Here is a 57,671-nt window from a genome sequence, read left to right as displayed (position 1 = left end):
ACCAATAACCTGCCAATGATTCCAATGTACATGTACTACTCAATGTTCGGTTTCCAGCGTATTGGTGACATTGCATGGGCCGCGGGTGATGCGCAGGCACAAGGTTTCTTGCTCGGTGCAACTGCAGGCCGTACCACATTGAACGGTGAGGGTTTGCAGCATCAGGACGGTCATTCGCACATCCTTGCCAACACCATTCCAAACTGTGTCTCTTATGATCCATGTTTCGGTTATGAACTTGCGGTGATCGTCCATGATGGCTTGCAACGCATGTATGTCAATCAGGAACGCGTGTTCTATTATCTGACGGTAATGAACGAAAATTATGAGCATCCTGAAATGCCACAAGGCGTGGAAGAAGGCATCAAGCGCGGTATGTATCTGCTTGAACAGGATGATAAAGCCACTGTTCAACTGATGGGTTCAGGCGTGATTCTTCGTGAAGTGATTAAAGCGGCGAAAATCTTGCGTGATGAATACCAGATTCACGCGAATGTATGGAGCGTGACCAGCTTCAACGAGTTGGCACGTGATGGTATGGCATGTGAAGAATACAACCGCCTGCATCCATTGACCGAAGAAGCGAAGGAATCTTGGGTATCTCAACAATTGCGTGAAACTGACGGTATTGTGGTTTCTGCAACCGATCATATGCGTGCATACAGTGAACAGATTCGTGCCTATCTTCCGGACAACCGTCCATTCGTAGCCTTAGGTACTGATGGCTATGGTCGTTCAGATACACGTGGCAATTTGCGTAGTTACTTCGGTGTAGATGCAGCGCACATTGTCGTGGCAACCTTGAAGAAACTGGCCGATGAAGGCGAAGTGGATGCACGTTTAGTCAAAGACGCGATTTCAAGCTTTGAGCTAGATACTGATCGTCCTGTCGCTTGGGCACCTCAAGCACATCCAGAGGTTCAAGCAGTTGCCGACTATAAAGAACAATCAGGTGAGGAGAACTAAGCATGCAAATCAAAACACCTGATATTGGAGTTGATCAAGCCACTGTTGCAGAAATTTTGGTCAAAGTGGGCGAGAGTGTTGAGATTGATGACAGCCTGGTCTTACTTGAATCGGATAAAGCCTCTGTTGAAGTGCCCAGCACTTCAGCAGGAATCGTAAAAAGTATTACGGTTGCAGCAGGCGATGTGGTGTCAGAAGGTTCAGTGCTGATTGAACTGGAAGCTGAAGACGGTTCAACAGGTGTAGTTGAAGCCCAAGAAGCAGATGCTTCACAAAAGACTTCGGAAAATACCCCGACTTCTTTACCTGACCAGGAAATTATGCAGGAATTGTCTTCACATCAGCCAAAGGCGACTCATGCGGTTGAACAGCCTGCTCAAGCAGCTGCCACCTCAAGCATTGTCGAGGTGAAACTGCCGGACATTGGGGTAGAAAAAGCACTGGTCGGTGAGATTCTGGTTCAGGTCGGTGATCAGATTGAAGTAGATCAAAGCCTCGTGGTGGTGGAATCTGACAAGGCGACTGTCGAAGTGCCGAGCACGGTTTCAGGCACGGTTGAATCTATCGAAATTAAGGAAGGCGACTCGGTCAAAGAAGGCGTGCTGATTCTTAAAGTGAAAACTGCTGGATCAGCACCTGCCACTCAAGCTGAAGCTGCAAAGCCAGAAGCTGTTCAGGTTGCACCTGAAGCCAAAGCCGGGTCAGCACCACAAGCGGCTGCGGCGCCTGCAGGTGAAATCGAAGTTGCTGTACCCGACTTGGGTGTGGACAAAGCTGCAGTAGCGGAAATTCTGGTTCAAGTCGGCGACACGGTTGAAGCTGATCAAAGCATTATTGTGGTTGAGTCAGATAAAGCCACCGTTGAAGTGCCAAGCCCATCAGCAGGGGTGATTAAAGCCATTCATGTTGAAGTGGGCCAGAATGTCTCTCAAGGGATTGCCTTGGTGACTATTGAAGCAGCAGGTCAAGTTAAAGCGGCTTCAACTCCGGCGGCTAAAGCTGAATCTGCACCTGCGGTTAAAGCAGAAACCACTACAAAACCAGCGCCAGCAGCACCTACCTCAGCACCTGTAGAACAGGCACCGGTCCAATCGGCTGATAAGCTGAGCAAAGAGCAGAATGCTGCCAATGCCAAAGTATATGCAGGTCCTGCGGTACGTAAGCTTGCTCGTGAGTTGGGTGTGGTATTGGCTGAAGTGCAAGCATCAGGTCCACATACGCGTTTGATGAAGGAAGATGTTTTTGCTTACGTGAAAACACGCCTCACCGCGCCTCAAGCTGCTCCTGTAGCTGCTGCGGCGGTTCAGGTGGCAGATCTGCCAAAACTGCCAGACTTCTCTGCATTTGGTGGGGTTGAAGAAAAAGCAATGACACGCTTGCAACAGGTTTCTGTACCGCAGTTGTCGTTGAATAACTACATTCCACAGGTGACTCAGTTTGACCTGGCCGATATTACCGAACTTGAAGCTTGGCGCGGTGATCTCAAAGCCAAGTTTAAACAGGACGGTATTAGTCTGACGATTCTGGCTTTCATTGCCAAGGCAGTGGCTCATCTGTTGAAAGAAGAGCCTTATTTTGCAGGCCATTTGGCGGATGATCAAAAATCGGTACTGCTGCGTAATGAAATCCATATGGGGATTGCCGTGGCAACACCGGATGGTTTGACAGTACCGGTACTGCGTAATCCAGATCAGAAATCAATCAAGCAAATTGCAGTTGAACTGGGTGAACTGAGCAAGAAAGCACGTGACAAGAAATTGTCACCGAAAGACTTGCAAGGTGCGAACTTCACCATTACCAGCCTGGGTTCAATTGGCGGTACAGCATTTACCCCATTGGTAAACTGGCCTCAAGTTGCGATTTTGGGGATTTCACCTGCAACCATGCAACCGGTTTGGAACGGCACAGGCTTTGATCCTAAGCTTATGTTGCCTCTATCTTTGTCTTATGACCATCGCGTGATTAATGGTGCAGATGCAGCCCGCTTTACCAATAAACTGACCAAATTGTTAGCTGATATTCGTAGCTTATTGCTCTAATCAGTTTATAAAGTGCGAATAAGATAAACCCTGCTTCGGCAGGGTTTTTTTATGGGCACGGACCATTCAAAAAGTTGAGTCGTCTTGCGTTTTAAGTATGAGCCTTTATTTTTTTTAATGCGCTGTTTTAAAAGGCTGAGCTTAAAATAATTTGATAAAAAATTGCTTTGCGATTAAAATCAACCCACTTCATTGGGGAGTAGCCGCTTTTTACGCAATGTAAAAAGGTGATGGTCAACATAATTGTTCCGCAGAACATGGTCATCATAGCAAAGAACCAATTCAGCTTTTCTCAAAGCTTTTTTTGTTGGCAAGACCTTTGATTTATCACTCTGCAGATTTTTGGCTAGCAGGAGCGATAAGTCATCGGCAAATTTTGCTAGCCAGAGAAAGACCACATGTATGAACTGCTTATTTCAACCGCTATTGTTGCCCTTGCAGAAATGGGGGATAAAACTCAGTTATTAGCCTTGTTACTGGCTGCCCGTTTTAGAAAACCTGTTCCTATTCTACTTGCCATTTTACTGGCAACCTTATTGAACCACGGTATATCGGCTGTGCTTGGTCAGTGGATTACTACGGTCCTCAATCCAGATGTGTTGCTATGGATTGTATCGGTTGGCTTTATTGCCATGGCACTCTGGATGCTGGTTCCAGACGAGCTTGAAGATGAAACCGATAATATTAATAAATGGCAAAAATATGGCGTGTTTGGGGCGACTTTTGTACTGTTCTTCCTGGCGGAAATAGGCGATAAAACCCAGGTGGCGACCGTTGCTCTGGCTGCACGTTTTGACAGTGTGTTCTGGGTGATGCTAGGGACCACCATTGGGATGATGATTGCCAATGCACCGGCGGTATTTGTGGGGAATAAGCTGGCTGATAAATTGCCAATTCCACTGATTCATAAAATTGGTGCCAGCATCTTCTTGATTATTGGTGTTGCAACTTTGATACAACATTATTTCTTCTAAACTTGAATAGTGTTAAAAAAATCCTGGCATTTTAGTCGGGATTTTTTATTTTAAATGAATCACAATTTACTGATAAATATAACAATATTTTCATACATATTGGTTGTAAATTCACACAATACCCTATAAGTTGTATGGCATTAAAAATGCACTTTTATCACGATTTTTTTGGGGAACAGGTTATGGCATTTGACCGCACGACATCACAGGTGTTGTTTGATAATGGCACGCATAAATGTATTAGTTTTACCAGTCTGGTCAAAGGTGAAGGGGTACAAGCCAATCAGTTTCTAATACTAGATAATGAACGTGCCGCAGTGCTGGATCCAGGGGGTGACTTGACCTATGTTCCACTCACCATGGAACTGAATAAATATACCCGCTTGACCAACCTTGATTATGTCATGGCATCCCATCAAGACCCTGACATTATTACTTCTATGCCGCGCTGGCTGGTCTATACCGAGGCCAAAGTGGTGGCGTCTAAACTCTGGGCACGTTTCTTACCGCACTTGAACTCGGCCTTCATGAGCGACCGGATGAAGGGCAACTGGCTCGACCGTTTGATTGAACTTCCAGATCATGGTCAGGTCATTCCATTAGGTCATGCAACCATTGTCGCTGTTCCGGCACATTTCCTGCATTCAGTCGGTAATTTCCAGTTTTATGACCCGATTGCCAAAATTCTGTTTTCCGGCGATATGGGCGCGTCTATGGTGGAAGATGCAGCTAAACCGCTGGAAAATTTTGCCGCGCATATTCCAAAGATGAAAAGCTTCCATCAACGTTATATGTGTTCCAATAAGGTGATTCGTCTTTGGGTGAATATGATTCGTAGCATGGATGTGGAAATGATCGTGCCACAGCACGGTACGCCTTTCATTGGAAAAGAACAGGTAAATCAATTCTTGGACTGGATTGAAACCTTGGAATGCGGCGTCGATTTAATGGATGAAACCGTATTTACCTGTCCTGAATAATGACCGTCAGATGCATGAAAAAAAGCTTGAGTTAAACAACAACATTTTTTAAGATTTTCGCACTAAAAATAGTTTAGATGACGAGAATTTATAAGAATGTTGTCTCAAGTACTCACGCAGGATGCCTGTCTAAGTTGTGGCGCGTGCTGCGCCTATTTTCGCGTTTCATTTTATTGGGCAGAAGGGCTTGCCATGCTTGAACACTATACCGAACCTGTAACAGCAGTGTATTCGTGTATGGCGGGAACCAATCAAAAAAATCCACGCTGTATTGCCCTGACAGGTGAAATAGGCAAGCAGGTGAGCTGCGGCATGTATGAGGCACGCAGTTCCTCGTGTAAAGAAGTCCAAATTGCCGATGAGCAATGCAATAAGGCAAGACGGGCGCATAACATGATCCCTTTTGTGCCGCTTGAATCTTTCGAGTCGACCAACGATGCAGATTTTGATCAGGTTGTTTAACAAGTAAGCCCGGGATTTAAGTTCAAGCAGAGTGAAGACTCTGCTTTTTTATTCTTTATAGCTTTTTAAATGCAATATCTATCTTCTATAGGTTATTTAATAACAGTGAAGATACTGCATCGTTTTAGCAGTTTGATGCAGAGAGAGGGAATTCCAGCCAGCCATTCTTAAGGGTTAATAGAGCTAAGATATGAGGATTGATCCATTGGATGAGGGCAGTTTTTCTTCGCATTTTGTGCGTCAATTACCCGAGATAAAAATAATTTTTGAATTGCAATGAAATTTAGGGCTAGATTTGTTTATAATAGCGCACGGAAATTACCAGTGAGACTGTTATGTTGACCATCGTTCAAGAAGCGCTAACCTTCGATGATGTCTTATTACTCCCTGCCTACTCAACTGTTCTCCCAAAAGATGTCTCCTTAAAGACACGCCTAACTCGTGGCATTAACCTGAATATTCCTCTTGTGTCAGCAGCTATGGATACGGTGACTGAATCCCGTATGGCGATTGCAATGGCGCAAAATGGCGGTATTGGTATCTTGCACAAAAACATGGATATTGCTGCGCAAGCTGCAGAAGTACGCCGTGTGAAAAAATTTGAAGCCGGTATGGTGAAAGATCCGATTACCGTGACTCCAGAAACTACCGTTCGTGAACTGATTGCAATCACTCAAGCCAATAACATCAGCGGCGTGCCGGTTGTTAAAGATGGCAAGGTTGTGGGTATTGTGACAGGTCGTGATACACGTTTCGAAACCAATCTGGAACAACCTGTTAGCAATATCATGACAGGTCAAGACCGTCTGGTGACTGTTCGCGAAAACGAATCAAAAGAAAATATCCAGGCGCTGCTGCAAAAAAATCGTATTGAAAAAGTACTGGTGGTGGGTGATAACAACGAACTGAAAGGTTTGATTACTGTCACTGATTTCCGTAAGGCGGAACTTTATCCAAACAGCTGTAAAGATGACTTAGGTCGTCTACGTGTTGGTGCGGCAGTCGGTACCGGTGCAGAAACACCAAGCCGTGTTGAAGCACTGGTTGAAGCGGGTGTGGATGCCATTGTGGTCGATACAGCTCATGGTCACTCTGCTGGGGTAATTGAACGCGTACGTTGGGTCAAAGCCAACTATCCGCAAGTTCAGGTGATTGGCGGTAACATTGCCACTGGTGACGCGGCTCTTGCACTTCTTGATGCAGGTGCAGATGCGGTTAAAGTGGGTATCGGTCCTGGTTCGATCTGTACCACGCGTATTGTTGCTGGTATTGGTATGCCGCAAATCTCTGCAATCGATAGCGTTGCTAATGCATTGAAAGAGCAAATTCCTTTAATTGCTGACGGTGGTATTCGCTTCTCTGGTGATATGGCCAAAGCGATTGGTGCAGGTGCAAGCACGATTATGGTCGGTTCACTGATGGCTGGTACTGAAGAAGCACCGGGCGAAGTGGAATTCTTCCAGGGTCGTTACTACAAAGCTTACCGTGGTATGGGTTCATTGGGTGCAATGGCCGGTGCAACAGGTTCTGCCGACCGTTATTTCCAGGACTCTAAAGCCGGTGCTGAGAAGTTAGTTCCTGAAGGTATTGAAGGTCGCGTACCGTATAAAGGTCCTATGGGCAATATCGTGCATCAAATGATGGGCGGCTTGCGTTCTTCTATGGGTTATACCGGTTCTGCAACTGTGGACGATCTTCGCCAGAATGCGAAATTTGTGAAAATCACAGCTGCAGGTATGTCTGAATCACACGTACATGATGTGACGATTACCAAAGAAGCACCGAACTACCGTGTTGGTTGATTTTTAGTAATCAAATTCAGGAAAAGCCGTCATTTATATGACGGCTTTTTTGATTTTGGTGTAAAGTATTTACCGTAAAATGGGATGATCAATCTCCCTATAAATGTATAAAAAGCGAGTAGAAAATGAGTTATTTTGGAACAGATGGTATTCGTGGAAAGTTTGGGGAGCTTCCAATTACACCTGAATTTGCCTTGAGGTTGGGTTTTGCTGCCGGTAAAGTTTTAAAACAATCCACTAAAAAATCTAAACCCATTGTTGTTTTGGGTAAAGATACCCGCTTATCGGGCTATATTTTAGAATCTGCATTACAAGCCGGTTTAAATGCGGCGGGTGTATATGTGCATCTGCTTGGTCCTTTACCGACGCCTGCGATTGCCCATTTAACCCGTGCTTTACATGCCAGTTTAGGTATTGTGATTTCAGCTTCGCACAATCCTTATTTTGATAATGGGATTAAGTTCTTCTCAAGCGAAGGTAAAAAACTTCCAGACGAGATTCAGGAAGCGATTAACCAGGAACTGGAAAAAGAGTTAAAAATTGAAGATACCGCCAACTTGGGCAAAAGTGTGCGGGTGAAAGATGCCAATGGTCGTTATATTGAATTCTGTAAATCCACTTTTCCGTACCATTTTGACTTGAGTAACTTAAAAATTGTGGTGGACTGTGCCAACGGCGCTGCCTATAACGTGGGACCATCAGTATTTAAAGAACTGGGTGCCAAAGTTGTGGCACTTTATAATGAACCAGATGGCTTAAATATCAATCAAGACTGTGGTTCAACCCATCCGGAAAACCTGCAAAAAGCCGTGGTTGAACATCAGGCAGATTTGGGTATTGCCTTTGACGGCGACGCAGACCGCGTGATTATGGTGGATAAAAACGGTGAGCAAATTACCGGTGACCATATCCTTTACATTTTGGCGACTCAGGGCAAGCACAAGCCGGCGGGCATTGTTGGTACGGTCATGAGCAATATGGCACTTGAACTGGCTTTAGAAAAAGCCCAAGTTCCATTTATACGTGCCAGCGTAGGCGACCGTTATGTGTTACAGGCCTTAGACGAAAAAGGTTGGGTCATTGGTGGTGAACCATCAGGGCATATTTTGACCTTAGATAAAAGCACGACAGGTGATGCCATTATTGCTGCCTTGCAGGTATTGACTGTGATGGTGGAGCAGCAAAAAGCCCTGCATGAACTGGTTGAAGGTTTTAGCTTATTGCCTAATGTCTTGGTGAATGTTCGTCTGGCGGAAATGTTTGACCCGTATTCAGTACCTGCATTGGTGGCTGAATTTGATCAGGCCGAAACCCAGTTGAAAGGTCGTGGCCGTTTATTGATTCGTAAATCGGGCACGGAACCGGTCATTCGAGTAATGGTCGAAGGCGATAATCTTCAGGAAGTGACTGATTTGGCTAATCATCTTGCAGATAGTGTACGTGCTAACGCAGCTTAAGGTAACAATATGAAGGATGTGATTAAAGACTTAAGCGAACTTCGCTTAAGTTACCAAAAAGGGGAATTGCATGAAACTCATCTGGCTGAACATCCACATGAGCAATTCTTGAATTGGTTTAACCACGCTTTAGATGCAAAACTGCATGAGCCCTACGCCATGTCATTGGCAACTGCCAATACACAAGGCCGTCCACATGTACGTACCGTATTATTACGCGGCGCGACTGAAGCGGGTTATGATTTTTATACCAATTATGACAGCCAGAAAGGCCTGGATTTGGCAGAAAATCCCTATGCCGAATTGCTGTTTTATTGGCCCGAGCAAGAGCGTCAGATTCGTGTCGGTGGCCGCGTTGAGAAAATCTCTTTAGAAGAATCGACCGAGTATTATCATAAACGCCCACGAGACAGTCAGATTGCAGCGCATATCAGTACGCCACAAAGTGGCGTGATTGCCAGTCGTGAGGAATTGCAAACCCGTTTTCAGGCGTTGCAGGACTTGGTGAGCGACAAAGCTGAATTGGCAAAACCTGAATTCTGGGGCGGCTATCGCCTACAACCAGATTATTATGAATTTTGGCAAGGTCGTCCTAACCGTTTACATGACCGCTTGAGTTATGAAAGAATCGGAAGTACCTGGAAATTACAACGACTCATGCCTTAATGCCAAAAACACTGATTCAGCAACGACCGTTTATTACACGCCCTGAAAACTTTCAGGGCGTGTCGCCGTTTATTGCGCAAATTTTAGCGCGCCGCGGTGTGCAATCAGAACAAGAATTAGAATTGAAATTGAAGCATCTTTTAGCGCCGACCATGAAGGGTTTGGATGCTGCCATTCAGTTGATGGACCACGCGATTGACCAGCAAAAGAAAATCGTGATTGTAGGCGATTATGATGCCGATGGTGCCACCAGCACCGCGTTGATGATTCTAGCGCTGCGGGATATGGGAGCCAATGTCGCCTATCTGGTGCCTGACCGCTTTAAATATGGTTATGGTTTAACACCGGCGATTGCCGATTTGGCATTCACCACTTTCCAGCCCGATTTGCTGATTACTGTCGATAATGGTATTTCCAGCCATACAGGGGTGGAGCAGGCGCAAGCACATGGCATGGAGGTGATTATTACCGATCATCACCTGACCACCAAAGAAACCCCGAAAGCCGAAGCTGTGGTCAATCCGAACCAGTTGGGCTGTGAATTTCCAAGCAAGGCTTTGGCTGGAGTTGGCGTGGCATTTTACCTGCTTGCCAATTTGTCCAGTTATCGCAGTCAACTCGGCAAGTCCACTGCCAAAGTGGCCCAGTATCTCGATCTGGTGGCTTTAGGTACCTATGCCGATGTGGCCAGTCTGGACTATAACAACCGCATTTTGGTCGATGCCGGGGTAAAGCGCATACGGCAAGGGCAGTGCCGCGCCGGGATTAGTGCATTACTGGATATTGCCGGACGCGATCCAGCCTCCTTAAAAGCTCAGGATTTAGGCTTTGTACTTGGTCCGCGTATCAATGCAGCGGGGCGCATGGAAACCATGGATATAGGCATTGAGTGTCTGCTGGCTGCAGATTTGCAAAGCGCTTATCCACTGGCACAACAATTAAATCAGTTGAACACTGAGCGCCGTCAGGTCGAAACCCAGATGAAGCAAGAGGCTTTGTCTGAACTGGCCCAGCTCGAGCTGGACCAAGAGCATCTGCCTGCTGCACTGATTCTGTTTGAACCGCATTGGCATCAGGGCGTGATTGGGATTGTGGCCGGTCGTTTAAAAGAACAGTTTCATCGTCCAAGTATTGTTTTTGCCTCCGATGAAGATGGCATTCATATTAAAGGCTCTGCGCGCTCGATCGAAGGGGTGCATATACGTGATGCGATTGAGCTGATTGCTGAACAGCATCCGCATTTGGTCAGCCATTTTGGCGGTCACGCGGCAGCTGCGGGTTTGACTATTCAAAAACAGCATTTTGATGAATTTAAACAAGAATTTGAAAAATTAATCGCAGCGATGGACGAATCACTGTTTTATGCCACTTTGTGGACGGATGGTGAATTACCGACAGAACATTTCCAAATTGAAACCGTAGATTTTCTGCAAAACTTAACGCCTTGGGGACAAAAATTTCCATCGCCGATTTTTGAAGGGGTCTTTAAGATTCTAGATTATCGCTGGCTAAAAGAAATACATTTAAAGCTGCGTCTGGCTTTGGATAATGGCCAAATTGTAGAAGCAATTGCCTTTAATGCACGTGATAAATTTGAATTCAATGCCATGCAAGACAGTGTAAGACTGGTCTATGAAATAGATAAAAATGAATTTAATGGCAATGTCAGTTTACAGCTGCGTGTGATTCATCTGGAACAATAAAGAAACCGCTCAATTGAGCGGTTTTTGTTTTTAATCTTAAAGCTTAGAAACGATATGCCCCACGTAGCGCAAAGATATTGCCTGCATCAGCAAAGTTGATCGAACCTTCCAGGCTGACTTGTTGATTCAGGAATTTTTTTGCACGAATGGTAAATACGTCGCTATTTCTTACATCACTGTCGGCAAAACCAAGACCTGCGCTAAAGGTATTATCCAGATATAAGTCGGTGCCTAAAGTATAGGCATCAAGATCGCCAAAATTCGCGCCCGCTTCAAAATTCATATCGTACTGACCGACGCGAGTCATATATTTGGCCCGTAAAGTTGGGTCGACTCCATCATCTCTATCATTGTCATAGCCGGCAAGACCCACAGCAAGCAATAAGCCGGGGATAGGTAAATAACCTAATTCTGCTGCATAAAGCGTGGTATCAAAATCCTCAAAGCCTTCAGTTTCTTCACTCACTTGACCCAGATTTCCGCTGATATAGAAATCGGAATTGGGAACAAAGTATTCAATACCGGCATTGAAGGTCGTATTCTCATACAGATCATAATCAATATAAGAAAAGGCTGCATTCAGATTACTGGCACGGTTTAAAAATGCGGCTTCACTGTAAGGATCATTTTTAAGGCGCACTGAGTCAAAGTAGTAAGTTGCATCAATTCCAAAACCGGTCGAAGTATCCCCATTGTCTGGATCCACAAGAGCAATGGTACCTCCCACTTCAGCCTGATAGGCATGAACAGTTCCTAAGCTGGCAATAAGTGCTGTAGCAAGCGCAATTTTTTTAAGCATTTAAGGTTCCCCGTTGTTATTAAAGTGATTCAATATGGTTTTATCTTATAGTTGTAACAAATTGTATATTAAATAGCCGCACAGTCAATGTGCATTTTTTATCTAAATGCTTTATTTCAGAGCAAAAAAAATGACCCATCCGAAGATGGGCCATTTCATAAAAATTATTTAAGAGGTGCTTAGAAGCGGTATTTAGCAGCTACACCGAATGAGTTGTAGTCGTTATTACCTACTTCACCGAAACCAACTCGGCCTTCAAGGCTAACTTGCTGGTTAAAGAATTTACGTGCATTAATGCCAAATTCATTTTGGTCAGTTAAGTCGTTGCTGTAGTAGTCTGCACCAACACTTACGGTTTTATCAATGAAGTAATCTGCGGCAAGATTGAACTCGTCTAGATCACCAAATGATGCACCAGCTTCAAGGTTGATGTCTTTACCATTACTAAGTTGAGTTACGTATTTGGCACGAAGTGTAGGATCTACACCATCATCATTCTCGTTGTCCCAACCTTTTACACCAGCGGCAATTAACAGGCCAGGTGCTGGAAGGTAACCGACTTCAGCCGAATAATAGGTCGTGTCAGTATCAAATTTACCTAGCGGTGTGTTCACTTCAGTTTCATTTCGGCTAATATCACCACCCAGATAGAAATCTGAGTTTGGAACATAGACTTCAGCACCTACACCATAAGTGTTGTCGTCTAAGTCACCACGGTCAGCAAATGTTGCGTGTGCATTCACGTTGCTGGCACGGTCAAGGAATGCTGCTTCTGCAAGTGGCGCATTACGAGTTTGAACGGGGTTAAAGTAATAAGTACCATCTACACCGAAAGCACTCCCTGAACTACCATTGTCTGGGTCAATATAAGCTGCTGCTGCACCGACTTCGGCTTGGTAGGCATTGGCTGTACCTGTAACTGCTAGAGCAGAAAGAAGTGCTGAAGCAATGGCTAATTTTTTCATGGATACTACCCCTCAAATTTTGGTTAAAAATAATACATTTTTTGTTACAACTTTTAGTCTAGACCAAAACAAACCTAGGTCAATCCATTCAGAGTTACAGAAATGTTGCCAACGTAATATTATGTAATTTTTATAATATAAGTTATTGAAATTTAAATTATTATTTAAATGTTTTGTTTTATTAAAATTATGGAGGTTTTATGGATTTAGACGAGTTCAATCTAAAAAACTAAGTATTTTGTAACATAAAAATGATTTAAATCTTAAAAATGCCCTACAAAGTAAGTGTTTTTGAACAGCCTTTTTTATTCACTATTTGCTCAATTGTTATTGAATTAATGCACGCTAAAACTGCATCCATGCTCTGTGTTATAATTGCGGGCTATTTAAGCCTAGTATTCTGATTGAGAGTAATTCACGTGGAAATTAATCCTTATCTAAACCAATTAAAAGACTTAAACGACCGTGGTCTAACATTACGGGGGTATCTTTGACTACGATCTGAAAAAAGAGCGTTTAGAAGAGGTCCTGCGTGAACTGGAAGACCCGGCGATCTGGAATGACCAAAGTCGTGCCCAGGCCATGGCCAAAGAAAAAGGCGAGCTTGAGAATGTACTGAATGTACTTGATGGTTTAGCCACTCAGCTGGAAGATGCCCAAGCCATGCTTGACCTGGCTGTAGAAGCGGACGAAGAAGCAATGCTTGAGGATGTTCAAGCTGAGCTTGATGTCGCAGAAGCAGAACTGGCAAAACTTGAGTTCCGCCGCATGTTCAGCAATCCGATGGATCCGAACCCATGTTATGTGGAGATTCAGGCCGGTTCTGGCGGTACAGAAGCGCAGGACTGGGCTTCTATGCTGCTGCGTATGTACTTGCGCTGGATTGAACGTCATGGCTTTAAAGCCGAAGTGATGGAAGAATCTGACGGTGATGTGGCCGGAATTAAATCGGCGACTATTCGTGTAGAAGGCGAGTATGCCTATGGCTGGTTGCGTACCGAATCTGGTGTACACCGTTTAGTGCGTAAGTCACCTTTTGACTCGGGTAACCGTCGTCATACTTCATTCTCTGCCGTGTTTGTATCGCCAGAAGTGGATGACAATATTGAAATTGATATTAACCCGGCAGACGTGCGTACCGATACCTATCGTGCATCGGGTGCCGGTGGTCAGCACATTAACAAAACCGACTCTGCGGTACGTTTAACCCACGCACCCACCGGTATTGTGGTGGCTTGTCAGAACCAGCGTTCACAACATGCCAACCGTGACCATGCCTGGAAACAGTTACGTGCCAAACTCTATGAATTAGAGATGAGCAAACGGAATGAAGCGGCCCAGGCGCTGGAAGATACCAAATCTGATATCGGCTGGGGCAGCCAGATTCGTTCATACGTACTGGATGACTCGCGTATTAAAGACTTGCGTACCAGTGTGGAAACCTCGAATACCGGTGCAGTCCTCGATGGTGATCTGGATAAATTTATTGAAGCCAGCTTGAAACAGGGCCTGTAAGTTTAGTGTTTTGAAAAAAAAAGAGGCTGGTCCTCTTTTTTTTAACGTTAAAATTTGCTGATCAGCAGGAATATAACCAGCTTGATCAGACAATGCTAGAATGATCTGAATTTGAATAAAATTACAGCAACTTACAAAATGACTTATAATATCGATAATTTTCGATATTAATATCGTGTAAATTCGATATAATGATTTTTGTGAAGGTGCTGATCATGAACATGAGTGAAATGAGATGGACACAGAAGCGATTTATAAAGCCTTAGCCAACCCGATTCGACGTCAGATTCTGCAATGTCTAAAAGAACCTGAGCGTTTCATTTCCACTGAAGAATGTGGAGATGATTTTAGTCGTGGCGTATGTGCGGGGCATATCGAAAAAATCGCCGATATTTCCCAATCAACCATGTCCAATCATTTGTCGGTACTGCAACAGGCAGGACTGATTCAGGTGACCAAATATGGGCAATGGTCTTATTTTTCTCGTAATGAAGCACTGATTCAGGAATTTTTACAACATTTACAGCATGCGCTTTAGACTTTATTCAGTCCAGGCCAGTTGTAAGAGGATGGCTTGATGACAGATTTTTCTACCCCAATTCAATTTGGTGAACTCAAACTTAAAAACCGTGTGGTGATGGCACCCTTGACGCGTAGCCGTGCTACAGCAGACCGTGTTCCGACTGCTATGATGGCGGAATATTATGCCCAGCGTGCCAGCGCAGGTTTAATCATTTCTGAAGCGACGGTGATTTCAGAAGAAGCCAATGGTTATGAAAAAACACCAGGTCTATTTACTGAAGCACAAGTAGAAGGCTGGAAGCAGGTCACTGATGCTGTGCATGCCAAAGATGGTTTGATCGTGGCGCAATTGTGGCATGTCGGTCGTGTTTCGCATCCTGATCTGTTAAATGGCGAAACCCCAGTTTCTGCAAGTAATGTGCAGCAAGCCGGTTATGTCAGCCTGCTACGTCCAAAACGTGAATATGTGGTGCCACGTCCATTAGAAATTTCTGAAATTCATGCCATTACCGAACAATATAAACAAGCCGCAATTAAAGCCAAAGCGGCCGGTTTCGATGGTGTTGAACTGCACGCAGCTAACGGTTATCTGATTGACCAGTTCCTGCAAAGCAAAACCAACCTGCGTGAAGATGAATACGGCGGTTCAGTTGAAAACCGTGCCCGTTTCTTATTGGAAGTTGTAGATGCACTAATTGAAGTGTGGGGCGCAGGCCGTGTCGGGGTGCATCTGGCGCCGCGTGGCGATGAACACGATATGGGGGATGTCAATCCTCAAGCAACCTTTGGTTATGTGCTGGAACAATTGGGTCAGCGTAAAATTGCCTTCTTCTTTACCCGTGAATATCTGGCCGAAGACAGCATCAGTCTGGACATGAAAGCACGTTCTAACGGTGTGCCGTATATTGCCAATATGCGTTTAAGCCGTGAAGATGCACTTGAATTATTAAACTCAGGTAAAGCGGAAGCCGTTTCTTTTGGTAAGGCTTATATTGCCAATCCAGACCTGTTTGAGCGTTTAGTGGACGATGAGCCGCTGAATGAATTGAAGCTGGAAAACATGATTGGAACCGATGTGGCAGCAGGTTATATCGACTATCCATTTTTAAATAAGCAATTAGCCGAAAGCTAAACTTTATCCTCCGCAAGGCAGAATAAATCATGCCACAGAGCAGAATTCATTAACATATGAAGGCTGCTCTGTTATATTTTGCCGATTGAACATGATTTGAGGCAACTTGTTTGGCTACTCCTTTTTGGTATAACGCGGCACTTACAATGGTTAAACCATTGTATAAATGGCAGATTAAAAAACGTGCGCTGAATACGGAGCAATTGCAACAAGAATGTCTTGAGCGCTTTGGTCCATTTCAACCGCCGAAAAACCTGCATGCGCTGTGGTTTCATGTGGTGTCGGTTGGAGAAACCAACGCAGCCCAACCTTTAATTGAACATTATCTCAAACTTGGTCATCCGGTACTGGTCACCAATACCACCAAAACCGGCCAGGCTCGGGCCAAATCCCTGTTTTTAAAAGCACCGTATGAACATTTGTTTCAGGCGGTGTATTTGCCTGCCGATCAGAAACATTTGGTGCAGGCTTTTTATCAAAAATATCAGCCCAAAGCATTGGCTTTGGTGGAAACTGAAATCTGGCCGAATTTAATCGATCAGGCGCAGCAATTTAAGGTGCCATGTTTACTGATTAATGCCCGACTTTCGGAAAAATCGGCCAAAGGCTATAGTAAGGTTCAAGGACTGACCCAAGGCATGCTGAATGGGCTGAATCGCTTGCTGGCTCAAGACCAGGCAACTTTAGAGCGTTACCGTAATTTGGGCATGGAAACGAATAAGAGTCAGGTACTGGGCAGTATTAAATTTGATATTCATGCACCGGACAGCTTTATTCAACAAGCGCAGCAATTGCAGCAGGACTGGCATTTATCGGCACGTAAAATCATCACCCTCGCCAGTACTCATGCCCCTGAAGAACAAAAACTGTTAACAGCTCTAAAGCCTTATCTGGCGCAACATCCAGAACTGCTTATCATTGTGGTGCCCCGCCATCCGGAACGTTTTGATGAAGTTTTTCAAGCCACACAAAATCTGAACCTCTCAACCCAGCGTCGTAGTCTGGGGCAAAAAATCGAAACTGATACGCAGGTGTATTTGGCCGATTCAATGGGGGAAATGTGGCTGTGGTATGCACTCAGTCAGGTTTGTTTTGTTGGCGGTTCGCTGAATGAGCCGGGTGGTGGACATAATATTCTGGAGCCGATTGCCTTAAATGTAGCGACAGTTTTGGGTAAAAATTATTTTAACTTCCAGACCATTGTCGATGAATTTGTTGCAATCCAGGGAGTGAAAGTCGTGGAAGATGCAGAGCAGGCAGCCAAGGTTTTGATGGCGCTGTTAAATGATCATAGCGCTGCAGAACAGCTGAACCAGCATGCACAGAAAATTATGTTGCAGAACAAGGGCTCTTTAGCAAAGCATATTGCGGTGATTGATCAGTATCTTTAAATAGTCCTATGTTGTGTATCGTTACGCTGAAACTTATTTCGCGGAGGCGGCAGGGATGCCGCCGTTAGGCTATGGTAAAGGGACTTACCATTAGCCTAACAAAGAGTTTTGCCTACTTTTGCTCTATCAAAAGTAGGAATATGCCTACGCAAAGTAAAATAAAGTCATGAAATGATATGTGGCTGTGCAGGCGTCTTGCTTTTAATAGTTGAAATTTATAGCTTATGAATATTGTCCTCCTTGACCCACGCCAAACTGAATCTGAATACTGGTCAATTACCAGCAAACGTCAGCTTGAGCATTTACGCACTCATGTTGCTGTTCAAGTCGGAGATACCTTAAAAGTCGGTATTCGTGAGGGTAAGCGTTATCTCACCGAAATTGTCGAAGTCACTGAACAGGCGATAAAATTAAAGCCGCTCAAAGAGGAAAGTGTGCCAGAAAAACTTCCTGTGACTTTGATTGTTGCCATGCCACGTCCCAAAGTACTCCGTCGTCTGATTATGGATAGCGTGACTTTAGGGGTGGAAAAAATTATTTTGCTGCATAGCTATCGCGTAGATAAGAGTTACTGGCAAACGCCCTTTTTACAGCAGCTCGATCACTATATAACACTAGGTCTGGAACAAGCCGGGGATACCATCGCCCCGCAAATTGAAATCTATAAACGTTTTAAACCTTTTGTCGAAGATGTGCTGCCAAATCTAATCAGCACGGAACGTCCTGCCTATGTGGCTCATCCTTACGCCGAGATGGTCATGCCTTTTGCCATCGATCATCCCTGCACCATCGTGATTGGTCCAGAGGGCGGTTTTATACCGTATGAAGTCGATTTGCTGATAAAAAACGGCTGCCAGGCGTTAAGCCTAGGCAACCGTATTATTCGAACCGAAACCGTAATTCCTTATCTTTTGGGCCGATTATTTAGCACGTGCTGATTCAGCTACTTCAGTGCCTTCATTCCCGCGGTAGACTTTCACTTCCTGAACCGGATAAGGAATCGAAATATTGTGTTCAGCAAAAGCCTGGATCACATGTTCTTGAACCGCACTGATTGAATTGCCGATAGAGGTTGCCTGGGTATCCACCCACCAGGTCACAGTCAGATTAATCGAGAAGTCAGCAAGTTGGGTCACATTTACACTAAAGGCCGGCTGACTGAGAATAGACTGATCCTTGTCCAGAATTGTCATGATGATATTTTTGGCTTTTTGCACATCATCTTCATAACCAATCCCCACCATAAACTGGCAACGGCGGCGCGGATAGGCAGTATTAACAGTTACCGCACTGGTATATACCGTGGCGTTGGGAATCACGATACGGCGGCCATCGGGTGAACGCAAGAAAGTCGCACGAATCTGAATATCTTCCACCGTTCCTTCCATGCCAGACACGATAATGTCATCACCAATTTTGAACGGCTCGCCCAGTAAAATTAAAATACCGGAAAGCAGGTTCTGGAAAATATCCTTAAATGCAAAACCGATTGCAACCGAACCAATCCCCAAGGCACTCATTAGCTGACCTGGGGTGAATCCTGGAATGGAAATCACCATCGCAATCAAGAAGCCAAAGAAAATAATGGCAGAACTGCCGACCCGGTTTAGCACCAGTACCAGGTTTTGTTTGGTATAACTGCGGTCAGTGAGGGCTTTACGGACAAAAAATTTAAACAGTTTTGACAGCAAATAAAAAATGCTGAACACCACCAGTGCAATACAGATATAAGGCAAGCGTTCCCAGAATGCATCGACGAATTTATCGATGGTGGAATAGGCATCATTATATTTTGCGGTGTGTTGAAGCACGGTTTGTGCAGTTTTTTCACCTGCTTCATGCAAAAGGTTGGAAGTGTCTTGAGTTACTTCACTCAAGGTGTTTTTTTGTTCAGCCACAGATTTTCCGGATAATCATCAATGCTGGACATTTTGCCTGAAACTGAACAGAAATTTAACCAACAAAACGTAGCATTCCCTGCTGTTTTGTCAAAAAATGTCAGTCTATTCTAAAAATATTGCGTGCCTTTTTGAATCACTTGTGGCGGGACTTCCAGTTCACCTGCGCCAAACATATACGAAATGATGCTGCTTGAAGCCAGAAAACTCAGTACCGTGATAATGATCATGAACCAGGCCAATATTTTTTCCCAGACTGGTGTTTCACGTGGCAATCCGTAGTTATTTATGCCTGGGGTACCCGAGCCCAGAAGTAAATACAGACCCATAAAAATATTCATCAGTGGCAGCAGAAATAGCAGGATCAGCCAGCCGCTACGGTTCAGGTCATGCAGGCGGCGAACGGTAATCACCATCAAAAAATACAGATACAGCACCAGAATGACCACAAAGCCGAGTCCTGCAATCCCGGTCAATGTGTTCACAAACTGATTGTCCATAGACAGTGTATGCAGGTTAAAAATGCCTATGGTCAGACTAAAGGCAATGCTGGCAAAGAAAGCAATTAAATGCACAAACCCATACCAGCCAATTGAACTTAACCGGCCAAAACGACCGTCTGGAGACAGAGGATTATCGGCCTTGGACGCTTGGGTGCGGGAAAAGAAGGGAGAGGAGTCTTGCGGTTTCATACGCTGTTCCGGCTAAAATTTAGATAAGAAAATATTGTATTTTGAAAAGTTAAAAGTACATTTTATGCTTAAATTATAAGATTAAATGAACAGATCAGATACGAATAAAACCATATTTTTTGTTGAATACGACAAGGGGTCTGTGTTTTAAATTGTATAAAGAAAATACGACCAAAGCATGATTGTTGTGATTAAAAAATAATCGTCATACTGTGGATATGCAGTCAATAAAAGCAATAACGCGGCATAGCATCTCGTGATGAGATGAATAAGATCAAGGAAGTAGCTATGAATGAGATCTATCCTGTACCAGAAGAATTTAAGAAAACCGCTCGCACCAATGAGTCCGAATATTTCGAGCGTTATCAGCAATCCATCAATCAGCCTGACGAGTATTGGGCTGAACAGGCCAAAAAGCTGGACTGGATTAAACCTTTTACCCAAGTCAAAAATACCAGTTTCGACAAGGACAATTTCAAGATTGAATGGTTCGCCGATGGTCAGCTGAACCTGAGTGCCAACTGTCTGGACCGGCATTTAAAAGAGCATCCGCATAAACCGGCGATTATCTGGGAAGGTGACCATCCTTCACGGCATAAAATTATTTCCTTTAAAGAACTGCATGATGAAACTTGCCGTTTTGCCAATGTGCTGAAAAAACATGGCGTGAGCAAAGGCGACCGTGTGGTGTTGTATATGCCGATGATTTCCGAAGCAGCCATTTCCATGCTGGCTTGTGCGCGGATTGGTGCAGTGCATTGTGTGGTGTTTGGCGGTTTCTCTCCCGATTCACTGGCCAGCCGGATTGAAGACAGCCAGGCCAAAATGGTGATTACCGCTGACTCTGGCATGCGCGGTGGCAAGCCGATTCCACTGAAAGAAAATGTCGACGCAGCCCTGCAAGTACAGGGAACCGAATCCGTTCAACATGTGATGGTGGTACACCGTACCGGCAATCCGATTGAGATGAAGGAAGGGCGTGACCTGTGGTATCACATGGAAATCATGTCAGTGAATGAAATCTGCCCGCCTGAACCGATGAATGCCGAAGATCCGCTATTTATTCTGTATACCTCTGGGTCTACAGGTAAACCGAAAGGGGTACTGCATACTACGGGTGGCTACCTCACTTATGTGAACTCCACGTTCCGAGAAGTGTTCGATATCAAACAGGATGATGTGTTCTGGTGTACCGCGGACGTGGGCTGGATTACTGGGCACTCCTACGTGCTGTATGGGCCATTGTCTAACGGCACGACCACAGTGATGTTTGAAGGTGTGCCGCAATATCCGACCTGGGCGCGTACTGGTCATATTGTCGATAAGCACAATGTCACCATCCTCTATACTGCGCCGACGGCGATTCGTGCCATGATGCGTGAAGGCGATGCCTTTGTCCGTGAAAGTGACCGCAGCAGCTTGCGTTTAATTGGTTCGGTGGGCGAACCCATCAACCCGGAAGCCTGGAACTGGTATTACACCGTCGTTGGAGAAAGCCGCTGTCCAATTATCGATACCTGGTGGCAAACCGAAACTGGCGGCATCCTGATTTCACCTTTGCCGGGTGCAACAGACTTAAAACCGGGTTCTGCGACCCGACCATTGTTTGGTATTCAGCCCGCCATTGTCGATGCAGAAGGCAAAGAGCTGCAAGGTGAAGCGGAAGGCAACCTGATCATCAAGGACTCCTGGCCGGGACAGATGCGTACGATTTGGGGTGATCCTGAACGTTTTATCGAAGCCTATTTCTCGACTTATCCGGGAAGCTATTTCACCGGAGATGGTGCGCGCCGTGATAAGGATGGCTATTACTGGATTACCGGTCGTGTCGATGATGTGCTGAATGTTTCCGGACACCGTTTAGGCACCGCAGAAGTGGAAAGTGCTTTGGTGGCGCATGAGCATGTTGCTGAGGCCGCGGTGGTCGGTATGCCGCATGACATTAAAGGTCAGGGTATTTGTGCATTTGTCACCTTGCAGGCCGATTTTGAAGAATCCGAAGAGCTGCGTAAGGAACTGATCAACTGGGTGCGTAAGGTATTAGGCCCCGTGGCTACACCGGATGCCTTGCATTGGGCACCTGCTTTACCGAAAACCCGTTCCGGTAAAATCATGCGCCGTATTTTAAGAAAAATTGCCGCCAATGAACTGGATACCTTGGGAGATACCTCCACCTTGGCCGACCCGCAGGTGGTGGATAATCTGATCGCTACGGTCTATCCCGGCAAGTAAGGGATTGACCAAAATACCGTCTGCATGTTCAGGCGGTATTTTTATTTTATGCATAAGTACTGCAGGCATTCAGATAAAGCAGTAAAACATCATCTGCTAAGCTAAAAATATAGCAATGATCAGACCATATTATGAATACTTCAACACCCTTAAACGCCGTTCATCCGTTAGAGATTGCCCAACAACTTGCTAAGCAGTTTGCAACCACTGCTGCTGAACGGGATAAACAGGGCGGTAACCCAAAACTGGAGCGTGATTTAACCCGTCAAAGCGGTTTATTGGGACTGTCGATTCCTACACAATATGGCGGTCAGGGCGCAGACTGGAAAACGATCTTTCACACTATTCAAATCATTGCTCAGGTCGACAGTTCACTGGCGCATGTTTATGGTTTTCATCATTTATTAATTGCAACGGTACAACTGTTTTCACAGCCTGAACAATATGGCAAATGGTTTGAGCAAACAGTAAAAGAAAACCTGTTTTGGGGCAATACCTTAAATCCCTTGGACCGACGTACCAGCGCAGTCAAAGTGTCTGAAAATGAATACATCTTTCATGGTGATAAAAGCTTCTGTTCAGGTTCGATCGATTCCGATATGTTGCTCTGCTCAGGCTATAACGATGCAGGTAAATTGCTGATCGGGGTGATTCCGACCCAACGTGAAGGGGTGAGTTTTTTAGGTGACTGGAACAATATGGGCCAGCGCCAGACCGATAGCGGTACCAGTCATTTTGAACAGGTGAAAATTCAAAAAGATGAGTTATTGCTTAATCCGGGACCCCTCAGTACACCTTATTCGAGTTTACGTCCGCTGATTGCCCAACTGATTTTTGTGCATCTGTTTTTAGGCGTGGCAGAAGGGGCTTTTGCAACGGCTAGACAAAGCGTACAGACACAAAAGGCCTGGTCCAAATCTTTGGTGGAAAATACGGTGAATGATCCGTTTACGCAAAAGCATTTTGCTGAATTTTATGTACAGCTGGAAGGCGTACGGTTACTAGCCAATAAAGCCATTGAAACCTTGCAACGAGCGTGGAATATCGGTGAAGCGCTTACCGCCGAGCAACGTGGTGAAGTCAGTATTGCCATTGCGACTGCAAAAATTGCCGCGACCAATACTTCGTTATATATCACGCAAAATATTTTTCAGGTGATGGGTGCGCGTGCCACCACAGCGCAATTAAATCTGGACCGTTTCTGGCGCAATGTGCGTACCCAGACTTTGCATGACCCGGTGGATTATAAATATCAGGAAATTGGGGAGTGGGTATTAACAGCTAAAGTACCTGATCCAAGTTTTTATTCATGAGGAAATAAGAAAATGCCTTTTATTAAATGAAGGCCTTTCTTTTACTTCTAGATTTAAAAAAATGAATTAAAAGCATGGAACGTAAAAAATCACTTAAAAGGCCTGATTTGGGAAGATTAGGCATTTTTAATTTTACTCAAATTAATGATTTATATAAGAATAGAAATTACATTTCGTATAACGTGTATTACGTTAATTTTATATACTTTCATTACGTGATAGTGCTAGGATTAAAACTGTATAATTTTAATCAACAAAAATGAAAAATCTTCAAATAGTGATAGCGCAAGCTTTACATTCATATGAATTGGAACATATGGAGCAATCAATAGGCAAAGAGATCAACGACACTTTATTGCAGATATTGGTTAATGATGAACCTTTTGAAAAAATTAGTAGTTATTTGTATTCAAAAAAAGATCCTAAAAAAGTTCTAAAGAGCTCTATACATTACGTCATAGCGCTCTTAGAAAGAGCAAAGTATAGAGTAGAAAAAGCCCAGCAAAATAACCTGAGTCCTTTGCATATCTGCTTATACGTTATTAAGAAAATTGAAGGATTTATCGAGTATTTAAATACTAAGTTTTAACTATTAGAGCCTTCATTTAAATAATGGGCTATAAGGAATTTACCTTAAAATAATTTTATTTATCAAATTCTTGGTCAAATAAAACCGGAGTAAAAGTTCAAAAAAAACATGTTTTAATAGCGTGTGCTTTTTTAGCCGGATATGGAATGATTTTGCCAATAAAATTGATCAAAAAAAGCTCCACTTGATCCTTTGTTGAGAGTTATTCATTCTTTCCGGGCTGAAAGAATCGACATATTTTACGGATGAAAAATGGCCGACTCTGTACGCTCTGGCGCACATCAATTGAAGGATTTTGCGGATGGGCGTATCCAGATTTTTTTCCTATGATGGATTCATACAGGAACAGGATGTTCCGGAACAGAAAACAATAATAAAAGGTTCATACACCAGGATCGTGAAGCAAGACAGGAGTCATGCTTAACTAACCGATACGAAAAAGCCCGACAGGATGTCGGGCTTTTTTTATCTCATTTGATTTGTAATTCATCAGTGCTCAAGGCAAAGTGTATCCTTCTGTAAAAATTGCCCAAAACTTATTGTTATGGATGAACATCAATTGCAGAGCATAGACGGTTTGATTAAGTCATTATTACTCTGCTGCTTTTTCTGTAGTAGGTTGTGAACTTACAGGCTGTTGACTTGCAGAAGCCGGGCTGATGGTTTTATTGATTGGCCGGTTATCCATCATTGTCCCGATGGGTGATACACGCCAAATCGTATTGCCGACATCATCGGCGACCAATATTGCCCCGAAACGATCAACCGCTACGCCAACAGGTCGTCCAAGTGCATCACCTTGATCATTTAAAAAACCGCTTAATACATCTTGCGGCATACCTGAAGGCTGACCATTTTGAAAGGGTACAAAAATGACTTTATAGCCGCTATGCGGTTTACGGTTCCATGAGCCATGCTGACCAATCAGCGCACCACTGCGATATTGCGGCATCAATTGAGCCTTGTAAAAGGTCAGACCTAAGGAAGCGGTATGGTTGCCCAGAGCATAATCCGGTTTAATCGCACGTGCGACCAGATCAGGTTTTTGAGGTTTGACCCGCGTGTCCACATGTGGGCCATAATAACTATAGGGCCAGCCATAAAAAGCACCGTCTTTTACTGAAGTCAGGTAATCGGGCACCAGATCATTACCAATTTCATCGCGCTCATTCACCACTGTCCATAGCGCGCCACTCTGCGGTTGCCAGTCCATCCCATTGGGGTTGCGTAGACCTGTAGCAAATGGCCGTGCTTTGTTACTTGCAATATCAAACTCCATAATCAGTGCGCGTCCAGTTTCCTTGTCGATGCCATTTTCAGCCACGTTACTGTTTGAACCAACAGTAATATAGAGTTTAGTGCCCGCAGGGTTGGCAATGACATTTTTGGTCCAATGGTGATTGAGGGGGCCGCCGGGTAAATCCAATACTTTGCTACCGCTTGCTGTAATTTGAGTTGCACCTTTTTGATAAGGAAAGCGCATTAAGGCATCGGTATTGGCTACGTACAGCATATTGCCGACCAGCGCCATACCAAATGGAGAATTTAGGTTTTGTAGAAATACGGTTTTTTGGTCAGCCACGCCGTCGCCATTGCTATCACGCAGCAAGCTAATGCGGTTGGCACTCGGATGCGATGAGCCGGCACGCTTCATCAGCAGCTTCATGATTTTGCCTTTAATGCCCTTGCTGTCATCCGGCTTGGGCGGTGCATCGGTTTCAGCCACCAGCACATCACCATTTGGCAACACATACAGCCAGCGCGGATGCTCAAGTTCTTGGGCAAAGGCCTGTACCTTCAAACCCTTAGCGGGGGTAGGCATAGCGCCCGCAGGCCAGCCTTTGGCCGGAGCAATATTCACCGTAGGAAACAAACCTGATTTGGGTTCAGGCAGATGCGGTTGAGGACCATAACTGTCTGTGACAGGGGAGTTGGATGGCGAGGCGCATCCGGTGAGTGCCAATACGATGGCAGAACCCGCAAGGGGCAGTAGAAATTGAGCAGACATCTTTTTTCCAGCTTATTGTTGGCCGCTATCGCCTTACTTTAAAATTTCGTGCAGGCTACCACCATGCTGTTCTTGTTTTTTCTGGTTGCCAATTGGTTATCGCGTTGCAGCGATGAGGCAAGCCAGGCATAGCAAAAGAAACCCCCTATAACTCACACAGGAGCTGAAAATTTCTGAGGCACAAAAAAATCCCCCAAGCCGAGCCTTGAGGGAGAATTGGAGATGCCATTTCATTATTATAGTTTGAGTACGTGCAAGGTCTGTTTGATTACCGAGATTAAGCAGACTTAGGCGTAACAACAGCGAGCTGTTGTGCTTCCAGTTCACGAACCAATGGCAACACTTTTTGTCCAAAATATTCAACTTCTTCAATGAAATGCAAGAAGCCAGACAAAACCAGATCTACCCCCACTGCTTTCAGTTCAACAATACGTTCCGCAATTTGCTGCGGCGTACCAATCAAATTGGTTTTAAAGCCATCGTTGTACTGCACCAGATCTTCAAAGGTGGATTTTGCCCAGTTCCCTTCACCCTCTGCTGTTGCAGCACCGGCTTCCCGGGTGGCATCACCAAAAGATTTCACAGCCTGGACATTGGCTTTGCCCAAAATTTCCTGCAACACAGCCTGCGCTTCTTCTTCAGTATCACGGGCAATGATGAAGGCATTGACACCAATTTTTACAGTATGGTTATTGGCTTTGGCTTTTTCACGGATATCATCAACCTGTTTTTTCAGTGCTTCCGGGGTGTTGCCATTGGTGAAATACCAGTCTGAAACACGCGAGGCCATATCACGGGCTGCACGCGAGCTACCGCCTTGGAAAATTTCAATATGCGGTTTTTGTACCGGTTTTGGACTCAGGGTGTAATCTTTGAATTGATAGTATTTACCTTCAAAACTGAAGTTATCTTGCGTCCAGACCCCTTTGAGGCTACGGATAAATTCTTCTGAACGCGCATAACGCTGGTCATGTTCAGGCCATTCTTCGCCAATGGCATCAAATTCACCCCGGAACCAGCCACTGACCACGTTAATGGCAATACGTCCATGGGTCAGATGGTCAATCGTCGCCAATTGTTTGGCGGCTAGCGCCGGCTTCCATGGACCTGGCAAAATCGCAGCGATCACTTTGAGCTTTTCAGTTTTAGCCAATAGGCCATGACTGAAGCTGACCGATTCATGCTGATTTTCCGCATTATAACCAGCCGTAAACCGAATCTGGGTTAAGGCATATTCAAAGCCGCTGTTTTCCGCCGCTTGCGCCAGCCGGACGTTATAGTCATAACTCCAGTCTGTACGCTGTTCAATATTGCTGACCACCAAACCACCACTGACGTTTGGCACCCAATACGCAAATATAATGTTTTTATCTTGTACCGACATTCTGTCTACCCTCAGGATGTAATTCTTTAGCTGCCTTAAGCCACCTGTGACTTCGGTGCTTTTTTGCTGTGCAGGCGAGCTTCGGCAGCATCCAGACTTGGAACAGCCGCAGAAGGCAGCACTTCTTCTTGCTCAATTTGCTTGTTGATGCCGAGGTTCTGGTTAGCCTGTTGAGATTTTTCTTTCACGACTTCAGCACGTTGGCCTTTCGCTGGTGCCCATTCCAGGATTGGCAATGCACGTGCTACCGCAAGAGTAATGCGGTCGCGCAACAGTTCGCTGTGAATGGTGTATTCCGGGGTAAAGTCTTTGTCGGTTGCATAGACACCAATTGGTAAGGTTTGAGCCTGGAAGAAGCTGAACAATGGACGCAATTGATGTTCCAGCACCAGTGCATGGCGCTCACTGCCACCAGACGCTGCAAGGAGTACCGGGACATCGACCAGTGCAGTTTGTTCTACAAAGTCAAAGAAGTGTTTGAACAGTCCTGTGAAGGAAGCACGGTAAACCGGGGTGCCCACAATGATTGCATCCGCTGCTTCAACGGCGGCCAAGTCATCTTGCACACGTTGTGGCAACTGGTTACGGTAAATCGCACCGCCCAGTAAAGAACCGATTTCACTAAATTTAATAAAATGTACATTGATTGGGGTGGCTTCGGCTAATTCATCCACAATGGCCTGAACTAGGGCTTCGGTTTTAGAAGGATTGTTTAAGCCACCTGATACAGCAACAATATTTAAGGGTTTTTGCGCATTTAAAATAGACATTTTGGAATAACCTAAAACATAAAATCTCGGAATAGGTTTATTAATCAATAGCAGGCTTATTCTGTAAAATAAGTAAATCAAGAAAAGTTATCTTATTTTCAGATATCAAGAAAAAAGTCACTAAAATGCCGGCTAGTTTATTTTAAATTTTTGATTTTTATATTTATATTCATTGTTAATAAGCATTTTGAGTTAGCCGATAAAATTTATATCAAAATGTGATTAGATTTAAAGAAATTAAGAAAATGCAGAATTTTGTCAATTTCTTAATCCGAATGTGGGCTTAAATGCAAAAATAGTGAGATCTTGCATATCCTTAGATGCGTGACTATGGTTAGAATAGAAACCACTGTGCACAAGATCTTTCATGTCGCTTATGAATATTTTAATCGTTGATGACCATCCGTTGTTTCGTCATGCCTTGATTCAAGCTGTTCGTTACAGTTTGCCGCAAGCACAAATTCAGGAAACAGCTGCAGTAAATGAGTTTTATGAACGCTTAGATAATGGACCGGAACCAGATTTGGTTTTACTAGATCTCAATTTACCGGGAGCTTCGGGCTTTTCAGCTTTAGTTCATGTGCGTGCACAATATCCATCCATTCCCATCATTGTTGTTTCTGCGCATGAAGAAACGTCAATTATTCAACGTGCCATAGCGCATGGTGCGATGGGTTATATTCCGAAATCTGCGCATCCAAGCCATATTGGCGAAGCAATCCGTCAGGTACTGGAAGGGGAAATCTGGTTGCCGCCAAATTTACCTGCCAACATGAATTTTGATCCGCGTGCAGCAGATGAAACTGCACTGGCAGAACGTATTCAATCACTGACACCACAACAATTCCGGGTCCTGATGATGGTGGCGGAAGGTCTGCTGAATAAACAGATTGCTTACGAACTGGATGTTTCTGAAGCCACTATTAAGGCCCATGTGACTGCTATTTTCCGTAAACTGAACGTGCAAAACCGTACTCAGGCCGTATTGGCGATTAGCGCTTTGAATATTGAAGAAAAGAAAATGTAATCTGCTGAATACAGCATTGAACGAAAAAAGGCACTTGATACAAGTGCCTTTTTTGTACGCAATGACTTAAAGAGTCAAAGCACTACGTGCTTGAGATTAGGCGACACAACTTTGTTTAGGAGTAAGGTCGGTGCAAAATAATGGATTTAATGCACATTGCAATTCATCGATCTGTTCCTGCGACACGTAGGATTTTTCTTTCAGATAGTCGGCTACGCTGTCATCGCGCAAACTTAAGAATGCAGCATCATAAACGCCCAAATCGACAAATAAGGCTGCGGTTTCCAGACTGTTAAAGCGGTCCAGATAAATATCATTGCCATACATTAAGAAAATATGATCTTCATTAGCATGTGGATTGACATTTAAATATTTGGCCAATTCCAGAGGCGGGGTTTTGATAAACAGCAAATCAGACAATTCATCAAATTGGGTGGTGTCTAAAACATTTTCATCGGTTTTAACTTTACCCAGCCATGCTTTAAAGACCAGCACTGCACCACCACGCAATAACATGCTCCAAATCTGGTGACGTACTGGATCAGTCAAATCTTTAGATTCAGTTTGCAAGGATTGAATCAGTTTATCTTCCTGTTCTGCAAGCCGTTCAAATAATCCTAAACCTTGTGGTTTATAGGCAGCCGGGCTAAACACATCGAAATTCAAATCGGCAAAGACCTGCAAAGCGAGCGGAACCGCACTTTGATACAGGGTATTCAATGCTTGAATATGGGTGTCATTTAACTTGCTGTATTTAAATAATTCAGTCCATTGGATTTCAGGCAGTAAAGCATTGGCGCCGTATTGTCGGTAAAACTGTTGCGATTGATCCAGATCATGAAGCCCGGTTTCTGAAATATTCATTTTTAAACTCCTATAATGCGTAGCATGATCAGCTTCTGCGGCATCTTGTTTTAATGGACTTGTAGAATATAAAAACTGATCTTTTCTTGTTCTTATATATGCGCGAGAGTCGAGCAGAACGGTATACGACTAAAGTTATAGAAGACATTTTCCTATATAAAAAATTATTTAAAATTAAATAATTATAAAATTGTAACTAAGTATACAAGTGTATATTTAAATTTTGATGTTCTATGCCATAGCAAATAAAGATGTGTAATTTTTAGCCAGTAAAATTATAGTTAAAATAAAGAAATTGAGCAGTTTCGCCTATAGTGAAAAATAAATTGCTAATTGGCTTAAAAATACTGGATTTAGACAATAAAACGCCCACTTCAATTTAATGAAATGGGCATTTTATTGGGTATCAGCAATTTAAGAATTGGAGATTTTTAAACCTGATAACCAAGAGCGAAGTGAGGCTGGTTTTAACGGTTTTTTCAGCAGCACAATATTCAGCTCTTTCAACTGCTGTGGCAATTCAGGATCGGAATCTGCGGTAATCAAGGCTACAGGCAGCTGTTCCTGACGATTTTCCAGAATGAAATCCAGTCCGATTTTATTGTTATTCAGATGCTGATCGACCAGCCACACCTGAATATTCTCTTGCTGGATCAGCTCGAGCGCCTGTTCCGGTTCAGTCGCCTTAAACACTTGATAGCCCCATTTGGTCAGTAAGGTAGACATTCCTTCCAAAATGGTTTCATCATTGTCCAGACATAGAATTTTATAAGCCTTGCTTTTCAGCGGCGTTGCCTGGACAGGCGCTGTCACCACTTTCGGTGCATCCACGATTGGCACTTCAATCATGAAGCAAGAACCCTTGCCATATTCGGAATAGACATGCACCGGATAGTCCAGCAGACTGGTCATACGCTGCACAATCGCTAGGCCGAGTCCAAGACCCTGCTCGCCCCAAGGCGAAGTATGGCCGCAGCGCTCAAACTCCTGAAACAGCTTGATGCGCTGTTCTTCGGCAATCCCCGGACCTGTATCCCAGACACCAATACGGATATGCTGCGGTCTGTCGCTAGAACGAAGTACGCCCACGACAACCTTGCCTTTAGCGGTATAGCGCAGGGCATTGCTGACAAAGTTTTGAATAATCCGGCGAATCCACTGTGGATCGGTATCAATCCAGAACTGCGCATCATGCACACTGAATTTAATGCCACGCTGAGCTGCAATGGATTTAAATTGCAATTCCAAATCACTTAATAAATCATGCAGTGGATAAGGCTGACGTTTCGGCTGGATGGTACCGCCTTCCAGACGGGCAATATCCAGCAGGGCAGACAACATGCTTTCTGCACCATGCAAGGCACGATCAAGCTGTTGCAGAGTCTTGCGGTCTTCCTCCGACTGCACGCTTTGTTCTAAAGCTGTGCTAAACAAACGTGCTGCATGCATGGGTTGCAACAGGTCATGACTGGCAGCAGCAATGAAGCGGCTCTTGGACATATTGGCACGATCGGCCTGTTCACGGGCCAATTGCTGTTCAGAAAGTGCATCGGCCAGCTGTTGGGTACGGTCTTGTACCCGTGCTTCAAGTACTGCTTCATTTTCACGGAAAGCGGTAATATCGGCAAAGGTCGTAACAAAACCACCGCCTTCAATCGGATTGCCGCGCATCTGGATCACACGGCCATCTTTACGAATCCGTTCAAATTCATGCGCGCTACCCATGGCCATCCAGTGAATCCGTTTGCGCACATGCTCTTCTACCGAGCCGGGGCCACATTCACCACGTTCGGCGTTATAACGGATCAGATCGGCAATCGGACAACCGACATAGACAATATCTTTGGGATAATCGAACAGTTTCAGGTATTGATTGTTCCAGGCCACCAGACACATATTTTCATCGACCACACTCACCCCTTGGGTCATGTGGTCAATCATGGTCATGATCAGGTTCTGGTTAAAACGCTGCCATTGTGAGGCCTGATCCAGAATATTGGCGACCTGACCAAGGGCTAGACCATTATTCACCATCGCCGTAGTGAGTAGGGTACGCGCAGAAGCGGCACCAATGGTTCCGGCAAGATATTGTTCAGTGAAGCGCCACCACATGCCATTGGCATTGCTATTTTCATTCAGTACCACGTTGTTTTGGGCACAGAACTGGCGAAAAGCTTGAGTGGCCGGTCCTTCACCGGTAATCCGTTTAGCCAGGGTAATTAAATCGCCCACTTTTAGACGGGCCACATCCTGATGAGAATAATTGATCTCGCTTGAGGCATTGTGAGTCGGCAAAGGTTTGGTTTCATAATAGAAAAAACTTTCCGCCTGAATCTGCTCGGCAATACTGGGACGGAAGACGCGCGACACCCATACATATAGCACGATATTCAGACCCAATGCCCAGGTCACGCCATGGGTGAGAGGAGCAAAAGACTGGAAACCAAACAGCGCTTCGGGACGTAACCAGTTAATTCCTAATGGACCGGCCAACAGGAAATGTTCGGTAAACTGATGATATTCAGCAGGTAGACTGCGCAGTACGGTAGGCAACAGCAAGGTATAGGCCCACATGGCAAAGCCGGCAATCAGACCTGCATATACGCCCTGTTTACTGCCACCACGCCAATACAGGCCACCAATCAATGCTGGAGAAAATTGTGCCACGGCACTGAAGGCCAGTAAACCAAATACTGAAAGCTGGTCAATGTCATTAAAGAAATGGAAGAACAAGAAACCCAGTAACATGACCACTAAAATGCAGACCCGACGGGTGAATTTCAGTACCAGAGGCAGACGTTTGTCATGACGTGAAAGTAAGCCGGTACGCCATAAGGCAGGCATAATCAGGTCATTACTCAGCATAATCGACAAGGCCACCGAAGACACCAGCAGCATGCCGGTAGAAGCTGAAAAACCGCCCAGAAAGGCTAATAGCGTCAACCACTCCTGATCATAACTGAGCGGTAAGGACAGTACCGCTACATCGGGGATGGCTAAAAAGTGTGGTGCAGCATGCAAGGCCCAGCTAGCAATCGGAATAATCGCAACCGTGGTCAGAATCAGATAAGCGGCAAACCAGCGACGTGCCCCACGAATATGTTTTTCATCGCGCAGTTCAACGACTGCCACATGAAACTGACGTGGCAAACAGATCACCGCCAGTGCGGCCAATAAGGTTTGTACCCAAAAGGTTTCCGGCACCCCAAACAGTTGAACCTGGGTAAAGGTATCCACCACATCACCGGAAATTTGTACCAGGTTGTCAGGCGCATCCAAGACAAAAAATAGGGCCACACACAGCAGGGCAAACAGTTTGACAAAAGACTCAAATGCGACTGCCAGCATTAAACCGCCATGCTGTTCAGTATTGGCAATTTGCCGAGTGCCGAACAGCATTGCCAAAATGGCCAAAATTCCAGTCAGGAAAAGCACACTATTGGTGGTACCCTGGACGCCGCTATTTTCTTGAAGAATGACTGAGGCACTTAAGGCAATCGCTCTCAGCTGCAAGGCTAAATAGGGAATAATTGCGATGACGGCAAGAATGGTGACTAAGGACGCCAAAGGGCCGCTTTTGCCATAACGTGCAGCCACAAAATCTGCAATGGAGGAAATGGCATGATGCTGACGCACACGGCCTAAACGGCGCCAGATATCATAACCCACCCCGACAAAGATCAATGGACCTAAGTATATGGGAAGAAAGATAATTCCTTCACGAACCGCAGCGCCGGTTGCCCCGTAAAATGTCCAGGATGAGCAATACACCCCTAAAGTTAAACTAAAGAGTAACATCCGGCCGCGGGTACTTAAGCGACTCGCGTGTTTTTCACCAAAAAAAGCACAGATAAAAAGTAATGCGATATAAAGGGCGAGTACCCCGATAATGAGCCAACTATTCATATTGCCTACAGCATAAATTTATGTCGTAATGATACCCTATCTAATAATCTCACCGCTTTAATTGATCAAAATTTAACACCAAAGTCGTAATTACAAGAACCCAATAAGATTGTTAAGTTAGACAACGAAATAATTCGAATTAAAAAATAGCACCTAGGCTGGGTGCACACAGGAGCATGATTATGGATGAGGCACAAGTAGAACGTATTCTACAGAATCCCAAATTTAAAGAAATGGTCAGCAGAAAAAGCAAATTAAGTTGGACATTAACAATCATCATGTTGGTGGTTTATGTCGGCTTTATGCTTTTAGTGGGCTATAACAAAGAATTCTTAATGAGTTCATTTAGCGGTGGTGTTACAACTTGGGGGATACCACTAGGCTTAGGCATCATTGTATTGTCTTTTGTTTTATGTGGGGTTTATTCCTATATTGCCAACAATAAGCTGGATGCACTGAATAAAGAAGCAATGCGTGAAGTTGAAGCAATCACTCATGAAAAAGGACGTTTATAAGATGAAATGGAATTCATTGAAAACGGGAGCAGTTGCTGCGTCTACGTTAATGATGTCAGCTATGGCAATGGCAAGTCCGGATTTGGGTACAGCTGAACAGCAAGCCACCAACTGGCATGCCATTATCATGTTTGCAATTTTCGTCAGCTTTACTTTGGTTATTACCAAATGGGCAGCCAAGCAAACGACAAGTACCAAAGACTTCTATACTGCCGGTGGCGGTATTTCTGGTTTCCAGAATGGTTTGGCGATTGCCGGTGACTATATGTCGGCTGCATCGTTCCTCGGTATTTCTGCGATGGTATTCAGTTCAGGTTTTGACGGACTATTATACTCATTAGGCTTCATGGTGGGCTGGCCAATCGTATTATTCCTGGTGGCAGAACGTTTACGTAACCTGGGTAAATTCAACTTGTCTGACGTGGTTTCATTCCGTCTGGAAGAAAAACCGGTACGTACTTTGGCTGCATTCAGTTCACTGGTAGTCGTGGCGTTCTATCTGATTGCACAAATGGTAGGTGCAGGTCAGCTGATCAAGCTTCTATTTGGTTTGAACTATAACATTGCTGTGGTGATTGTCGGCTTGCTGATGATGGCTTATGTAATTTTCGGCGGCATGCTGGCAACCACTTGGGTACAAATCATTAAAGCAGTGATGTTACTTTCAGGTGCAACCTTTATGGCTTTCATGGTGATGAAAGGCGTAGGCTTCAGTTTCTCTGAAATGTTCACCCAATCGATCCAGGTATTCTCTAAAGTACATGACATTTCTTTAGCAGAAGCGGGCAATATCATGGGCCCAGGTAAACTGGCGGCCAATCCAATTGATGCCATCTCGCTGGGTCTTGCATTGATGTTCGGTACAGCAGGTCTTCCACACATCTTGATGCGTTTCTTTACGGTAAAAGATGCCAAAGAAGCACGTAAATCTGTGGTGGTTGCTACCGGTTTCATTGGTTACTTCTATCTACTTACTTTTATCATTGGTTTTGGTGCGATCCTTTACGTATCAAACAACCCTCAATTCCTTGATGTTGCAAAAATGGCAGTAACTGGCAAGTTGGAACTTGTTGGTGGTAACAACATGGCAGCGGTGCACTTGTCTGATGCTTTAGGCGGCGACTTGTTCATGGGCTTCATTTCAGCAGTGGCATTCGCAACCATTCTTGCGGTAGTTGCTGGTTTGACATTGTCGGGCGCGTCTGCAATCTCACATGACTTGTATGCAAACGTATTCAAGAAAGGTCAAACGACGCCTGAATCTGAATTGCGTATGTCAAAAATTGCGACTTTAGGTCTTGCAATCTTTGCCATGATTTTGGGCATTCTGTTCGAGAAACAAAACGTTGCCTTCATGGTTGGCTTGGCGTTCTCTGTGGCATGTTGTGCAAACTTCCCGGTTCTTGTACTTTCAATGTTCTGGAAAGGCTTGACTACACGCGGTGCGGTGATTGGTGGCATGGTAGGTCTGGTAACAGCAGTGACCCTAATTATTCTGTCTAAAGCGGTTTGGGTCGATACTTTGGGTATTTCTGATACACCAATCAACCCATTCAATGGTCCAGCAATCTTTGCAATGCCATTATCGTTCCTGTGCTGCTGGTTGTTCTCTGTGACTGATAACTCAGCACGTGCTCAAGCAGAGCGTAAGGCATTTGATGCACAGTTTGTCCGTTCACAAACTGGTATTGGTATCTCTGGTGCATCCGATCACTAAGAGATAGCGAGTTTTAAAAAAGCCCCGTCAGGGGCTTTTTTTATGACTTCAGCAAATAGAAAAAACTGGATAAGAATGTTTTGACCAGGTTTTGGCCGGGTGAAAAATCTTATCTCAATCACTTCTGTCTGGCACGATTCAGCTTTGTTTGAATGGAATTGAACATTGTTAAAGAACGGGATTGTTCAATCATTTTTATACAAATGTTTCACTGGTTGTTGAGGGGATTTGTGCTAAGTTGATTAAAAGAAACATAAAAAAATGCTGAAAAATTGAGTCATAAGAAAGGCAATATTCTGGAGCAAACAATGCAGGCTATTATTGATGTGTGGAAGGTATTTCGCTTATTGCCTTCAGCATGGCTACTTTTATTACAATTTATCATTTTGATTTTGTCTGTTGCAGTCAATTACAGCATTCCTTACCGTACGCTCATCTGGTTATTGGGAGTGCTGGTGTTATTGGTGATTGCCAAAGTCATTCGGCAAACGCCTATGTTTACCTTTTTGGGCCTAAGTTTTGTCAGTGGTGCGGTGATTTTTTCTTCCCTGATTTTATTAGGCATAGAAAATCCATGGATACAGGTGATTGCCCATGGCTTTGAAGCCGCTGCTTACTTTAGTGCAGCTTATGGTCTGCTGCGCTATATGTTCGAAGACCGCTATTTAACCCGAGATGAACTGTTTGCTGCGGGTGCGGTATTTACCCTGCTTGCCTGGGGATTTGCATTTTTATATAACGTTTGCCAACTGTTGGTGCCGGCAAGCTTTCAGAATCCCAATGTGGCAGGTTTACAAAGCTGGCTTGATTTACTGTTCTTGAGCTTTAGTTTGCAGTCCGCAACCGGCTTGTCCGATCTGATTCCCCGAAGTGCCCCTGCACGGGTACTGGCCTTGCTGCAAATGTTCTGCGGGGTGATGTATTTGGCCCTGATTGTGTCACGCCTAATCGCCTTGCAATATATTGTCCATTTACCCAATCGGGATAAAAATAAAAAATAGATTCGATTTTTGAATAAGTTACAGGAATGTAACTGCTTTGTTCTGATTATTTATTTATGATGCTTTCGAGTTTTTATTTAGTTCTACTGAGCTCGTCTTTTATTTATCTTCGATAAATGCTTCATTTGACCAACTTGGTCTGTCACGTTAATTAAAATATAAAATGGAGGATATATGCCTTCTAAAAATTCATCCTGGTTTGCCAACGTCAATCCAAATGTGTTTTTAAGTACGGTCGCTATTATTGTCATCTTCCTCGCAATAGTGGTTTTAGCACCGAATTCTTTTGATCTGATTACCAAACAGCTCAATCAATGGGTCACCGATTCTTTTAGCTGGTTCTATGTTTTATCGGTGGCGATATTTCTTATTTTGCTGATTTATATTGCACTGTCGGACATGGGTAGAATTAAACTCGGTCCTGACCATAGCCAGCCCAGCTATAGCAATGCTTCGTGGTTTGCTATGTTATTTACCGCAGGCATGGGGATCGGGCTGATGTTCTTTGGAGTTGCCGAACCGGTCATGCATTATGTTTCGCCCCCGACAGGTCCGGCTGAAACGATCCAGTCTGCTCAACAAGCCATGCGGGTGACTTTCTTCCACTGGGGCTTGCATGCCTGGGCGATTTATACCCTCGTGGGTCTAGCGCTGGCTTATTTTGCTTATCGGCACAATTTACCGCTGAAAATCCGTTCTGCCTTATATCCGATGATTGGCCAGAAAATTTATGGTCCGATGGGTGATGCAGTCGATACCTTTGCCACCCTTGGTACCGTATTTGGTGTGGCGACCACCTTGGGGTTTGGGGTCACCCAAATTAATTCGGGATTGAACTATCTGTTTGGAATCCAGCAATCGGCAGGTACCCAAGTTGTGCTGATTATTTTGGTCAGTGCCATGGCCTCCATTTCGGTATTTTTTGGACTGGATAAAGGCATTAAACGGCTGTCTGAATTAAATTTGATTCTGGCACTGATTTTATTGCTGTTCGTATTTTTTACCAGCTCGTCTATTTATTTACTGCAAACCACCATTCAAAATGCCGGGCAATACATCTCAAATTTATTTGCGATGACCTTTAATTTATATGCCTATCAACCCAATGGCTGGATTGGTGGCTGGACCATTATGTACTGGGCCTGGTGGATTTCATGGTCGCCATTTGTGGGAATGTTTATTGCCCGGGTATCCCAAGGCCGCAGCATTCGTGAATTTATTGTCGGAGTCTTGCTCATTCCAACGGGTTTTACCCTGATCTGGATGGGCTTTATGGGGAATGCCGCGTTATATAGCATTTTGCATGAAGCCAATCATGCGCTGGTTTTGGCAGTACAACGTGATTCATCGGTTGCGTTATTCCAGTTCTTACACAACTTGCCTTTTTCCAGTGTCATGAGTTTGCTGGCAACATTTTTAGTAATGCTGTTTTTTGTAACTTCTGCAGATTCGGGTGCACTGGTGACCGATTATTTAACTGCAAAATCTGAAAACTCTCCGACCTGGCAGCGACTGTTTTGGACGGTACTGATGGCATTATTGGCGATTGTGCTGCTGTTGGTGGGTGGGCTGGGTGCATTGCAGTCAGCCACCATGATGAGCGCCTTACCGTTCACTTTCATTATGCTATTGATCTGTTGGGGGCTATTAAAAGCTTTACGCCTAGACATCACTAAAATGAACGCATTGCAAGAAGCGCGGATTACCCCACGGGCGATTCAAAACCCACGCAGCTGGCAACAACGTCTGGGGCTGATTATGCATTATCCGCATACTGAAGCGGAGGTGAAACAGTATATTGAGACTGAGGTAGCTAAGGCTTTTCAAAGCGTGCAAAAGGAGTTTCAACGACGTAAGTTGACGGTGAATATTCTTTCAATTGCTGATGGTCTGGAATTGAGAGTCGATCATCATGATGAAATTAATTTCATTTACCAAGTGGTAACACGCGAAACCGTTCCGCCGAGTTTCATGCCAGAAATGACTGCGAATGAAATGACCTATTATCAGGCAGAGGTCTTTTTAAGAGAAGGCGGTCAGAATTATGATGTGATGGACTGGACGTCAGAAGATTTATTACAAGATATTATTGATCAATATGAACGTCATTTACACTTTTTAAGTCTGGTTCGAACATCTGAATAAATCCAGAAAATAAAAAAGGACGCTTAAAGCGTCCTTTTTTGAATTCTTTTTCTAATCAGAAATTAGAAACGGAATTTAGCATTTACGCCAACAGTTTCTGTATCGTATACAGAACCTTTTTCAGCATTCGCATTTACATAAGAAGCACCAACTGCAACAGCAGGAGTGATGAAGTAGTTTACATTCGCACCCCAAGCTTTAGGGTTAGTGTTACCAGAAATGCGAGCTTCCGCATAAGAAGCACCCACGCTTAATTGTGGATTTAAGAACAAGTCAGTTTTGAAACCGTAAGCATTATATTCAGCGAATAACATGTTAGTTTCAAAGCCGATAGACATATTAGTACCATCGATCGCACCTACGTATTTGGTACGTGCAGTAATTGCATCTTGGTCGTCAGCAATAGTGTCAGATTCTAAAGCAGCTTTAGCAACACCATTGTTTAGAATGTTGAAAGCATCATAAGAAGTTTGGTTCGTTGCGCTTGTATAACCTACAGCAACCAAGAAGTTAGGGATTACAACAGCACCAAGTTCTACTGCATAACGGTCGCCGTGATCGTCTGCATTACCATCTTTGTTGTCAGTAATGGTGTTGCTATAAGAAGTGCTAGCATATACAGGAACAACTTTAGTTGGAACATAAGCTTCAGCTTTAGCGCCAATAGTGTGAGAAGTGAAATCAGAATTCTCTGCATCCACATCGTATTCACCGTAGTTATAAGCTACAGACACGTTAGACGCCTGGTTTAAAAACGCTGCTTCAGCCAATGGACCTTTAGAAGAATCAACATCTTTAAAGTAATAAGTACCTTGTACAGCACCAGTAAAGTTTTTGTCATTTACTGTGTTGTCGATGTATTCAGATTGACCTTGTACTTCTACCTGATACGCTTGAGCACCGGTCATGGCTAATAATAAAGCAGTGGCTAAACCGAGTTTTTTCATAATAATTTCCAGTTCTATTACAGATGGATTAAACTAGCAGCATTGTATTGTAACAAAACATTAAGTCAATGAAGTAAAAGAACATTATTTTGTTGAGTTTTTGTTATCAATAATATATGTGATTAAAAAAAGAACAACTGGTTTTTTTCTGTCAACTTTAAAAATTGTTTTTAGAACAAATGAATATGAGCATTTTTAAAGCTAATGTTTTCAGGAATAAACAAAAATTAATCGACTTTTTCACTGTTAAATTGAATTACTTTTAAAAATTAATTGTTAAATTCAATTGAAGTGGATTTTATTGTGCGAACTAAGTCCCATTTTTCAGGAAATTATCCAATTTTGATCATAAAATTCACATCAAAAGAAAATATTTGTTTAAAAAATAAACACCAAATTTTTTATTTTGTGACCTATTTAACATAAAAGATTTATTTTTGTGATTAAATTAATATCTTATTGTTTTAATAAACTTTACTTGGTTGGTTATTTTTAACATAATACCCCTATCAATTCATACAACATTGAAATAATGTGATGATGATCTGATTCTCCATAAACAAGTTTTTGTTTTTATATGCCTAACTTTCCCCAAGGTTGGGCTTTTTTTTACTTAAAATAAAGCACTTTGGGGGTTTAAAAGAAATAAATAATGAGAAGAGAAGCATCCTCATTCTATAAATACAGTCTACTTTTAATCATGCAATCGTTAATTTTCTAAAGTTGAGTTCTAGATCAGTTTATTTGGCACCAATATGGTGCATTTTATGCAATATTTATCGATTATTTATTAAACTGTTGAGCATAAAAAACCCCAGTTTTCAAAGAAAACTGAGGTTTTTTCGCCAAAATCTTCGGGTAAACTAAAAAATCTGCTGAGGAATATATTTAATTTGCCCTAATGCGGTGCAGTATGCACTTAATTGTGGCATTTGTAAATATTTTCTTACAACTGCTGTGTAAATATTTTTTAGTTATGCGTAATTGATACAAAACCCATCAATGAAATTTGATACAAATAAATCCTTCATTTCCTGGAAATTTACAGATGAAACACGGATTGTTTTGCTTGGGCTGCGTAATGGTCTTTACGCAATTAACTGCTTGCCAGACGCAGAAAAATCAAAATTTAAACCTGCCTATTTCTCATACCATAGCAGCTCGATCAGCTGAGATTGCCACACTTTTCAATCAAGCCAATAAACAGGCTGTCTTTATTACTTATGATGGAAAGCAGTTCAATCGTTATGGAAATGCTTTAACACGTGCCAATAATGCTTATATTCCAGCTTCAACTTTTAAAATGTTAAATGCCTTGATTGGTTTGCAGCACCATAAAGCGAATACTACTGAGGTGTTTAAATGGGATGGTCAGAAACGTAGTTTTGCCGCTTGGGAAAAAGACATGACCTTGGGACAGGCCATGCAGGCTTCCGCAGTTCCTGTTTATCAGGAACTGGCCAGACGGATTGGACTAGACCTGATGCAACAAGAAGTTCGCCGGGTCGGTTTTGGTAATCAAAACATTGGGCAACAGGTCGATAACTTCTGGCTGCTGGGTCCTCTGAAAATTACCCCTGAACAGGAAGCAAAATTTGCTTATCAGCTGGCTACCGAGCAATTACCTTTCGATGCCTCTGTGCAAAAACAAGTCAAAGACATGCTTTTTATAGAGCGCCATGGCGAGACCAAACTATATGCAAAAAGTGGCTGGGGAATGGATGTACAGCCACAAGTGGGCTGGTATACCGGCTGGGTTGAACAGCCCAATGGCCAGATTAACGCTTTTGTTTTAAATCTGGACATGCATGACAAGGATGAGGTGGGCGAGCGCAAACACCTCAGTTTAGATATTTTAGATAAGCTGGGATTATTCTTTTATTTAAATTAGTTTCAAAGGAATGAAAGAGCAAAATTTAAAAATGATAGATGAATATGATGTCTGATCATAAAATCATATAAGCTATTGATAATTTATATAAAGTTACTAAAATTGGTTAAATTTTATCTATTAAATATTAAATTAATGTAAGATATACAATTGTATTGTAAGCGAAAACTGACGATGAATAGCCAGCTGTTATTGTGTGGAGCGTATTGATCCATGTACAAATTACGTTCGAAACATATCAGCCAGCGCCTGTTCTGGTCGATGATGATCATCATCTTGTCGCTACTTTTTCTTTCTATTTCTTTAATTGTCAGTAGCTATCAGCGTTATCAAACAGCAGATCGGGCTTTAACTGAAATTTCTGCGCTACGTGCAGTGGCCGATTTAGCCAATAGAATTTCACGTGAAAGAGCACCTGCGAATAAGGTGATGTCGAGTAGTGCTGAGGAACTAGCGGCGAATCTAAAGGAGCTGCATGCTTATCGAGAAAAAGTTAATTTACAGATTGAGCAAACCTTAAAGACTTTGAATACAGCCGGTTTTTCTGCTCCTTTACCTCAGTTATCTTCCAATTTAAAAGTGAGTTTACAGCAAGGCCGGCAAGCTGTAGATGCCTATGCTGCCTTACCGCAATCTGAACGTACTTCACAAAAGCTGGACCATGCAATTAAGCAGATGTTCACGGCATGGGATAGTTGTCGCGATGTATTAAAACTTGTATTAGTACAATCTGAAGCTAAAAAAACCTCTGTGTCCGAGTACTACACGTTGATTTTAATTCTGGCAGATTTACGTGATCAGGCGGGGCGAGTGGCATCTAATATCATGGCCGCGGTGACTTTTGCAGAAAAAATGCCTGAAGAGAATCTGGCCCGTTCATTGCAAACTCAGCATCAGGCCAAATATTTATGGGCATTGGTGAATACCATACAGCCTGAGCAGGATAAAACTCCGGAATATCTTGCTTTATATCAGCAAGTGAAAACGCAGTTTTTAGATCAGAGCATTCCAATGGTCACGCGTCTGATGGATGAAAGTAGGCATAATCAACGTTACTCATTAAGCGGTACACAATTAACAGAGTCGATTGTGGACAATTTTGCCACAGTGGTAAATTTGCAAAGCTATCTTTTGGATTACAGTGTGAAGGTGGCAGAAAAAGATAAGCAACAAGCACAGCAAAAATTGATTTTCACTGTGTTGGTGGCATTGATCTGTTTAATCACGGCATTTTTTACCATGATTTATGCGCGAAATGGAGTATTTAGGCCCTTAATGAAAGCCAAAAATACCATTCTTCGTTTGGCACAGCATAAAGGTATAGATTATGAAGGTGAAAATGCTTCAGCTGATCCGGTCACTTTGCTAGAAGCAATTAAAAAGTTGAAATCCGTGCTACAGCAACGCGATGCTTTAGAATTCCAACTTAGGAATATTGCCAATACTGATAGTTTAACTGGTGTATCCAACCGTTTGGCTTTGGATGAATACATTAAGTATTTGGAAAAGAAACCTGAAAAATTTACTCAAACAGCCCTGATTATTTTTGATATTGATGATTTTAAATATGTAAATGATACATTCGGGCATATTGTCGGTGATGAAGTTATTAGGCTAGTCGCGGAAAAGTTACAATTTAATGTGCGTACTTCGGATTTGATCGTGCGTTATGGTGGTGATGAGTTTTTGGTGTTAATCGAACAGGCTAATTTTCACGATGCCTGGGTTGTTGCCAATAAAATTCTTAAAGAGATTGGCAGCTCTGAACTGTATATTGCCGAGCTCAATGAGAATATCCAGATTTCGGTGAGTGCAGGTGTGGCAGTTGGTGCAGCATCGTGGATGGCATTACTGGAAAAAGCCGACAAGTCTTTATTTCAGGCCAAAGAAAATGGCAAGAATAAAGTGGCGGGGTGAATGACGTTCACATCCAGATTGAATAACAATTATTTGAAATAACTTAATCATCGTTTTTTTCATGAAAACTGGATAATAAAAATAAGCTGCGTTATCAACAGAGAAGGTTATTTTTAGCACATCCGCATATTTTGTCGATGGTTTGCTTTTTATTGGGTAGGCGTTGCTTCACTTTTGACTGGGCAAAAGTGACAAAACCCATTTGTTTGACTGATGCTCAGTCCCTTGAGCACAGTCAAACGGGCAACCTCCATGTCGCCTGTCATATAATTGAATTTCAGTTGTGGGCTTTGGTTTTTTCAATCAAATAATTAATAAAGTTGGTATAAGTGGCTAGTAAAAACTATTTAAATAAATTTAGGCTTCATCATTTAAATATTCATCTAGACTCATATTTTCTTTTTCCAGAGTTTCAAGAATAAGGTTTCGAATTTCAGAATATTTATTTTCATTACTTTTGAGACGTGGTTCAGAAATTCCGCCATTTCCACTAATTGAAAAGCCTTCTTTTTTATCTACAGTAAGTTCTTTATTAAAGTGACTACAGTAAGAAGTAAAATCTGGATTATTTAAAATATCTACTGGTTTTGGTTTTAGACCGAGGAAGGTTAAATCTTGTATAGCTTTATTACTAAGCATTTCTTCATAAAAAATTGCATTTAGTTTTGCTTTTTTGGTTCCTACTGAATTTAAAATTTCGTGGGATAATAATTCTATTCGGGAATTCATTTGACTAATAACTTCTAAATAGTCTGTAATTTTTTCACTAGCACTTTTTTTTGTTAAAAAGTCATAAATCATTCCAGCCCATTGCTTTCTTAAATAACATTCAATGTCGTTGAAATCTCTAAATGGCGCTAGAGCATTGTTAGATGATGCTTTACGAACTTCATCAATAAATTCAAATATTTTGATAGAGTCGGATGATGGGAAATTAAATTTTGTAAGATCTATATCCTTATTTTTTTTATTAGTTAAATAAGTGTGATGATCATGAAGTACCCCTGACTCCACTAAAGTGAATACAGGTATTTTATGTTTAATTGCTTCTCTATATTCCATATTTGTAATAGAGTCTTCAGTGCCTTGAAATTTTCCACCATAACGTCCACCAATAATTAAAACAAAGAGCTGGCAATTAGGAATTTCAGTTAAACACGAATCATGGGTATGAGAAGAAGGATCAAAAAATACTGCACCGTCTTCGCTTAGAATTGGTTCATAACCTAGAGTTGTAATGAAATATCTTAAATTATCACGAATATATTTTAAATCATAACAAGTTGAACTAACGAACACTCTAGGTGTAGCCATGTAAAAGAGCCTAAATTATTAATTATCCTGACTCTTTTACATGAAATAGAGTCTTATTTCAACAACGGCTTCAAGAACTTCGCTGTATGTGAAACTTTAGATTTCACTACCTGTTCAGGTGTACCTTCCGCAATAATCATACCGCCACCTGCACCACCTTCAGGACCCAGGTCAATCACCCAGTCCGCAGTCTTAATTACATCCAGATTATGCTCAATCACCACAATGGTATTACCCTTATCACGCAGCTGATGCAGAATATCCAGCAGCTTGGCAATGTCATGGAAATGCAGACCTGTAGTTGGTTCATCCAGGATATATAAGGTTTTACCTGTATCCCGTTTTGCAAGCTCACGTGCCAGTTTCACACGTTGCGCCTCACCACCAGACAAAGTCGTTGCAGACTGACCTAAACGGATATAACCCAAACCAACTTGAGTCAAAGTTTCCAAACGACGGTGAATTACTGGAATGGCGTCAAAAAAATGCATCGCATCTTCAACGGTCATCTCTAACACGTCAGAAATATTTTTACCTTTATAGCCAACTTCCAAGGTTTCGCGGTTATAACGCTTGCCATGACAGGCATCACACGGTACATACATATCCGGCAAGAAATGCATGGCGACCTTGATCATACCGTCACCTTCACAGGCTTCACAGCGACCGCCTTTCACGTTAAACGAGAAACGGCCTGCGGCATAACCACGGGCTTTGGCTTCCGGGGTTTGGGCGAATAATTCACGAATCGGGGTGAACAGTCCGGTATAGGTCGCAGGGTTAGAACGTGGCGTACGTCCAATCGGGCTTTGGTCAATATCCACGACTTTATCGAGGAATTGCAGACCATCAATCGAATCAAACTTTTCAGCGGTTAAAGTAGTCGCACCATTCAATTGCGTTGCGGCAAGCGGTAACAGGGTACGGTTAATCAAGGTTGATTTACCTGAACCCGATACACCCGTCACACAGGTCATAATGCCTAAAGGAATGGTCAAATCAACATTCTGCAAGTTATGACCGGCAGCCCCCATCAGTTTGATTTGCTCTTCCGGTTTCGGTGGCTCAACACGTTTTTTCGGCACTTCAATTTTTAACTTGCCTGAAAGATATTGACCGGTCAGCGAGTTTTCATTGGCTGCCAGCTCATCATAAGTCCCTTCGGCAATTACATATCCACCATGCACGCCTGCACCCGGACCAATATCAATAATATGGTCAGCGGCACGAATCGCATCTTCATCATGCTCGACCACGAGTACGGTATTGCCCAAATCACGTAAGCGAACCAGGGTTTCAAGCAAACGATCGTTATCGCGTTGATGCAGGCCGATTGAGGGTTCATCCAGCACGTACATCACACCCATCAGACCGGCACCAATTTGTGAAGCCAGACGGATCCGCTGTGCTTCACCGCCTGAAAGGGTTTCGGCAGAGCGCGATAGACTTAAGTAGTTCAAACCCACTGAAACCAGAAAGTGCAGACGTTCACGAATTTCCTTGAAAATTTTATCGGCAATTTCGCCTTTGGCACCTTCAAGGTTTAAATCCTGATAGTAACTTTCGGCATCGCCAATCGACATTTTGGTAATTTGTGCGATGGTCTTGTCTTTGACCCGAACGTTCCGCGAGATTTCATTCAGACGTGAACCGCCACAGGCATCACAGGCTGCATTGGAAAGATACTGGGCCAAATCATCACGGACATAATTCGATTCCGTTTCACGGTAACGACGTTCCAGATGCGGCAAGATGCCTTCAAAAGGCATGACACGATTATGTTTGCGGCCACGTTCATCGATATAACTTAAATCGACTTTTTCCTTACCGGTACCATACAGGAATTTCTTTTTGGTATCGGCATCCAGTTCATTCCACGGCGTATCTAAAGAAAAGCCAAAATGTGCCGCGACTTTTTCAATCATGCTGTAGTAATAGGGACGTTGACGGTCCCAACCGCGAATCGCGCCTTGGCTAATTGAAACTTCATTATTTGGAATCAGTTTTTCTGCGCTGAAATGGCTACGCGTACCCAAACCATCACACACCGGGCAGGCACCGAATGGATTGTTGAACGAGAACAGGCGCGGTTCCAGCTCCGCTACAGCACGGTCACATTCAGGGCAGGAGTGCTTGGCAGAGAAAACCCGTTCCGGTTGTTCGTCTTTCATCCAGGCCAAAATAGCAATATCACCACCGAGGCGTAGTGCGGTTTCAAAAGATTCAGCAATCCGGTTGCCCAGATCATCACGCACTTTGAAACGGTCAATCACCACTTCAATGGTATGTTTTTTCTTTTTGTCCAGTTCGGGTGGTGTGTCAATATCAATCACTTCACCATCCACACGGGCCCGGACAAAACCCTGGCTTTGCAGTTGTTCAAACAGATGGGTATATTCACCTTTACGCTCCCGCACCACAGGAGCGAGTAACATTAAGGCGGTTCCTTCTTCCAGACCTTTTACTGCATCAACCATTTCTGAAACGGTTTGCGCCACCATCGGTAGGTCATGTTCAGGACAATACGGCGTGCCGACACGGGCATATAAAAGACGTAAATAGTCGTAAATTTCCGTGATTGTTCCCACAGTTGAACGCGGGTTATGGCTGGTGGATTTCTGCTCGATGGCAATCGCGGGACTTAAACCTTCAATCGAGTCGACTTCCGGTTTTTCCATTTGCGAGAGGAACTGGCGGGCATAGGCAGACAGTGATTCCACATAACGGCGCTGACCTTCAGCATATAAAGTGTCAAAAGCTAAGGAAGATTTACCTGAGCCTGAGAGTCCCGTAATCACCACGAATTTGTCGCGTGGAATATCGAGTGACACATTTTTTAAGTTATGGGTGCGTGCGCCTCGAATACGGATATGACTTTGGCTCATAAAACATCTCGGTAATGTGCAAATTGAAGGTTATATATGATAGCGATTTAATTTTGTTCAAGTTGAATAAAATCATTTTTTAGCGACATATTGTGTCGGCTAAATCAATTTAATTAAGTTTTATAAGACTGTAGCGAGCTTTCTACAGAGCTATAAGCCTGAATAAGTTACTTTTAATGTGAATCGTGTTGCAGAAGGTATCGCTAAAAAAGCAAAATCACAGCACAATGGCATCAAAATAAAAAAGGAAATGAAAATAATGATTGCGAAAATTTTAATCACACTGATTGCCTTGCTGCATGTTTATTTTCTGGTTCTTGAAATGTTCCTATGGGATAAACCTGCTGGAATGAAAGCCTTTGGCAATAATGCCGAAAAGGCGAAATTGACCAAGGTGCTGGCGCAAAATCAGGGACTGTATAATGGTTTTTTGGCAGCCGGTCTGATTTGGTCTCTGTTGGCTCCAGCTGTGTATGCCACAGCACTGGCGAATTTCTTTTTGGCTTGTGTGCTGGTCGCAGGCATTTATGGCGGCATCACCGCAAGTAAAAAGATTATTTATATTCAGGCATTGCCTGCACTGCTTGGCTTGATTGTAGTGAATTTAGTTTAAGCAAAAGATATGTTGCGGCGTAGACTATGCAACACAATTAATTGATCTGTTCGGATGGGTAGGGATGCTGGCTTTATTTTTAAAATGTAGTTTAGGGGCAGCCGTTGTTTTAATTATTTCTATCCTTTCCAAAAGTAAAGCTTTTTATATTGCCGGTCTGGTGCCGCTTTTTCCGACATTTGCCTTGATTGCGCATGTGATTGTGTCTCAGCAGCAGGGTGCAGAAGCTTTGCGTAAAACGGCATTATTCGGTTTATGGTCACTCATTCCATATTTCATTTATTTGTTGTTGGTTTATGTGTTGGCCACCAAAATGTCGATGTGGTCGTGCTTAGGTATAGCAACAGTTTGCTGGATTGTGGCTGCTGCAGGACTAATCTATGGTTGGCAGATGTTTCAGCAGTAATGATTTAATAAACAAAAATTAAAGCATCAAAAATATTTGCTATCGCGGAAGAGCCATTCGCAACTGTTCGAGGTATAAGGTGTATACACCGCAAGATTTAATAAATAATGTTTCTGCGAAAAATTTTATATTTTTCGGTAATCGACGAGTTTTGCGAATGGCAAATGCCTTCGCCCTTACGAAGCAATGCTTCTCAGGGCGAAACCAAAGTAATGAATGAACTGTTTCAATTTATGTTATAGCTGTAAGACTCCGCCGAAAAGAAATAGGTATTTTGGATTAATCATCCAAACCTAACCACTGGCGTTGATCATAAGCGCTATCCCAGAACAGCCATTCCAGTTTTGCCGCCGTAGTATAGGCATGATGCATTTTCTCTAAGGTATCGGCATCACAGCGTGCTGCGACTCGATCTACCGTGGCAATGACCTGACTGACTGCCTGATTAAATTCTTCACCGGCATAGGTATCAATCCAGGCCTGATAAGGATTATTTTCAATTGAATTGTCTACAATGGCTTTACCGACTTCAGCATAAATCCAGAAACACGGCAGTAAAGCAGCCAATACCACCGGATAGCTTTCAGACCAGGCTGTTGCAGTTAAAAATGAAGTGTAATGATGGCAAGCCAAAGTCAGTGGTGTGGTTCTAAATTCTTCTTTGCTAATCTCAAATGCTTGCATAAAATCATCATGCAGGCTGCGTTCCACCACAATAGCAATCTTGGCTGCATCGGCAAACTGAATCACATCTTCAGCGCTAAAGGCTTTGGCTGCACAAACCGCAAGGGCACGACCATAGGCTAGTAAATAATGTGCATCCTGAATCACATAATGGCTAAATACATCTTTATTTAATATGCCCTGTGCAAGTTCCTGGTTAAATGGCAGGGCTAAAGTTTTTTCATATAAAGCCAAATTGCGTTGCCATAGCTCTTGAGTAAAGCGCATATCCTGCTCCTAAACAGCCTAAAAGAAGAATCTATAGAGCAGGGGACTATAACAAGAGTATGAATAGGAAGATATCTAGCCAAATAAATAGTGTATATGTATCCAAAAAAATCATACGAAGAACTTTGGCTTAATAGTAAAAAGCCGTCATAATTAGGCGCATAAAATCTTAAGCGCTCTTGTTAAGTTTTACCGAATTCACCCGATATAATTATCTATAGGTCGATCTATCATGATGAAACATTTTGGTTTCTCAATCATTTTTACGATCGTGTGTCTGGCTATATCTGCATACTGGGGCTTTACACATGGCCCGGAAGCAGGTTTAAAGACCATGTTCACGGCATTGACCATTACTGCCATTCTTGCAGTGATGGAAGTGTCACTTTCTTTCGACAATGCCGTGGTTAATGCTTCGGTACTGCGTGGCTGGGATCATTTCTGGAAAATGATTTTCTTAACCGTGGGTATCATCATTGCTGTATTTGGTATGCGTCTGGTATTCCCGATTCTCATTGTTGCCGTGACCGCGGACATGGGCATGTTCGAAGTCGTGAAAATGGCCTTGAATGATCCGATCAGCTATTCCGAAAAGTTGATGGCGCATCATGCTGAAATTGCAGCATTTGGTGGCGCATTCCTGCTACTGGTATTCCTGAATTTCTTCCTGGACAGCGAAAAAGACACCCACTGGTTTAGATGGCTAGAAGCACGTTTATCTAATCTGGCTAATGTACCGGCAATGTCGGTATTCCTGGCTTTAATTGGTTTGTTAATCATGGCAGCCAATGTAGAAGAAGCGGCACGTTTAGCCGTGACCATGGCCGGAATCTGGGGGATTGTGGTCTACATTGGGGTTCAGGTGTTGAGCCACTTGTTAGGCGGTGAACCTGAAATTGACGAACAGGGCAATGCTGTGGCACATGATGCCAGTGGTGCATCTACAGGCGTCATTAAAGCCGGTTTTGGTGGTTTCATTTATCTGGAAGTACTGGATGCATCCTTCAGTTTTGACGGGGTAATTGGTGCTTTTGCCATTACTTCGGATGTAGTCATCATTATGCTCGGTCTGGCGATTGGTGCCATGTTCGTGCGTTCAATGACCATTTACCTGGTGGAAAAAGGGACCTTGGATGCTTACATTTACCTTGAGCACGGCGCGCATTATGCCATTGGTGCCTTAGCCTTCATTATGCTGGCGAGCGGTACGGGTGTACATATACCGGAAGTAGTGACAGGTTTAATTGGTGTGGCCTTTATTGTCTGGGCAATTATTGCTTCCATTCAATATAGCAAGCGTCAAGAACGGATCGGTTAATGGTTTTTTAAGAAAAAAGGTTACAATAGGGGCACATGAAAATGTGCCCTTTTTTATGATGGCTGGTCCTTGAATAAATCAGCATCCAGAACATGAATGTTGTAGGATAGCCCATCGAAATTAAACTTATAAACCTAAGCTTATTGATATGATGAATGCTTTAGAACGCCGTTCAACCTTTGCCTTAAGCAGTATTTTTGCACTGCGTATGTTGGGTTTGTTCATGATTATTCCTGTGTTTTCTGTAGCAGGACAGTCATATCAAGGCGCAACGCCTGCGCTGATTGGTTTGGCAGTAGGGATATATGGTTTAACCCAAGCCATTTTGCAAATTCCTTTTAGCCTGCTGGCAGACCGTTTTAGCCGTAAGCCCTTGGTCATTTTAGGCTTGTTGCTGTTTGCACTCGGTGGTGCAATTGCCGCGATGTCCGAGACCATTTATGGGGTAATCATTGGCCGCGCGATTGCCGGTGGCGGTGCGGTTTCTGCAGTAGTCATGGCGTTACTGGCCGATGTCACCCGTGAAGAACAGCGCAGTAAAGCCATGGCGGTAATGGGGATGAGCATTGGCGTATCCTTTATGCTCGCCTTTAGTCTGGGGCCGTGGCTCACCAGTCTGGTCGGCATTTCCGGACTGTTCTGGGTAACGACGCTGATGGGTCTGGCGGCAATTTCCATGCTATTGCTGGTGCCTAAAGTCACCCGTCATCATAAAAACTATCAGCAAGGTTATCTCGCACAATTGAAACAGGTGCTGAAAATGGGCGATTTAAACCGCTTGCATGTTTCGGTATTTGCGCTGCATTTGTTGCTCACCGCGATGTTTATTTATATGCCATCGCAGCTGATAAAGTTTGCTGATATTCCCTTGTCTAGTCATGGTCTGGTGTATTTACCCTTGCTGGTGATTAGCCTATTTTTTGCTTTTCCTAGCATTATATTGGCGGAAAAATATCGCAAAATGCGCGGCATTTTCCTGACTGCGATTGGCGGAATTATTCTGGGTTTACTGGTGCTGATTTTTGGCTATGAATCCAAATATATCTTATTGGCCGGTTTGGGGTGCTTCTTCATCGCCTTTAACGTGATGGAGGCGCTATTACCTTCCTGGCTATCCAAATCTGCCCCGATTCAGTCTAAAGCGACGGCTATGGGTGTGAATGCCAGCAGCCAGTTTTTAGGGGCATTTTTTGGTGGCATGATTGGTGGTCAACTCTTGTTACTAAATAATACTTCGATGGGTTGGAGCATCCTTGCGGGGATCGCTTTAGTCTGGTTATTGATCAGCTTTGGCCTGGCTCAGCCACGTTATCTTTCATCGCTGGTATTGGCCTTGCCCGAGACAAAACAAACGGATGAGTGGACTTCTCAACTTTTGGCGATTCGTGGTATTGAAGAGGTTGTGGTGATGTCTGACCAGCAATTTGCTTATGTTAAAATTGATAAACAGCTAATAGATGAAGCTGCGCGACAAGATTTAACGCAGTTGTTGGGTAAAGAGGTAGCCATTTAAGCATAACTCTTATAAAGTAAAATATAGAAATAAATAGGAAGTGTACGTCTGATGCGTGGTGTTAATAAAGTTATTTTAGTGGGAACTTTAGGTAAAGATCCTGAAACCAAAACTTTTCCAAATGGTGGTTCTCTGACTCAGTTTTCAATCGCAACCAGTGATTCGTGGACTGACAAAAATACGGGTGAGCGTAAAGAGCAAACTGAATGGCATCGTATTGTGTTGCATAACCGCTTAGGTGAAATTGCACAGCAATATCTACGTAAGGGTTCAAAAGTTTATATTGAAGGTTCATTGCGTACGCGCCAGTGGACTGACCAAAGCGGCCAAGAACGCTACACCACAGAAATTCGTGGTGAACAAATGCAAATGCTAGATAGCAACCGTCAGCAAGGTGAACAGGCTGCGGGTGGTGACAACGCCGGTTATAACCAGCCACGTTTCAATAATAATCAAGGCGGCGGTTATAACAACAATAATAACAACCAAGGCGGTTATGGTAATCAGGGCGGTTTTAACAACAACCAGAATAATCAAGGTAATGGTTACGGCAATAACAACCCGGGTGGTTTTGCGCCAAAACAACAGCCTGCACCAGCAGCAGCTGCACCGGCAGATTTAGATGATGATTTACCGTTTTAAGTTGTAATTAAAACGGCAAGTCATCTTCAAAACCCTCCTATTGCGGAGGGTTTTTTAATGGACAATTGATGATTAATTTTTATTTCTTGGCAGAAACCCACATGGTAATGACAGCACGGAATACAACCTCCTGAGCTGTATCTTTGACTTCAACCTGAACCTGATAATCACTGCCTGCATTCCACTTGAAATTGGCCTGTACCGGTGTGGCTATTGCAACCAAATCGGTATTGGCTTTTTTCAGGTATTCCACCTGCATGCCTTTGGGAATCCAACGATGAGTAGCCGGTACAGTGGCATCGGTCATGGTTCCCCCGGCAAGCTCTGCCATATTACACATGGCAATGGCATGTACCGTACCCAAATGATTCAGCACAGCGCGGTGCTTTTTCATTTTGATTTCGCAGTATTCAGGCTCCAGCCTTTCAAATAGGGGAGAGATACTGCTGAAATAAGGCGCTTTTAAGCACAACATTTTTGAAAATGTCCATTTACCCGCAGGTTTGTTTGCTAAAGCTTTCCATACTTTTAATGCTTGGCTCATCCGAGATGTCCCTGTTTTAGTTTGCAGAGTATTATTCTAATACAGAATATTATTCTGTTATTTGGCACAAATGACTGCTTTTTAATAAAAAATGGTCTATGATTTTGCCTGGTCTCATCATGTATCGAAGCATATGGATATGCAGCAAGCCGATTTACTACACCGCATTTATCCCGGACGCCGTGCCGAACTAAAACGCATTTTGCTGCAACACGCCTTAGAGTGCTTTGCTGAATTCGGTATTGAAGCCACCAGTATTGAAATGATCCGTGAGCGTGCGGATAGCAGTGTAGGGGCGATTTATCACCACTTTAAAAACAAGGAAGGCATCGTGGGCGCACTCTTTAGTGCAGCCTTGCAAGATCAGATGCAGCAGCGCACAGCAGCATTACAGCAAGCCCGAGGCGTGCAACAGGGTGTGACGGTCATCATTGGTCGATATATTGACTGGGTGGTGCAAAACCCCGATTTTGCCCGCTTCCTGTTTATGGCGCGTAGGGGGTTAGGGGCAGAGCAGAATGCAGCAGTTGCGGTACAAAACCAGCAACGTAATCAGGCGGTATTTGTCTGGTTACAACAGCAGGCCGATGCAGAGATTGCGCAACTTGCAAAGATTCCAAGAGAATTGCTGTTGTCTTTAATGCTGGGTGCAACTGAAAGTTATTGTCGGGCCTGGCTATCACACAAAGTCAGCACTACTCCAACCCTATATAAACAGGCATTGATTGATGCAGCCTGGCAATCTATCGCACAGTTTCCCGCTTATCCTTAAATCGATCCAAACGATAAAAAAGTAAAGCAAGATAGAATTAATTAATCTAAAAATCCGATAGTTTTTATAAAAAAGTACGGTTTTACCTATTTGAGAATCTTTCGTATTCTAGCTTCACAAGATAAGCAATCCCAGAAACGAGCTAGAGGAATATCTCATGAGTTTAATTAATACTGAAGTGAAGCCATTCAACGCAACAGCATATAAAAATGGCGAATTCATTCAGGTGTCTGAAAAAGACATGATTGGAAAATGGTCAGTGGTATTCTTTTATCCTGCAGATTTCACTTTCGTCTGTCCAACAGAATTAGGCGATTTAGCTGATAACTATGCTGAATTCCAAAAAATGGGCGTCGAGATTTATTCAGTCTCTACCGACACTCATTTTACTCACAAAGCTTGGCACGATTCTTCTGACGAAATCAAGAAAATCCAATACAGCATGGTCGGCGACCCAACCTGGACTTTGGCGAAAAACTTTGAAGTTTTAATTGAGTCTGAAGGCTTGGCAGACCGTGGCACTTTCGTGATTGACCCGGAAGGTAAAATTCAGATTATCGAAATCAATGCTGGCGGTATTGGCCGTGATGCTCAAGAACTTCTGCGTAAAGTAAAAGCGGCACAATATGTACATACGCATCCAGGTGAAGTTTGCCCGGCAAAATGGAAAGAAGGTGATGCCACACTTGCTCCTTCAATTGACCTGATCGGTAAAATCTAAGTTTAGCTTCACATGTTCTATTAAAAAATCCAGAATTTCGGTTCTGGATTTTTTTATGTAGATTCCCGGTAAAAGAAAAAGATAGATCATCCTAGCTATAGGAAAATGATGATATTTATCTGGATGAAATGATTTTGTGTATTGAATTTGAAGGTCAAAATTCGATTATCCCATTCTTGAGACGCTGTATATTACGCTGCGACTAGGCCGCAATCTTTAAAAAATCTAAGATAAACACATATTGTTTCCTAGAGATAGGAGTTTGAGATGAAAAAAATTATTGGCGTTTATCGCAACCAGAACATGCATTGGGTGGGTGACGGCTTTCCGGTAAAAAACCTGTTTTCCTATGACCGTTTAGGGCAGGCGATCAGTCCATTTTTACTGTTGGATTACGCAGCACCCTACCATTTTACCCCAACCACGCAGCAACATGGGGTCGGGTCTCATCCCCATCGTGGCTTTGAAACTGTAACCATTGTCTATCAGGGTGAAGTGACGCATAAAGACTCGGCAGGTGGTGGTGGCACCATTCAAACTGGTGATGTGCAATGGATGACGGCAGGAGCAGGCTTGGTGCATGAAGAATTTCATTCTCCTGATTTTGCTCAACATGGCGGCCTGTTTGAAATGGTACAGCTTTGGGTCAACTTGCCTGCAGCAGATAAAATGACCGCACCGAAATATCAGGCCATTACAGCCAAAAACATTCCGGTCATTAAGTTTGAACAGGGTGCAGGGCATATCCGGGTAATTGCCGGTCGCTATATAAAGGATGATGCAGAGCATACAGGTCCCGCTGCAACCCATAGTCCGGTCAATGTCTGGGATGGTGAATTAAAAGCCGAGCAGCTTCAGCATCTGCATGTCCCTGTCGATCACAATGTCCTGTTGGTGGTGCTATCGGGTAAAATGCAGTTGAACGGAACGCAGCATGTGCAAGACAGCTCGATTGTCATGTTTGCTCAAGATGGCGAAGCCGATATTCAACTTGAAGCACTGCAAGACAGCAAATTTTTGCTGCTGACCGGTCAACCGCTTAATGAACCTATTCAGGGTTATGGGCCTTTCGTAATGAATAGCAAAGATGAAATCATTCAAGCATTTAATGATTTTAATAGCGGCAAGTTCGGTGAAATCCCGGTTACAGATTAAGCCTGGCATTTACCTGATTGATGGAAAAAGAAAGAAGCCCCTAAAAACTGAGGGGCTTTTTGCGAACTGAATTTTTTTGTTGTCAGCATATTTGCATAGTTGTAGCTGATACAAAACGTGATGGAGTTATCAGGTTTTTGTCTTGGCTATCATAATAATATTTGAACCTTTTGTAAAACGGTTGTTATAAAATTGGTTAATATATATTGTTTTTTTTAAAAGGATTTTTGTATATTTTATTTAAAAATATAATATTTTCTTGGGTCTATTTGGGGTTTATTTCTATGTAAGCAAATGTAAATTTATGCTTTATATTCATCGTGATGAGTTTTGTTAAAAAGATACATTCTGGAATATTTTAATACCCTCTTTTAACCCCGCTTGGTTCATAATTTCAGTAATCTTATGTGTAACTGACGGATAATAATTTTGGATATTGCAGTTATTGGCAGTGGCATGGCTGGGCTAGCTACCGCAAGAATTCTTAAAGATGCAGGGCATAGCGTGACTATTTTCGAAGCCTTGGCTGGCCGTGGTATGGATAGTCATAGCATTGAATTCGAAGGTGGTCTGATTGATGCACCTTTACGTGTCATGAACCCTCATTTGTGGAAAAACACCCTTAGCCTCGCGGCTTATCTGGGTATC

Annotated in this window: 47 protein-coding genes and 1 riboswitch (2 of these 48 cut by a window edge); of the genes, 33 read left to right on the top strand and 14 right to left on the bottom strand. The window is 43.4% G+C overall.

Features of this window, described 5'->3' with window-relative positions:
* The 9 genes from aceE to recJ all read left to right on the top strand — a co-directional run.
* Window positions 1-966: the final stretch of a pyruvate dehydrogenase (acetyl-transferring), homodimeric type gene (gene aceE / locus B4C48_RS03190; RefSeq protein ID WP_291354170.1), read on the top strand. It extends 1,749 nt beyond the left edge of the window; 966 of the gene's 2,715 nt are visible here — the last part of the coding sequence; the start codon falls outside the window, past its left edge; its stop codon occupies window positions 964-966.
* A 2-nt stretch (window positions 967-968) separates the two neighbouring features.
* Window positions 969-3,005 (top strand): 2-oxo acid dehydrogenase subunit E2, encoded by a 2,037-nt coding sequence (locus tag B4C48_RS03185; RefSeq protein ID WP_291354169.1) that lies wholly within the window; start codon window positions 969-971, stop codon window positions 3,003-3,005.
* Between the two features lie 182 nt (window positions 3,006-3,187).
* A riboswitch (yybP-ykoY riboswitch) is annotated at window positions 3,188-3,330 on the top strand.
* 73 nt (window positions 3,331-3,403) lie between these two features.
* Window positions 3,404-3,979, top strand: a complete 576-nt coding sequence (locus B4C48_RS03180) for a TMEM165/GDT1 family protein (protein WP_291354168.1) — start codon at window positions 3,404-3,406, stop codon at window positions 3,977-3,979.
* Between the two features lie 182 nt (window positions 3,980-4,161).
* Entirely contained in the window at window positions 4,162-4,959 is a 798-nt protein-coding gene (locus B4C48_RS03175) for an MBL fold metallo-hydrolase (RefSeq protein ID WP_291354167.1), read from the top strand.
* Between the two features lie 96 nt (window positions 4,960-5,055).
* On the top strand, window positions 5,056-5,421 hold the full coding sequence (locus B4C48_RS03170) for a YkgJ family cysteine cluster protein (RefSeq protein WP_291354166.1): 366 nt from the start codon (window positions 5,056-5,058) through the stop codon (window positions 5,419-5,421).
* A 335-nt stretch (window positions 5,422-5,756) separates the two neighbouring features.
* Window positions 5,757-7,223 carry an IMP dehydrogenase gene (gene guaB, locus B4C48_RS03165; RefSeq protein ID WP_291354165.1) on the top strand — a complete coding sequence of 489 codons (1,467 nt, stop codon included), beginning with the start codon at window positions 5,757-5,759 and terminating at the stop codon, window positions 7,221-7,223.
* A 125-nt stretch (window positions 7,224-7,348) separates the two neighbouring features.
* A complete protein-coding gene (gene glmM, locus B4C48_RS03160) occupies window positions 7,349-8,680 on the top strand; it encodes a phosphoglucosamine mutase (RefSeq protein WP_291354164.1) in 1,332 nt (443 codons plus the stop codon).
* A 9-nt stretch (window positions 8,681-8,689) separates the two neighbouring features.
* Entirely contained in the window at window positions 8,690-9,346 is a 657-nt protein-coding gene (pdxH, locus tag B4C48_RS03155; RefSeq protein ID WP_291354163.1) for a pyridoxamine 5'-phosphate oxidase, read from the top strand.
* A complete protein-coding gene (gene recJ, locus B4C48_RS03150) occupies window positions 9,346-11,049 on the top strand; it encodes a single-stranded-DNA-specific exonuclease RecJ (protein ID WP_291354162.1) in 1,704 nt (567 codons plus the stop codon). Before pdxH ends, recJ begins: the two co-directional genes overlap by 1 nt.
* Window positions 11,050-11,092: 43 nt before the next feature.
* Here the strand turns inward: recJ and B4C48_RS03145 are convergent, their stop codons facing one another.
* Together B4C48_RS03145 and B4C48_RS03140 are read right to left on the bottom strand one after the other, a co-directional pair.
* Window positions 11,093-11,848 carry a putative porin gene (locus B4C48_RS03145; RefSeq protein ID WP_291354161.1) on the bottom strand — a complete coding sequence of 252 codons (756 nt, stop codon included), beginning with the start codon at window positions 11,846-11,848 and terminating at the stop codon, window positions 11,093-11,095.
* A gap of 179 nt (window positions 11,849-12,027) precedes the next feature.
* Window positions 12,028-12,813 (bottom strand): putative porin, encoded by a 786-nt coding sequence (locus B4C48_RS03140; protein ID WP_291354160.1) that lies wholly within the window; start codon window positions 12,811-12,813, stop codon window positions 12,028-12,030.
* A gap of 419 nt (window positions 12,814-13,232) precedes the next feature.
* Between B4C48_RS03140 and prfB the strand changes: the two genes are divergently transcribed.
* The 5 genes from prfB to B4C48_RS03115 all read left to right on the top strand — a co-directional run bounded on the left by prfB (window position 13,233) and on the right by B4C48_RS03115 (window position 18,311).
* Window positions 13,233-14,328 (top strand): peptide chain release factor 2 gene (gene prfB / locus B4C48_RS03135; protein ID WP_143222687.1). Its coding sequence is split into 2 segments (ribosomal slippage): window positions 13,233-13,304 and window positions 13,306-14,328, totalling 1,095 coding nucleotides; the frame shifts between segments, so codons are not numbered across the junction.
* 235 nt (window positions 14,329-14,563) lie between these two features.
* Window positions 14,564-14,866 (top strand): ArsR/SmtB family transcription factor, encoded by a 303-nt coding sequence (locus tag B4C48_RS03130; RefSeq protein WP_291354159.1) that lies wholly within the window; start codon window positions 14,564-14,566, stop codon window positions 14,864-14,866.
* A 39-nt stretch (window positions 14,867-14,905) separates the two neighbouring features.
* Entirely contained in the window at window positions 14,906-15,982 is a 1,077-nt protein-coding gene (locus B4C48_RS03125) for an alkene reductase (protein WP_291354158.1), read from the top strand.
* Between the two features lie 110 nt (window positions 15,983-16,092).
* On the top strand, window positions 16,093-17,373 hold the full coding sequence (locus B4C48_RS03120; RefSeq protein WP_291354157.1) for a 3-deoxy-D-manno-octulosonic acid transferase: 1,281 nt from the start codon (window positions 16,093-16,095) through the stop codon (window positions 17,371-17,373).
* Between the two features lie 224 nt (window positions 17,374-17,597).
* Window positions 17,598-18,311 (top strand): 16S rRNA (uracil(1498)-N(3))-methyltransferase, encoded by a 714-nt coding sequence (locus B4C48_RS03115; RefSeq protein ID WP_291354156.1) that lies wholly within the window; start codon window positions 17,598-17,600, stop codon window positions 18,309-18,311.
* Here the strand turns inward: B4C48_RS03115 and B4C48_RS03110 are convergent.
* Together B4C48_RS03110 and B4C48_RS03105 are read right to left on the bottom strand one after the other, a co-directional pair.
* Window positions 18,294-19,271: a mechanosensitive ion channel family protein gene (locus tag B4C48_RS03110; RefSeq protein ID WP_291354155.1), complete on the bottom strand. Its 978-nt coding sequence runs from the start codon at window positions 19,269-19,271 to the stop codon at window positions 18,294-18,296. The genes B4C48_RS03115 and B4C48_RS03110 overlap by 18 nt on opposite strands.
* Window positions 19,272-19,381: 110 nt before the next feature.
* Entirely contained in the window at window positions 19,382-19,963 is a 582-nt protein-coding gene (locus B4C48_RS03105; RefSeq protein WP_291354154.1) for a DUF805 domain-containing protein, read from the bottom strand.
* A 288-nt stretch (window positions 19,964-20,251) separates the two neighbouring features.
* On the opposite strand from B4C48_RS03105, the gene acs reads away from it, so the two are divergent.
* The 3 genes from acs to B4C48_RS03090 all read left to right on the top strand — a co-directional run bounded on the left by acs (window position 20,252) and on the right by B4C48_RS03090 (window position 24,097).
* Window positions 20,252-22,195: an acetate--CoA ligase gene (gene acs / locus B4C48_RS03100; protein ID WP_291354153.1), complete on the top strand. Its 1,944-nt coding sequence runs from the start codon at window positions 20,252-20,254 to the stop codon at window positions 22,193-22,195.
* A gap of 131 nt (window positions 22,196-22,326) precedes the next feature.
* Window positions 22,327-23,508, top strand: a complete 1,182-nt coding sequence (locus B4C48_RS03095) for an acyl-CoA dehydrogenase family protein (protein ID WP_291354152.1) — start codon at window positions 22,327-22,329, stop codon at window positions 23,506-23,508.
* A gap of 259 nt (window positions 23,509-23,767) precedes the next feature.
* Window positions 23,768-24,097 (top strand): hypothetical protein, encoded by a 330-nt coding sequence (locus B4C48_RS03090; protein ID WP_291354150.1) that lies wholly within the window; start codon window positions 23,768-23,770, stop codon window positions 24,095-24,097.
* 592 nt (window positions 24,098-24,689) lie between these two features.
* Here B4C48_RS03090 and B4C48_RS03085 read toward each other — a convergent pair.
* The 3 genes from B4C48_RS03085 to msuE form a co-directional block, all read right to left on the bottom strand.
* Window positions 24,690-26,105: a PQQ-dependent sugar dehydrogenase gene (locus B4C48_RS03085; protein WP_291354148.1), complete on the bottom strand. Its 1,416-nt coding sequence runs from the start codon at window positions 26,103-26,105 to the stop codon at window positions 24,690-24,692.
* A 277-nt stretch (window positions 26,106-26,382) separates the two neighbouring features.
* A complete protein-coding gene (gene sfnG, locus B4C48_RS03080; RefSeq protein ID WP_291354146.1) occupies window positions 26,383-27,489 on the bottom strand; it encodes a dimethylsulfone monooxygenase SfnG in 1,107 nt (368 codons plus the stop codon).
* Window positions 27,490-27,524: 35 nt separating this feature from the next.
* Window positions 27,525-28,259 carry an FMN reductase gene (gene msuE, locus B4C48_RS03075; protein WP_291354144.1) on the bottom strand — a complete coding sequence of 245 codons (735 nt, stop codon included), beginning with the start codon at window positions 28,257-28,259 and terminating at the stop codon, window positions 27,525-27,527.
* 376 nt (window positions 28,260-28,635) lie between these two features.
* Here msuE and B4C48_RS03070 point away from each other — a divergent pair, with 376 nt between their 5' ends.
* The gene (locus B4C48_RS03070; RefSeq protein ID WP_291354260.1) at window positions 28,636-29,286 is read left to right on the top strand and encodes a response regulator; all 651 of its coding nucleotides are present in this window, start codon (window positions 28,636-28,638) and stop codon (window positions 29,284-29,286) included.
* Window positions 29,287-29,382: 96 nt separating this feature from the next.
* Here the strand turns inward: B4C48_RS03070 and B4C48_RS03065 are convergent, their stop codons facing one another.
* Both B4C48_RS03065 and B4C48_RS03060 read right to left on the bottom strand, forming a co-directional pair.
* Complete coding sequence (locus B4C48_RS03065) at window positions 29,383-30,150, bottom strand: hypothetical protein (protein WP_291354142.1); 768 nt, start codon at window positions 30,148-30,150, stop codon at window positions 29,383-29,385.
* A gap of 414 nt (window positions 30,151-30,564) precedes the next feature.
* Window positions 30,565-34,056, bottom strand: coding sequence for a hybrid sensor histidine kinase/response regulator (locus B4C48_RS03060; RefSeq protein WP_291354140.1), 3,492 nt, complete (start codon window positions 34,054-34,056; stop codon window positions 30,565-30,567).
* Window positions 34,057-34,238: 182 nt separating this feature from the next.
* Here B4C48_RS03060 and B4C48_RS03055 point away from each other — a divergent pair, with 182 nt between their 5' ends.
* The 4 genes from B4C48_RS03055 to betT all read left to right on the top strand — a co-directional run bounded on the left by B4C48_RS03055 (window position 34,239) and on the right by betT (window position 39,434).
* Window positions 34,239-34,571, top strand: a complete 333-nt coding sequence (locus B4C48_RS03055; protein ID WP_291354138.1) for a DUF485 domain-containing protein — start codon at window positions 34,239-34,241, stop codon at window positions 34,569-34,571.
* 1 nt (window position 34,572) lies between these two features.
* Window positions 34,573-36,288: a cation acetate symporter gene (locus B4C48_RS03050; protein WP_291354135.1), complete on the top strand. Its 1,716-nt coding sequence runs from the start codon at window positions 34,573-34,575 to the stop codon at window positions 36,286-36,288.
* 308 nt (window positions 36,289-36,596) lie between these two features.
* On the top strand, window positions 36,597-37,289 hold the full coding sequence (locus B4C48_RS03045) for an ion channel (protein ID WP_291354133.1): 693 nt from the start codon (window positions 36,597-36,599) through the stop codon (window positions 37,287-37,289).
* A 174-nt stretch (window positions 37,290-37,463) separates the two neighbouring features.
* Window positions 37,464-39,434, top strand: coding sequence for a choline BCCT transporter BetT (betT, locus tag B4C48_RS03040; RefSeq protein WP_291354131.1), 1,971 nt, complete (start codon window positions 37,464-37,466; stop codon window positions 39,432-39,434).
* A 62-nt stretch (window positions 39,435-39,496) separates the two neighbouring features.
* Here betT and omp33-36 read toward each other — a convergent pair whose 3' ends face one another.
* A complete protein-coding gene (gene omp33-36, locus B4C48_RS03035; protein ID WP_291354129.1) occupies window positions 39,497-40,381 on the bottom strand; it encodes a porin Omp33-36 in 885 nt (294 codons plus the stop codon).
* Window positions 40,382-41,462: 1,081 nt separating this feature from the next.
* Between omp33-36 and blaOXA the strand changes: the two genes are divergently transcribed.
* Both blaOXA and B4C48_RS03025 read left to right on the top strand, forming a co-directional pair.
* The gene (gene blaOXA, locus B4C48_RS03030; protein ID WP_414631496.1) at window positions 41,463-42,272 is read left to right on the top strand and encodes a class D beta-lactamase; all 810 of its coding nucleotides are present in this window, start codon (window positions 41,463-41,465) and stop codon (window positions 42,270-42,272) included.
* Window positions 42,273-42,485: 213 nt separating this feature from the next.
* On the top strand, window positions 42,486-44,189 hold the full coding sequence (locus B4C48_RS03025; protein ID WP_291354125.1) for a GGDEF domain-containing protein: 1,704 nt from the start codon (window positions 42,486-42,488) through the stop codon (window positions 44,187-44,189).
* Window positions 44,190-44,546: 357 nt separating this feature from the next.
* On the opposite strand, the gene B4C48_RS03020 is transcribed toward B4C48_RS03025, so the two are convergent.
* Window positions 44,547-45,503 (bottom strand): DUF4062 domain-containing protein, encoded by a 957-nt coding sequence (locus B4C48_RS03020; protein ID WP_291354123.1) that lies wholly within the window; start codon window positions 45,501-45,503, stop codon window positions 44,547-44,549.
* A 53-nt stretch (window positions 45,504-45,556) separates the two neighbouring features.
* The gene (gene uvrA / locus B4C48_RS03015; RefSeq protein ID WP_291354121.1) at window positions 45,557-48,388 is read right to left on the bottom strand and encodes an excinuclease ABC subunit UvrA; all 2,832 of its coding nucleotides are present in this window, start codon (window positions 48,386-48,388) and stop codon (window positions 45,557-45,559) included.
* Between the two features lie 259 nt (window positions 48,389-48,647).
* Here uvrA and B4C48_RS03010 point away from each other — a divergent pair, with 259 nt between their 5' ends.
* Together B4C48_RS03010 and B4C48_RS03005 are read left to right on the top strand one after the other, a co-directional pair.
* On the top strand, window positions 48,648-49,001 hold the full coding sequence (locus B4C48_RS03010) for a DUF1304 domain-containing protein (RefSeq protein WP_291354119.1): 354 nt from the start codon (window positions 48,648-48,650) through the stop codon (window positions 48,999-49,001).
* A gap of 64 nt (window positions 49,002-49,065) precedes the next feature.
* Window positions 49,066-49,407, top strand: coding sequence for a GlpM family protein (locus tag B4C48_RS03005; RefSeq protein ID WP_291354117.1), 342 nt, complete (start codon window positions 49,066-49,068; stop codon window positions 49,405-49,407).
* A gap of 279 nt (window positions 49,408-49,686) precedes the next feature.
* Here B4C48_RS03005 and tenA read toward each other — a convergent pair whose 3' ends face one another.
* Complete coding sequence (gene tenA, locus B4C48_RS03000) at window positions 49,687-50,358, bottom strand: thiaminase II (RefSeq protein WP_291354115.1); 672 nt, start codon at window positions 50,356-50,358, stop codon at window positions 49,687-49,689.
* Between the two features lie 232 nt (window positions 50,359-50,590).
* Here tenA and B4C48_RS02995 point away from each other — a divergent pair, with 232 nt between their 5' ends.
* The 3 genes from B4C48_RS02995 to ssb all read left to right on the top strand — a co-directional run bounded on the left by B4C48_RS02995 (window position 50,591) and on the right by ssb (window position 53,831).
* Window positions 50,591-51,676 carry a DUF475 domain-containing protein gene (locus B4C48_RS02995; RefSeq protein WP_291354113.1) on the top strand — a complete coding sequence of 362 codons (1,086 nt, stop codon included), beginning with the start codon at window positions 50,591-50,593 and terminating at the stop codon, window positions 51,674-51,676.
* A gap of 148 nt (window positions 51,677-51,824) precedes the next feature.
* Window positions 51,825-53,189 (top strand): MFS transporter, encoded by a 1,365-nt coding sequence (locus tag B4C48_RS02990; RefSeq protein ID WP_291354111.1) that lies wholly within the window; start codon window positions 51,825-51,827, stop codon window positions 53,187-53,189.
* A 51-nt stretch (window positions 53,190-53,240) separates the two neighbouring features.
* Window positions 53,241-53,831, top strand: coding sequence for a single-stranded DNA-binding protein (gene ssb, locus B4C48_RS02985; protein ID WP_291354109.1), 591 nt, complete (start codon window positions 53,241-53,243; stop codon window positions 53,829-53,831).
* Between the two features lie 79 nt (window positions 53,832-53,910).
* Here the strand turns inward: ssb and B4C48_RS02980 are convergent, their stop codons facing one another.
* Entirely contained in the window at window positions 53,911-54,375 is a 465-nt protein-coding gene (locus tag B4C48_RS02980) for a hotdog fold domain-containing protein (RefSeq protein ID WP_291354107.1), read from the bottom strand.
* A 139-nt stretch (window positions 54,376-54,514) separates the two neighbouring features.
* Here B4C48_RS02980 and B4C48_RS02975 point away from each other — a divergent pair, with 139 nt between their 5' ends.
* The 4 genes from B4C48_RS02975 to B4C48_RS02960 form a co-directional block, all read left to right on the top strand.
* The gene (locus B4C48_RS02975; protein ID WP_291354105.1) at window positions 54,515-55,147 is read left to right on the top strand and encodes a TetR/AcrR family transcriptional regulator; all 633 of its coding nucleotides are present in this window, start codon (window positions 54,515-54,517) and stop codon (window positions 55,145-55,147) included.
* 157 nt (window positions 55,148-55,304) lie between these two features.
* Window positions 55,305-55,868, top strand: a complete 564-nt coding sequence (gene ahpC / locus B4C48_RS02970; RefSeq protein ID WP_291354102.1) for an alkyl hydroperoxide reductase subunit C — start codon at window positions 55,305-55,307, stop codon at window positions 55,866-55,868.
* A gap of 267 nt (window positions 55,869-56,135) precedes the next feature.
* Window positions 56,136-57,023: a pirin family protein gene (locus B4C48_RS02965; RefSeq protein WP_291354100.1), complete on the top strand. Its 888-nt coding sequence runs from the start codon at window positions 56,136-56,138 to the stop codon at window positions 57,021-57,023.
* A gap of 429 nt (window positions 57,024-57,452) precedes the next feature.
* Window positions 57,453-57,671: the beginning of an FAD-dependent oxidoreductase gene (locus B4C48_RS02960; RefSeq protein WP_291354098.1), read on the top strand. 1,080 nt of this gene lie beyond the right edge of the window; the window shows 219 of its 1,299 coding nt (coding positions 1-219); it begins with the start codon at window positions 57,453-57,455; the stop codon falls past the right edge of the window.

Source organism: Acinetobacter sp. UBA3106, from assembly GCA_002365595.1.
In the GTDB taxonomy this organism is placed as follows: Bacteria; Pseudomonadota; Gammaproteobacteria; order Pseudomonadales; family Moraxellaceae; genus Acinetobacter.
The sequence above is the reverse complement of the archived record's forward strand: the minus strand, read 5'-3'. Positions and strand labels throughout refer to the sequence as shown.

What these genes read in the sequence shown, in the direction of transcription:
- B4C48_RS02975 (WP_291354105.1), top strand. Translation starts at nt 54,515, where the DNA reads ATGCAGCAAGCCGATTTACTACACCGCATTTATCCCGGACGCCGTGCC.
- B4C48_RS03005 (WP_291354117.1), top strand. Translation starts at nt 49,066, where the DNA reads ATGCTGGCTTTATTTTTAAAATGTAGTTTAGGGGCAGCCGTTGTTTTA.
- B4C48_RS03055 (WP_291354138.1), top strand. Translation starts at nt 34,239, where the DNA reads ATGGATGAGGCACAAGTAGAACGTATTCTACAGAATCCCAAATTTAAA.
- B4C48_RS03050 (WP_291354135.1), top strand. Translation starts at nt 34,573, where the DNA reads ATGAAATGGAATTCATTGAAAACGGGAGCAGTTGCTGCGTCTACGTTA.
- B4C48_RS03095 (WP_291354152.1), top strand. Translation starts at nt 22,327, where the DNA reads ATGAATACTTCAACACCCTTAAACGCCGTTCATCCGTTAGAGATTGCC.
- B4C48_RS03025 (WP_291354125.1), top strand. Translation starts at nt 42,486, where the DNA reads ATGTACAAATTACGTTCGAAACATATCAGCCAGCGCCTGTTCTGGTCG.
- B4C48_RS03140 (WP_291354160.1), bottom strand. Translation starts at nt 12,813, where the DNA reads ATGAAAAAATTAGCCATTGCTTCAGCACTTCTTTCTGCTCTAGCAGTT.
- B4C48_RS03085 (WP_291354148.1), bottom strand. Translation starts at nt 26,105, where the DNA reads ATGTCTGCTCAATTTCTACTGCCCCTTGCGGGTTCTGCCATCGTATTG.
- guaB (WP_291354165.1), top strand. Translation starts at nt 5,757, where the DNA reads ATGTTGACCATCGTTCAAGAAGCGCTAACCTTCGATGATGTCTTATTA.
- B4C48_RS03180 (WP_291354168.1), top strand. Translation starts at nt 3,404, where the DNA reads ATGTATGAACTGCTTATTTCAACCGCTATTGTTGCCCTTGCAGAAATG.
- ahpC (WP_291354102.1), top strand. Translation starts at nt 55,305, where the DNA reads ATGAGTTTAATTAATACTGAAGTGAAGCCATTCAACGCAACAGCATAT.
- uvrA (WP_291354121.1), bottom strand. Translation starts at nt 48,388, where the DNA reads ATGAGCCAAAGTCATATCCGTATTCGAGGCGCACGCACCCATAACTTA.
- blaOXA (WP_414631496.1), top strand. Translation starts at nt 41,463, where the DNA reads ATGGTCTTTACGCAATTAACTGCTTGCCAGACGCAGAAAAATCAAAAT.
- B4C48_RS03065 (WP_291354142.1), bottom strand. Translation starts at nt 30,150, where the DNA reads ATGAATATTTCAGAAACCGGGCTTCATGATCTGGATCAATCGCAACAG.
- pdxH (WP_291354163.1), top strand. Translation starts at nt 8,690, where the DNA reads ATGAAGGATGTGATTAAAGACTTAAGCGAACTTCGCTTAAGTTACCAA.
- recJ (WP_291354162.1), top strand. Translation starts at nt 9,346, where the DNA reads ATGCCAAAAACACTGATTCAGCAACGACCGTTTATTACACGCCCTGAA.
- ssb (WP_291354109.1), top strand. Translation starts at nt 53,241, where the DNA reads ATGCGTGGTGTTAATAAAGTTATTTTAGTGGGAACTTTAGGTAAAGAT.
- B4C48_RS03070 (WP_291354260.1), top strand. Translation starts at nt 28,636, where the DNA reads ATGAATATTTTAATCGTTGATGACCATCCGTTGTTTCGTCATGCCTTG.
- tenA (WP_291354115.1), bottom strand. Translation starts at nt 50,358, where the DNA reads ATGCGCTTTACTCAAGAGCTATGGCAACGCAATTTGGCTTTATATGAA.
- B4C48_RS03020 (WP_291354123.1), bottom strand. Translation starts at nt 45,503, where the DNA reads ATGGCTACACCTAGAGTGTTCGTTAGTTCAACTTGTTATGATTTAAAA.
- B4C48_RS02995 (WP_291354113.1), top strand. Translation starts at nt 50,591, where the DNA reads ATGATGAAACATTTTGGTTTCTCAATCATTTTTACGATCGTGTGTCTG.
- B4C48_RS03125 (WP_291354158.1), top strand. Translation starts at nt 14,906, where the DNA reads ATGACAGATTTTTCTACCCCAATTCAATTTGGTGAACTCAAACTTAAA.
- B4C48_RS03130 (WP_291354159.1), top strand. Translation starts at nt 14,564, where the DNA reads ATGGACACAGAAGCGATTTATAAAGCCTTAGCCAACCCGATTCGACGT.
- betT (WP_291354131.1), top strand. Translation starts at nt 37,464, where the DNA reads ATGCCTTCTAAAAATTCATCCTGGTTTGCCAACGTCAATCCAAATGTG.
- glmM (WP_291354164.1), top strand. Translation starts at nt 7,349, where the DNA reads ATGAGTTATTTTGGAACAGATGGTATTCGTGGAAAGTTTGGGGAGCTT.
- B4C48_RS03175 (WP_291354167.1), top strand. Translation starts at nt 4,162, where the DNA reads ATGGCATTTGACCGCACGACATCACAGGTGTTGTTTGATAATGGCACG.
- B4C48_RS02980 (WP_291354107.1), bottom strand. Translation starts at nt 54,375, where the DNA reads ATGAGCCAAGCATTAAAAGTATGGAAAGCTTTAGCAAACAAACCTGCG.
- B4C48_RS03045 (WP_291354133.1), top strand. Translation starts at nt 36,597, where the DNA reads ATGCAGGCTATTATTGATGTGTGGAAGGTATTTCGCTTATTGCCTTCA.
- B4C48_RS03105 (WP_291354154.1), bottom strand. Translation starts at nt 19,963, where the DNA reads ATGAAACCGCAAGACTCCTCTCCCTTCTTTTCCCGCACCCAAGCGTCC.
- B4C48_RS03010 (WP_291354119.1), top strand. Translation starts at nt 48,648, where the DNA reads ATGATTGCGAAAATTTTAATCACACTGATTGCCTTGCTGCATGTTTAT.
- msuE (WP_291354144.1), bottom strand. Translation starts at nt 28,259, where the DNA reads ATGTCTATTTTAAATGCGCAAAAACCCTTAAATATTGTTGCTGTATCA.
- sfnG (WP_291354146.1), bottom strand. Translation starts at nt 27,489, where the DNA reads ATGTCGGTACAAGATAAAAACATTATATTTGCGTATTGGGTGCCAAAC.
- B4C48_RS02965 (WP_291354100.1), top strand. Translation starts at nt 56,136, where the DNA reads ATGAAAAAAATTATTGGCGTTTATCGCAACCAGAACATGCATTGGGTG.
- B4C48_RS03145 (WP_291354161.1), bottom strand. Translation starts at nt 11,848, where the DNA reads ATGCTTAAAAAAATTGCGCTTGCTACAGCACTTATTGCCAGCTTAGGA.
- B4C48_RS03185 (WP_291354169.1), top strand. Translation starts at nt 969, where the DNA reads ATGCAAATCAAAACACCTGATATTGGAGTTGATCAAGCCACTGTTGCA.
- B4C48_RS03090 (WP_291354150.1), top strand. Translation starts at nt 23,768, where the DNA reads ATGAAAAATCTTCAAATAGTGATAGCGCAAGCTTTACATTCATATGAA.
- B4C48_RS03115 (WP_291354156.1), top strand. Translation starts at nt 17,598, where the DNA reads ATGAATATTGTCCTCCTTGACCCACGCCAAACTGAATCTGAATACTGG.
- B4C48_RS02990 (WP_291354111.1), top strand. Translation starts at nt 51,825, where the DNA reads ATGATGAATGCTTTAGAACGCCGTTCAACCTTTGCCTTAAGCAGTATT.
- B4C48_RS03060 (WP_291354140.1), bottom strand. Translation starts at nt 34,056, where the DNA reads ATGAATAGTTGGCTCATTATCGGGGTACTCGCCCTTTATATCGCATTA.
- acs (WP_291354153.1), top strand. Translation starts at nt 20,252, where the DNA reads ATGAATGAGATCTATCCTGTACCAGAAGAATTTAAGAAAACCGCTCGC.
- B4C48_RS03170 (WP_291354166.1), top strand. Translation starts at nt 5,056, where the DNA reads ATGTTGTCTCAAGTACTCACGCAGGATGCCTGTCTAAGTTGTGGCGCG.
- omp33-36 (WP_291354129.1), bottom strand. Translation starts at nt 40,381, where the DNA reads ATGAAAAAACTCGGTTTAGCCACTGCTTTATTATTAGCCATGACCGGT.